The 43,081-nt window shown below is 61.0% G+C and carries 39 protein-coding genes and 2 pseudogenes (1 of these 41 running past the window's edge); 24 read left to right on the top strand and 17 right to left on the bottom strand.

Going from position 1 to position 43,081, the window contains the following annotated elements; genetic code table 11:
- The first annotated feature begins 725 nt into the window (after positions 1-725).
- Together CYR55_RS17880 and CYR55_RS17875 are read left to right on the top strand one after the other, a co-directional pair.
- On the top strand, positions 726-1,043 hold the full coding sequence (locus tag CYR55_RS17880; protein ID WP_241522184.1) for a type II toxin-antitoxin system RelE/ParE family toxin: 318 nt from the start codon (positions 726-728) through the stop codon (positions 1,041-1,043).
- Positions 1,044-1,134: 91 nt separating this feature from the next.
- Positions 1,135-1,476 carry a HigA family addiction module antitoxin gene (locus CYR55_RS17875; RefSeq protein WP_101817715.1) on the top strand — a complete coding sequence of 114 codons (342 nt, stop codon included), beginning with the start codon at positions 1,135-1,137 and terminating at the stop codon, positions 1,474-1,476.
- A 63-nt stretch (positions 1,477-1,539) separates the two neighbouring features.
- Here CYR55_RS17875 and abgT read toward each other — a convergent pair whose 3' ends face one another.
- The 3 genes from abgT to CYR55_RS17860 all read right to left on the bottom strand — a co-directional run bounded on the left by abgT (position 1,540) and on the right by CYR55_RS17860 (position 5,904).
- Positions 1,540-3,063 (bottom strand): p-aminobenzoyl-glutamate transporter, encoded by a 1,524-nt coding sequence (gene abgT / locus CYR55_RS17870; RefSeq protein ID WP_101817714.1) that lies wholly within the window; start codon positions 3,061-3,063, stop codon positions 1,540-1,542.
- Positions 3,064-3,139: 76 nt separating this feature from the next.
- The gene (locus tag CYR55_RS17865; RefSeq protein WP_101817713.1) at positions 3,140-4,591 is read right to left on the bottom strand and encodes a M20 family metallopeptidase; all 1,452 of its coding nucleotides are present in this window, start codon (positions 4,589-4,591) and stop codon (positions 3,140-3,142) included.
- Positions 4,588-5,904, bottom strand: coding sequence for a M20 family metallo-hydrolase (locus tag CYR55_RS17860; RefSeq protein ID WP_101817725.1), 1,317 nt, complete (start codon positions 5,902-5,904; stop codon positions 4,588-4,590). The genes CYR55_RS17865 and CYR55_RS17860 overlap by 4 nt, the downstream gene beginning before the upstream one ends.
- Before the next feature lie 456 nt (positions 5,905-6,360).
- Here CYR55_RS17860 and CYR55_RS17855 point away from each other — a divergent pair, with 456 nt between their 5' ends.
- The 9 genes and pseudogenes from CYR55_RS17855 to CYR55_RS17815 form a co-directional block, all read left to right on the top strand.
- A complete protein-coding gene (locus CYR55_RS17855; RefSeq protein WP_101817712.1) occupies positions 6,361-7,266 on the top strand; it encodes a LysR family transcriptional regulator in 906 nt (301 codons plus the stop codon).
- A gap of 117 nt (positions 7,267-7,383) precedes the next feature.
- Positions 7,384-8,493: a suppressor of fused domain protein gene (locus tag CYR55_RS17850; protein ID WP_101817711.1), complete on the top strand. Its 1,110-nt coding sequence runs from the start codon at positions 7,384-7,386 to the stop codon at positions 8,491-8,493.
- A 276-nt stretch (positions 8,494-8,769) separates the two neighbouring features.
- Positions 8,770-10,164 (top strand): hypothetical protein, encoded by a 1,395-nt coding sequence (locus CYR55_RS17845; RefSeq protein ID WP_101817710.1) that lies wholly within the window; start codon positions 8,770-8,772, stop codon positions 10,162-10,164.
- Complete coding sequence (locus CYR55_RS17840) at positions 10,161-10,862, top strand: peptidoglycan-binding domain-containing protein (protein ID WP_101817709.1); 702 nt, start codon at positions 10,161-10,163, stop codon at positions 10,860-10,862. The genes CYR55_RS17845 and CYR55_RS17840 overlap by 4 nt, the downstream gene beginning before the upstream one ends.
- 179 nt (positions 10,863-11,041) lie before the next feature.
- On the top strand, positions 11,042-12,049 hold the full coding sequence (locus CYR55_RS17835; protein ID WP_101817708.1) for a zinc-binding alcohol dehydrogenase family protein: 1,008 nt from the start codon (positions 11,042-11,044) through the stop codon (positions 12,047-12,049).
- Positions 12,050-12,235: 186 nt separating this feature from the next.
- Entirely contained in the window at positions 12,236-13,159 is a 924-nt protein-coding gene (gene osmF, locus CYR55_RS17830; protein ID WP_101817707.1) for a glycine betaine ABC transporter substrate-binding protein OsmF, read from the top strand.
- Positions 13,159-14,331, top strand: coding sequence for an ABC transporter permease (locus tag CYR55_RS17825; protein WP_420912739.1), 1,173 nt, complete (start codon positions 13,159-13,161; stop codon positions 14,329-14,331). The genes osmF and CYR55_RS17825 overlap by 1 nt, the downstream gene beginning before the upstream one ends.
- Positions 14,328-15,242: pseudogene (locus CYR55_RS17820) on the top strand (ABC transporter ATP-binding protein); the annotation flags it as partial. The gene CYR55_RS17825 and the pseudogene CYR55_RS17820, both read left to right, overlap by 4 nt.
- 22 nt (positions 15,243-15,264) lie before the next feature.
- Positions 15,265-15,744: pseudogene (locus tag CYR55_RS17815) on the top strand (ABC transporter permease); the annotation flags it as partial.
- A 2-nt stretch (positions 15,745-15,746) separates the two neighbouring features.
- Here the strand turns inward: CYR55_RS17815 and CYR55_RS24010 are convergent.
- Together CYR55_RS24010 and yedA are read right to left on the bottom strand one after the other, a co-directional pair.
- Positions 15,747-15,860, bottom strand: coding sequence for a hypothetical protein (locus CYR55_RS24010; protein WP_241522183.1), 114 nt, complete (start codon positions 15,858-15,860; stop codon positions 15,747-15,749).
- A gap of 65 nt (positions 15,861-15,925) precedes the next feature.
- Positions 15,926-16,837 (bottom strand): drug/metabolite exporter YedA, encoded by a 912-nt coding sequence (gene yedA, locus CYR55_RS17810; RefSeq protein ID WP_101817706.1) that lies wholly within the window; start codon positions 16,835-16,837, stop codon positions 15,926-15,928.
- 233 nt (positions 16,838-17,070) lie between these two features.
- Between yedA and CYR55_RS17805 the strand changes: the two genes are divergently transcribed.
- Together CYR55_RS17805 and CYR55_RS17800 are read left to right on the top strand one after the other, a co-directional pair.
- Positions 17,071-18,672: an inorganic phosphate transporter gene (locus CYR55_RS17805; protein WP_101817705.1), complete on the top strand. Its 1,602-nt coding sequence runs from the start codon at positions 17,071-17,073 to the stop codon at positions 18,670-18,672.
- 290 nt (positions 18,673-18,962) lie between these two features.
- The gene (locus tag CYR55_RS17800; protein WP_241522182.1) at positions 18,963-19,442 is read left to right on the top strand and encodes a hypothetical protein; all 480 of its coding nucleotides are present in this window, start codon (positions 18,963-18,965) and stop codon (positions 19,440-19,442) included.
- Between the two features lie 44 nt (positions 19,443-19,486).
- On the opposite strand, the gene CYR55_RS17795 is transcribed toward CYR55_RS17800, so the two are convergent.
- The gene (locus tag CYR55_RS17795) at positions 19,487-20,251 is read right to left on the bottom strand and encodes a MerR family transcriptional regulator (RefSeq protein WP_101817704.1); all 765 of its coding nucleotides are present in this window, start codon (positions 20,249-20,251) and stop codon (positions 19,487-19,489) included.
- A gap of 231 nt (positions 20,252-20,482) precedes the next feature.
- On the opposite strand from CYR55_RS17795, the gene CYR55_RS17790 reads away from it, so the two are divergent.
- The 5 genes from CYR55_RS17790 (at position 20,483) to dinG (ending at position 25,174) form a co-directional block, all read left to right on the top strand.
- A complete protein-coding gene (locus tag CYR55_RS17790; RefSeq protein ID WP_101817703.1) occupies positions 20,483-21,043 on the top strand; it encodes a helix-turn-helix domain-containing protein in 561 nt (186 codons plus the stop codon).
- Positions 21,044-21,055: 12 nt separating this feature from the next.
- A complete protein-coding gene (locus tag CYR55_RS17785) occupies positions 21,056-21,604 on the top strand; it encodes a GNAT family N-acetyltransferase (RefSeq protein ID WP_101817702.1) in 549 nt (182 codons plus the stop codon).
- Between the two features lie 125 nt (positions 21,605-21,729).
- Positions 21,730-22,209: a GNAT family N-acetyltransferase gene (locus CYR55_RS17780; protein ID WP_101817701.1), complete on the top strand. Its 480-nt coding sequence runs from the start codon at positions 21,730-21,732 to the stop codon at positions 22,207-22,209.
- A gap of 75 nt (positions 22,210-22,284) precedes the next feature.
- Positions 22,285-22,917 carry a glutathione S-transferase family protein gene (locus CYR55_RS17775; protein WP_101817700.1) on the top strand — a complete coding sequence of 211 codons (633 nt, stop codon included), beginning with the start codon at positions 22,285-22,287 and terminating at the stop codon, positions 22,915-22,917.
- A gap of 79 nt (positions 22,918-22,996) precedes the next feature.
- The gene (dinG, locus tag CYR55_RS17770) at positions 22,997-25,174 is read left to right on the top strand and encodes an ATP-dependent DNA helicase DinG (RefSeq protein WP_101817699.1); all 2,178 of its coding nucleotides are present in this window, start codon (positions 22,997-22,999) and stop codon (positions 25,172-25,174) included.
- 29 nt (positions 25,175-25,203) lie between these two features.
- Here the strand turns inward: dinG and CYR55_RS17765 are convergent, their stop codons facing one another.
- From CYR55_RS17765 to CYR55_RS17745, 5 genes are read right to left on the bottom strand one after another with little or no spacing between them, the layout of a single operon-like run.
- The gene (locus CYR55_RS17765; protein WP_165699620.1) at positions 25,204-26,247 is read right to left on the bottom strand and encodes a fimbrial protein; all 1,044 of its coding nucleotides are present in this window, start codon (positions 26,245-26,247) and stop codon (positions 25,204-25,206) included.
- A gap of 55 nt (positions 26,248-26,302) precedes the next feature.
- Positions 26,303-28,876 carry a fimbria/pilus outer membrane usher protein gene (locus tag CYR55_RS17760; protein ID WP_101817697.1) on the bottom strand — a complete coding sequence of 858 codons (2,574 nt, stop codon included), beginning with the start codon at positions 28,874-28,876 and terminating at the stop codon, positions 26,303-26,305.
- Positions 28,877-28,922: 46 nt separating this feature from the next.
- Positions 28,923-29,615 (bottom strand): fimbrial biogenesis chaperone, encoded by a 693-nt coding sequence (locus CYR55_RS17755; RefSeq protein WP_101817696.1) that lies wholly within the window; start codon positions 29,613-29,615, stop codon positions 28,923-28,925.
- A 39-nt stretch (positions 29,616-29,654) separates the two neighbouring features.
- Positions 29,655-29,861 (bottom strand): hypothetical protein, encoded by a 207-nt coding sequence (locus tag CYR55_RS17750; RefSeq protein WP_101817695.1) that lies wholly within the window; start codon positions 29,859-29,861, stop codon positions 29,655-29,657.
- Between the two features lie 60 nt (positions 29,862-29,921).
- The gene (locus CYR55_RS17745; RefSeq protein WP_101817694.1) at positions 29,922-30,446 is read right to left on the bottom strand and encodes a fimbrial protein; all 525 of its coding nucleotides are present in this window, start codon (positions 30,444-30,446) and stop codon (positions 29,922-29,924) included.
- A 410-nt stretch (positions 30,447-30,856) separates the two neighbouring features.
- Here CYR55_RS17745 and ybiB point away from each other — a divergent pair, with 410 nt between their 5' ends.
- Positions 30,857-31,819 carry a DNA-binding protein YbiB gene (gene ybiB, locus CYR55_RS17740; protein ID WP_101817693.1) on the top strand — a complete coding sequence of 321 codons (963 nt, stop codon included), beginning with the start codon at positions 30,857-30,859 and terminating at the stop codon, positions 31,817-31,819.
- Between the two features lie 29 nt (positions 31,820-31,848).
- Here ybiB and CYR55_RS24005 read toward each other — a convergent pair whose 3' ends face one another.
- Positions 31,849-32,196 carry an alkylphosphonate utilization protein gene (locus CYR55_RS24005; RefSeq protein ID WP_241522181.1) on the bottom strand — a complete coding sequence of 116 codons (348 nt, stop codon included), beginning with the start codon at positions 32,194-32,196 and terminating at the stop codon, positions 31,849-31,851.
- Positions 32,197-32,216: 20 nt separating this feature from the next.
- On the opposite strand from CYR55_RS24005, the gene CYR55_RS17730 reads away from it, so the two are divergent.
- Positions 32,217-34,067 carry a M3 family metallopeptidase gene (locus tag CYR55_RS17730; RefSeq protein WP_101817692.1) on the top strand — a complete coding sequence of 617 codons (1,851 nt, stop codon included), beginning with the start codon at positions 32,217-32,219 and terminating at the stop codon, positions 34,065-34,067.
- 1,085 nt (positions 34,068-35,152) lie between these two features.
- On the opposite strand, the gene CYR55_RS17725 is transcribed toward CYR55_RS17730, so the two are convergent.
- A complete protein-coding gene (locus tag CYR55_RS17725; protein WP_101817691.1) occupies positions 35,153-35,797 on the bottom strand; it encodes a flavin reductase family protein in 645 nt (214 codons plus the stop codon).
- A gap of 159 nt (positions 35,798-35,956) precedes the next feature.
- On the opposite strand from CYR55_RS17725, the gene rlmF reads away from it, so the two are divergent.
- Positions 35,957-36,925 (top strand): 23S rRNA (adenine(1618)-N(6))-methyltransferase RlmF, encoded by a 969-nt coding sequence (gene rlmF / locus CYR55_RS17720; protein ID WP_101817690.1) that lies wholly within the window; start codon positions 35,957-35,959, stop codon positions 36,923-36,925.
- Between the two features lie 48 nt (positions 36,926-36,973).
- On the opposite strand, the gene glnQ is transcribed toward rlmF, so the two are convergent.
- The 4 genes from glnQ to CYR55_RS17700 all read right to left on the bottom strand — a co-directional run bounded on the left by glnQ (position 36,974) and on the right by CYR55_RS17700 (position 39,807).
- Complete coding sequence (glnQ, locus tag CYR55_RS17715) at positions 36,974-37,696, bottom strand: glutamine ABC transporter ATP-binding protein GlnQ (protein WP_101817689.1); 723 nt, start codon at positions 37,694-37,696, stop codon at positions 36,974-36,976.
- The gene (glnP, locus tag CYR55_RS17710) at positions 37,693-38,349 is read right to left on the bottom strand and encodes a glutamine ABC transporter permease GlnP (protein WP_101817688.1); all 657 of its coding nucleotides are present in this window, start codon (positions 38,347-38,349) and stop codon (positions 37,693-37,695) included. Before glnP ends, glnQ begins: the two co-directional genes overlap by 4 nt.
- A gap of 62 nt (positions 38,350-38,411) precedes the next feature.
- A complete protein-coding gene (gene glnH, locus CYR55_RS17705; protein WP_101817687.1) occupies positions 38,412-39,164 on the bottom strand; it encodes a glutamine ABC transporter substrate-binding protein GlnH in 753 nt (250 codons plus the stop codon).
- A gap of 376 nt (positions 39,165-39,540) precedes the next feature.
- Entirely contained in the window at positions 39,541-39,807 is a 267-nt protein-coding gene (locus CYR55_RS17700) for a DksA/TraR family C4-type zinc finger protein (RefSeq protein ID WP_101817686.1), read from the bottom strand.
- Positions 39,808-40,184: 377 nt separating this feature from the next.
- Between CYR55_RS17700 and CYR55_RS17695 the strand changes: the two genes are divergently transcribed.
- The 3 genes from CYR55_RS17695 to CYR55_RS17685 all read left to right on the top strand — a co-directional run.
- Positions 40,185-41,168, top strand: a complete 984-nt coding sequence (locus CYR55_RS17695) for a KpsF/GutQ family sugar-phosphate isomerase (protein WP_101817685.1) — start codon at positions 40,185-40,187, stop codon at positions 41,166-41,168.
- Positions 41,169-41,286: 118 nt separating this feature from the next.
- Positions 41,287-42,447, top strand: coding sequence for a capsule biosynthesis protein (locus tag CYR55_RS17690; RefSeq protein WP_420912738.1), 1,161 nt, complete (start codon positions 41,287-41,289; stop codon positions 42,445-42,447).
- 22 nt (positions 42,448-42,469) lie between these two features.
- A protein-coding gene (locus CYR55_RS17685; protein ID WP_101817720.1) for a polysaccharide biosynthesis/export family protein crosses the window boundary here: on the top strand, positions 42,470-43,081 show its start. The gene runs 1,062 nt beyond the window's last position; 612 of the gene's 1,674 nt are visible here — the first part of the coding sequence; its start codon is at positions 42,470-42,472; its stop codon lies off the right edge, out of view.

Below are 43,081 nucleotides of genomic sequence, written 5' to 3'. Positions count from 1 at the left end.
ACACTAGAGATGCAGACACAGGGATTTCTCATGATTTGTTGGCGCAATAATGAGATCACAAATTCCTGTGTCTGTCTTGTTTTTGTGGGGAGCCGTCAGCCCTTGCATCCCCGCGCCTTGGGTGTCCCGGCAGAATTATTGCCCGCGTAGCGGGTTCCCTCCAGCGTCCTCCGGGCTGCTCGGGCCGGGCCAGACACGCTCCCGGCGTGGCTGTCCCTCTCGCGGGCGTCCTGCCCGCTCACCCGGCCCTGCGTCCTCGTCGGCAATAATTTTAATGCCCCCACCAGTTTGCAAATTCTTGGCTATGTAAGGAAAGAGTCGATAAGAAATTTGTATTATTGATGCGGTTATAAAAATCGCAGTCACATGAAACTATAGAGCCGGGTGACTACACTGAACGCCCAAAAATCCCCCACCTACTATTTCCTCACATACTTGCTGGTTTGCAGAGGTGGTGGGGGCGTAAAAATCATTGCCGAATGGAGCCGCAGGGCCGGGCGAGCACACAGGGATGTGTGCGAGAGTCGCAGCCACGCCGGGAGCGTGTCTGCGGCGGCCCGATTAGCCCGGAGGCGGAGTGAGGGGACACGCGAGAGCGTGCAATGATTCAGCCGGGGCACCGAAAGCGCGCGGGTGCAGGGCCGGCGCGCCGGCAGGCCCTGCTCGGTTGAGGCTCGGAAAGCCGGGTAAACAAATACATATGAGCAACCGAAACAATCCACTTTATGACGATGACGGCAGCAGAGCCGCAGAAAGGCGGCAGACGCAGGGCCATCCCCCCACCAGCTAAAACTCACACACGCACTTGTGCACAGTGCAGCGGTGCATTACATTTGGCCCGAAAGCTCGACATCATAAACGCAGCAACATCCTATAAAGATTTGCGCTCACCACCCGGCAACCGCTATGAAGAGTTAAATCCCCCTTTAGAGGACTACTCTGCCATCCGGGTTAATGAGCAGTACCGGTTGATTTTTAAATGGATTGACGGAAAAGCCGTTGATCTCTACTTAGATACCCATCGTTATAAAAAGCAAAAGTAGCGCATTGGGGGCTCACGCGCAGCGTTTAGCCCCTACGCGCCAAAGGCTATCAGCCTTATAAATCTGGACATGCCCAAACAGAGAGAAGCTTATGACTCAGGCGACGCGTAAACCAACCACGGTAGGCGATGTTTTACTTTATGAATACCTGGAACCGCTTGAATTAAAAATCAACGACCTGGCCGAAATGCTGAATGTTCACCGTAATTCTGTCAGCGCACTGGTAAACAATAACCGCAAACTGACCCCTGACATGGCGTTCAGGCTGTCTGTGGTGTTTGATACCAGCGTAGACTTCTGGTTAAACCTTCAGAACAGCGTTGATATCTGGGAGATAGAAAATGATGCCCGCACGCAGGAAGAGATCAGCCGCGTGACCTCCTTAGAGGCGTATCTGGCACGTAAAGAAACCCAACAGCATCGGGTCGCATGACGGCCCGTTATCTGCCCGCCCCGCGGCATCTCAACCGGGCAGAGCGGGCGCTTACGCGGAGGCTCACATCCGCGCATACACCCCCGGCCCAATCGGCCACCCCGCCAGATACCACCCCACCAGCAGCAACAGCCACACCGCGAAGAAAATCAGCGGGTAGGGCAGCACCAGCGCATAGTAGGTGCCGAGTTTCGCGCCTTTCATATACCGCTGCAAAAAGCCGAGGAACAGCGGCACGAACGGGGAGACCGGCGCAAGCGGGAGCACCGACGAATCGGCGATGCGGAACACCACCTGCGCAAACGCCGGGTGGAACCCCAGCAACATAAACATCGGCACGAAAATCGGCGCGAGAATCGACCAGATGGCCGAACCGCTGGCAATAAACATGCACAGCAGCGCCGAAAGGAAAATCAGCCCGATAAACGCCGGTACCCCGGTCATGCCCGCCGCCTGCAGCAGATCCGTCAGCCCTACCGCCATAAACCGGCCCATATTGCTCCAGTTGAACAGCGCGACAAATTGCGCCAGCGGGAACACCATCACAATAAACCCGGCCATGTTTTTCATCGGGTCCACCAGCAGGGCCGGCAGGTCACCCTGGCGGCGGATCTGCCCGGTCACCATGCCGTAAGGCACCGACACCACAAAAAAGAACAGGATGATGATCGGCACAATGCCCTGGATAAACGGCGAAGGAATAATCGCGCCGTTGGTGGGGTTACGCAGCGGCGCGCCCTCCGGCACCACCAGCAGCGCCATCACGGCGATAAACAGCAGCGCGGCGAGGCCGCTGGCGCGCAGCCCACGGTTCTGTTGGGGCGTCAGTTGCGCCAGGCGCTCACTCTGCCCGCCGTGGTAGGGCGGCAGGCGCGGCTCCACCAGCTTGTCGGTGATCAGCGCGCCCACCACCGTGAGCACCATCACCGAGGCGGCCATAAAGTACCAGTTGTCGATCACGCTGACGTGTACCGCCGGGTCGATTGCCTTCGCCGCTTCGGTGCTCAGGCCGGAGAGCAGCACATCCGTGGTCACAATCAGCAGGTTTGCCGTGAAGCCGCAGCCCACCCCGGCAATTGCCGCCAGCAGCCCGGCCACCGGGTGCCGGCCCACCGCCAGGAAAATCAACGCCCCCAGCGGCGGCATCACCACCAGCGCCGCATCGGAGGAGATATGGCTGAAAAAGGCGATGAAAATCACCATATAGCTGGCAAAACGCGCCTGCACGCCGGAGGCCATTTTATACATCAGCGTCTGTAACAGCCCGACGCGCTCCGCCAGCCCGGCCCCCAGCACCAGCGCCAGGATCGCCCCCAGCGGGGTAAACCCGCTGAAATTCTTAATCACGTTCGGCAGCATCCATTGCAGCCCTTCCACGCTGAGCAGGTTCTTCACCCGGATAATCTCCCCGTTGGCCGGGTTAACCGCCGTCAGCCCGGCCCAGGCAATCAGCGCACTGGCGATCATCAATGCCGCAATCAGGTAGATAAACAGCAAAAACGGATGCGGGATGGTATTGCCGATGCGCTCGATCCAGCCGAGCAGGCCGCCCGGCCTCTGCTTACTCTCTTCTGCTGCAAGACTCATGCATAACCCTCTGTCTGTGGTGCTTTTATCGTGATGGAGATGAGGGGCAGGCGGGGAACGGCCGCCTGCCCGCCACTCAGGTTGCCAGCGGGGAGGGGGTAACCCCGGCCGGAATCGGGCAGTGGTAAGGGCGCGCCTGCCGCTGCCGCTGCTGTTCTTCCCGGCAGCGCGCCAGCAGCGCGGGCTCCTCCAACAACCGCAGGGCGGTGGCGGCCATGACTTTGGCGGCCAGCACCATGCCTTTATGGGCCAGCGACGTCCGCCCCTGTGACACCGTCTGCCAGGTGTGCAGCGGGGTGCCGAGCGCAAAGCAGGGGGTGAAGCACTGGGCGGTGGGCACCAGCCAGCTGACATCACCGACGTCAGTGGAGCCGTAGAGGATCTGCGCGTTGGGCTGGTAAGGGGCGACGTCCTCCACCAGCGCCTTGCCGCGTAGCCCCTCGGCGTAGGCGCGGCCCGCGTCGCCGCCGGTACGGGCGATGCCCTGGAGGTTGCTGGCGATCTCCTCCTCGCTCAGCGTGGCCTGGATCGCGGCGGCAAACCGCTGTTCCTCCTCGCTGTAACGCGGCGCGCCAAACGCCTGCAAACAACCATACATCGCCTGCTCCAGCGTGCGGTTGGGTTCATAGTTGGAGCAGGCTTTCTCCACCGTGACCGTCATCTGCGTGCCGGTCATCAGCGCCGCGCCGCGCGCGACATCGATCACCCGCTGGTACACCGCCTGCGCCTGATCGATGCGCGGCGCACGTACCAGATAGAGCACCGCAGCATCGGCCTGCACCACATTAGGCGACACGCCGCCGGTGTGGGTCACGGCGTAATGCAGCCGCGCCTCCGGGATGATGTGCTCACGCAGGAAGTTGCTGCCGGTGTTCATCAGCGTGACGGCGTCCAGCGCGCTGCGGCCGAGGTACGGGGCAGCGGCGGCATGGGCGGCCACGCCTTTGAAGCGGAAAGAGGCCTGGATATTTGCCAGCGTGGGGTTGCTGAACATGCCGCAGAAAGTCTCCGGGTGCCAGGTCAGCGCCGCATCGGCATCATCAAACAGCCCCTCGCGCGCCATAAAGGTTTTGCCGGAGCCGCCTTCCTCGCCGGGGCAGCCGTAAACCCGCACCGTGCCCGCCTGCGGGTGCTGTTCCAGCCACGCTTTAACCGCCAGTGCGCCGCCCAGCGCAGCGGTGCCGAGCAGATTATGGCCGCAGCCGTGGCCGTTGCCGTTCTCCACCAGCGGCTGCGGCGTAGTGGCGCCCGCCTGCTGGCTCAGCCCGGCCAGCGCGTCAAACTCCGCCAGCAGCGCGATCACCGGCTTGCCCTCACCGAACGAGGCGATGAAGGCGGTCTCCATGCCGCCGACGCCGCGCTCAACGCAAAAACCCGCCTGCGCCAGGGCGTCCGCCAGCTGCGCGGACGACACCTGCTCCTGAAAACGCGTCTCCGGGTGATCCCAGATCGCGTCACTCAGCGCAGTCAGCAAGGGTTGCTGCCTCTCCACCTGGTCGCCGACAAAGGCGATCGTTTCTGGGTTCATGCCTCCTCCGGGAAATCGCGGATGTTCAGTGCCAGCGTCGCCAGGGTTTTTATCGCCACCGCCATCACGCTTTCGTCAAAATCAAACCGCTCGTTGTGGTGCCCGGCGCTGAGATCGCAGCCAAACACCATGTAGGAGGCCAGCCCGCCGTGCGCCTTGACGCGCTCCATCAGGTAGGTGGCATCTTCAGAGCCGGCGGCGGCGTCCTGCCGGTCGACTACCTGCACCAGCTCCGGGATCGCCTCTGCCTGCCGGTGGATGAAACGCACCCAGGGCGCGCTGGGCTTGCTGCTCTGTGCCGCGCCCATCAGCGTTACCTCATGGGTGACGCCGTGCATGGCCGCAGCCCCGGCCACCACGTTCATCGCCTGCTGGAAGATGAACTCATTCACCGCGTTGGTCGCGCCGCGTGTCTCGACTTTCATCGCGGCCTGCGACGGTACCACATTGCGGCCGCTGCCCGCCTGCAACACGCCGACATTGATGCGTGACGCCCCGGCGCTGTGGCGCGGCAGGCTGTGCAGGCCAAGGGCCGCCTGCGCCGCCGCCAGCAGCGCGTTGCGCCCCTCTTCAGGCTTGCCGCCCGCGTGGGCCGCGACGCCGGTAAAGGTGACATCAAATTTCGTGGTCGCCATAAAGGTGTCGTTGCCGCACACCAGGTGCCCGGCCGGTACGCCGGTGCCGATGTGGATGGCGGTGAAGAAATCCACATCATCCACCACCCCGGCTTCCGCCATCGATTTCGCGCCGCGCGTGCCCTCTTCGGCAGGCTGGAAAATCAGCTTGATGGTGCCGCACAGCTGGTCACGCATCGCCATCAGCACCTGCGCCAGCCCGATGCCGATAGTGGTGTGGCCGTCATGGCCGCAGGCGTGCATCATGCCGGGGTTGCAGGAGGCGAAACCGTCGCGGAACGGGCGGTGCTGGTCATCCTGCTGCTCATTCAGGTCGAGCGCGTCCATGTCCACGCGAAAGCCGACCACCGGGCCGGGGCGGCCGGTCGAAAGCGTCGCAACGATGCCGGTGAAACCGCCGGAGAAGGCGGGCAGCCAGCGTGCCACCGCGCCCTGGGCCAGCGCCCGCTGCTCCTGCTCCCGCAGCACCGCCTCCGGCGGCAGGCCCATCCGGGCATCGGCCTTGATCACCTCCCGGCCCAGTTGCAGGTGATACCCCAGCTGCGACAGCGTGTCGGCGACTTTGCTGGCGGTGCGGAACTCCAGCCAGCCCGACTCGGCATACTGGTGCAGGTCGCGCCGCCAGGCGGTCAGGATGGGGGCCAGCGCACTGACCTGTTGTGATAATTCGCATGACATAACGTCGGTGTCTGTTTCTGTGATGTGGCTGGTCATAACGCTCCCGTAAAGAAAAGTGGCATGAAGAGATAAAGCAGAATCCGCAGAGATAAGTTTTTGTTATCACCTCCGCAGGCGGGAGCGGGGAGGGGTGGCGCAGTGGGCGGCCCCCATACCGGTCTCCGGCCTGCTGAGGGCAGCAGCCCGCGGCAACCCGTTGCCGTTCACGCACCTGGTGCGATCGCGGAAGCGGTATTGCCTTACCCGTCATGGTTGTTGCCGTGATAAAAGGGCCGGAAAGCGGCCGGGCCGGCGCGGTGGCCGACTGCCGGGGCGTCAGTGGGGGTCTGCGCCCGCGGTCAGGGGTATGTTTAATCAGACTGATTTTCAATCAGGCTGGTTTTCAATGTACACAACCTCGCCAACACCGATAAGATGCCAAAATCTTTCTGGTGATAAACAAGGGTTATCAGCGTTATGGCCTCCCCGATTAAATTGCACCAACTGCGCGCCTTTGTGGAAGTGACCCGGCAGGGCAGCATCCGCGCCGCCGCCCGCCTGCTCAGCCTGTCACAACCGGCGCTGACCAAGGCGATCAAAGAGCTGGAGGAGGGCCTCGGCGCGCGGCTGTTCATCCGCCACCGGCAGGGCGTGCAGCTCACAGAGTGCGGCGAGGCCTTTTTCCGCCACGCCAGCCTGATCCTTGAGGAGTTGCGCGCCGCGCAGGAGGACATCCAGCAGCGGCTGGGCAACATCGGCGGCCGGGTGAGCATCGGCGTCGGGGCCAGCGTGGCGCGCACCATCATGCCGGAGGTGATTACCCGCTTTCACCGGGCGTACCCGCACGTCAAGGTGCGGGTGCTGGAGGGGCAACTGGTATCGATGATCCCGGAGCTGCGGCAGGGCGAACTGGATTTCACCATCAACACCTATTACCACGCCTCGTTTGATAACGAACTGCTGTATGAAAAGCTGATGGACAAGGAGTACCGGGTGGTGGGCCGCCGCGGCCACCCCTGCGCCGGGACGCGCACGATGCAGGAACTGATGCAGTGTGACTGGACGCTGCCGACGCCGCGCGGCAGCTACTACAAACAGCTGGTGGATCTGTTCGGCAGCCTCGGCGTGATGCCCACCGTCAGCGTCACCTGCGAGACCTTTATGTCCAGCACCAGTCTGCTGGCAAAAAGTGATTTTCTCAGCATCCTGCCGGTGGATGTGATTGAAGACCCGATCCTCGGCCAGCAACTGATGGCGTTTGACCTCGACCTACCGCTGCCCCCGGCAACGTTCTACCTGATCCAGCGCAAAGAGACGGCGCTGACGCCGATGAGCGCCCATCTGGCGAACCTGTTCCGCCAGCACTGCCGCCCCAGGGCGTGACCAGCACGACTTTTCTGGCCGTAAGGGCAATTTTTGGGAGTTTTGCCCGTGCGCGGGGTGGGAAAGGCGTTCTACACTTCGTTTAATGCGAGGAACATACGATTTTATTGAGGTGTCATGCGCCAGTCAGAATTGATCGCCGAAGTCAGCAACCATAAACAGACACTTATTGCCGTGGTCGAACAAGATGACCGGGTGGTCTATTTCTACCTCTATGCGCAGGGAGAGATGCGCGAACGCTTCCCCGGTATGCGCGCCTGCTGGGTACGCAACCTGCAACCCGCCCCGGCCACCGAAGACCACGCCGCCACTGAACAGGGGCTGGCACCCATGATGCCCGCCGCCTACTGCCGCAGCCTGGACGGCGAGCCGCCGCTGCACCCGGACGGCATCCAGGTTATCTGGAACGAAAGTGATGACGGCGCGGCGCTCTGGTACCACGGCCAACTGCTGGCGGTGGTGCCGGGCTGGAGCCTCTACATCGACCACCAGGTGAGCTACGCCGCCAGTTGCCTGAAAGAGAACGGCAGCACCTTCCCGCTCGGTTCCGCCTCCACCAACCAGCAATATGCACGGGCAGAAGAGACGCGCCACTTCTGGCGCACCTGGCAGCACCAGCATGAACACCACCCGTGGCAGAAACTCCAACAGCAGTTTATGGAGCGCTACGAGGCGCGTTTCGGCCCCTCGGTGAAATATTACGCCATCGATCAGGGCAGCTGGCCGCCGATGGCCATCTCGCAGCATGAGCATAACGGCGTCTATTACTTCCTGACGCTGGGCGTCAGTATCCGTCCGATGCCGTGCGTGGAGATCCTGTTCAATGACGATGCCGGTGACTACCGCCGTATGGAAATGGCGTTTGCGGTGGAAGCGCAGTACGTGACCGAGCAGAGCGCGGTACAGATGGCGAGCGCGCTGTCTGGTTTTGCGCAACTGCCGTGGACCACCATCAACTGGCTGGGCGAAGGGCATACCGTGGAGTCGCCGATGGCGCCGCAGGGCTACGAGGGCTTTGTGCTCTCTGATGCGCTCTGCTCCCCGGCCAGCAAGGTGTCGATGCCCACGGTATATGGTGACAAGGTCAACCTTTACTGGGCCAGCCCGATCTTTACCCCGGAGCGTGAATTCGCCCACAGCCAGCCGAACGGCGGCTTTGAGCTGGTGAAAAAACTGATCGAAGCGGACGTCGGCCACATCTTTGTGCCGCGCGGCCCGGTGCTGTAACCCTGCCGGAGGGGCGTTATGCCCCTCTTTTTATGAAATTTTCATCCCTTATGTCGCTTATCATTTTCATGATTATGAAATAATTTCTGAGCGAAACAATAAGCTATGAAATGATATGTCGCCGCCTTCTCAAAACTTCGCCTGTTATGCTTATTCAATATTATCCAGCGGTAAAAAGCGGGTGTACATCAGAAACGTTAATATCAGCAGAATTAACCTGACCCCTCCCTGTTCCGGGAGGAATAAAAAGCATTTCCGGTATTTTCCGGAGGAAAAATGTTTCACTCTATCTACACTCATCACGAGCAGGTAATTTTTTTTTTATTCTCTGTGGTGTTAGGCGGTGCCTTGCCGGTGGGTATTTATATCGGCCGGAAAAACATCCGCGCCATCCGTTCCGCGCTGCTGCTGGAATTAGATGACGTCTTTGGGCTCTCTGCCAAAAAAAGTATCCCTTCAATGGAGGTGATGAAATATAAATATAATGTTAATGAGGAAGGCAATGGTAATACGGCAGATGAAGACGGCGTTTTGGTCTATTACATTGTGCCTGTGGTGCTTTATACCTGTCTGGCGACAGGCTGCTTCTATATTTCTCTTCATACGATTTATCATGTTTATAAGATGAGTGTTGAGGATCTAAAAGAGGGTGAATACCTGTCCCGTATGGTGTTTACTTTTACCTTTTTAGGTGCTTACCTCTGGACAATGCAATACCTGCTGCGGCGGGTGGCGAATTTTGATCTGTCGCCCGTTTCCTATTTTCGCGCCTTTTTCCGTATTTTATTGCCGCTGGTGATTGTCGGGGCAATCTATTACAGCGGTGTGATGAATGCAGAAATTAAAGCAGCGGAAAACAGTGTCCAAACAGCAGCGGCTCCCGCTCCGGGTGCAACAGGGACGGCTCCGGCAGCGGTTACTGCTGACCGGACTGCACCTGAGACTGCCCAGACCCCCTCTGATAACAAGCAGGCAGCAGTGAATAAAGCCGGCAGTACTACCCTGATGATTGTGGCGATTGCGTTACTGGTCGGACTGTTTCCGCTGGCATTTATCGATGTATTGATTGCACGCTTCCCATATCTGGCGCTACGACGGGTATATAAAGAGGATAAGCGGCTGATGAAGGATTATCCGCTGGATATGATCATTGGTATCGATCCCTATATGAAGTTCAGATTGGAAGAGTTTGAAATAGGGGATGTACAAAATCTGGCGACCGCCAACCCTATTCAATTGTTTGTTGAGACCCCTTACGGGCTCTATGAAATAATGGACTGGATAGCACAGGCGCAATTAATCATCGCCGTCGGCTCGAAAAAAACACTCCAGTTGCGTGAACTGAATATCCGGACGGTATTTGATCTTTTGCTTATTGGCCCGAATCACGACTTACGCACCCGGCTATATCGCATTCTGCTGGGTGATCCTGCCGTGGAGCTGATGGCTATCCCGGATTCCTGTCCCCTGAGTAAACAGTCCTGTCCAATAAGTAACAGTGGTGATGCGTTGGACAATATGATTAACCTCATCTGCAGCGACCTGTATATCGCGCGGTTATGGCAGATCTGGCGGGTTATCTATCAGAAAATCAGCGAGTCAGAATCAGCTTCTTTACCCTCGCCACCGAATGCAATACTCACTAAAATCCAGGCAGGTAAATCCTCATGAACACAAACCTTGATATGTTGGCCCTGGCGAAAAGTCGTCTGGGTGAAAACTACATCCATGTTGTCGTACCGAAAAATAACCCAAACTGGCATAACGCCTGGGATTGTGCCGAATTCACGTCCTGGCTGGCTTATCAGATGACAGAAACGCTGTATGGCTGCGTCAATAACCATAATCACCCGGCCAGTGCCGACGCTTATTCGGGAGCCTGGGAACGTGATGCGAAAGAGCAGGTGCTGATACCCTCGACACTGGAGGAAGCGTTTACCACGGCTGGTGTGTTTCTGGTGCGTAAACCGCCCCTGTCGGGAAAAATGGGGCATGTGGCTATGTCAGATGGTCAAGGCGGCACCGTGGAAGCGGCTGGGAAGCAAAGTGGGGTAATGCATGGAAAAGTGGAAGGCCGGCTTTGGCACTATTACGCCAAATTGCCTGCGCTGATTTACCTGGCGGGCCAACCGGGCACCGTGAATAGCGCATTGCCGCTGTTATTACAACTTACCAATCCATTAACGACATCGCCGTTGGTGGGGCAGGTGCAGCAGGCACTGAAACACGCAGGGTTTGATCCGGGGCCGGTTGACAATACTTACGGCCCGATGACCATCGCGGCCGTGGCAGCCTTTCAGGAAGCCAATAATCTGGTTTCTGACGGGATTATTGGGCCGCTGACCCTGCAAAAACTGGGGCTGAATTAATTTTCCCATGCCGGCTGATTGCCCGTCCCGCCGTCAGAGGCCGGAGCGGGCTTTCCCATTTTCACTCCTGCAATGAAACTGTTACCCGGTAACCCGGCTGTATCCGGCTGGTTGGGGCGGCTATGCTTGAGGCCTGAGGTGCGCAGCGGCGCACTGCCACAAATCTGAAGGAGCTGAAGATGAAAGCCATTGCCTATGAGCAACCCGGTTTGCCGATTAACGACCCTCGGGCGCTGTTTGATACTGACCTGCCTGAGCCGCAACCCGGCGCGCGTGACCTGCGGGTGCAGGTGAAAGCGATTGCCGTGAACCCGGTGGATACCAAAGTGCGGGCAAACGGCGAAACCAACGGGCCGCGCGTGCTGGGCTGGGACGTCGCCGGGGTGGTGGAGTCGGTGGGGCCGGAAGTCACGCTGTTCAAACCGGGTGATGAGGTGTTTTACGCCGGGTCGATTATCCGCCCCGGCTGCTACAGCGAGCTTCATCTGGTGGATGAGCGCATCGTCGGCCGTAAACCCACTTCGCTTAACTTTGCTGACAGCGCCGCGCTGCCGCTGACCGCCATCACCGCCTGGGAGCTGCTGTTTGACCGGCTCGGCGTCACGGAGCAGGGCGGCGAGGGCGAGACGCTGTTGATTGTCGGCGCGGCAGGCGGCGTCGGCTCGATCCTCACCCAGCTGGCACGCCAGCTGACCCGCATGACAGTCGTCGGCACCGCCTCACGCGGCGAGACGCAGGCGTGGGTAGCGCAACAGGGCGCGCACCATGTGATCGACCACCATCAGCCGCTGGCCCCGCAGCTTAAGGCGCTCGGCATTGAGCAGGTGACGCACGTCGCCAGCCTGACCCACACCGACAGCCACTACGCGCAGCTGGTAGAGGTGCTGGCCCCGCAGGGCAAACTGGGGCTGATTGATGACCCGGCCTCGCTGGACGCTATGCCGCTCAAGCGCAAGGCGATTTCCCTGCACTGGGAACTGATGTTCACCCGCTCAATGTTTGAAACGCCGGACATGATCAAACAGCATGAACTGCTGAACCGCGTGGCCGATTTGCTGGACAGCGGGGTGCTGCGCACCACCGTTGGCCAGCATTTCGGCACCATCAATGCGGAAAACCTGCGGCGCGCCCATGCGTTGCTGGAGTCCGGCGCGTCCCGCGGCAAAACGGTGCTGGAAGGCTTCTGATCCCCGTTTTCCCCTGCCCGGCAGGCGCCCGCCTGCCGGTTTTCCCCTGTGCGGCACTTCTCCGAAAAACGCGGTTTTGCCGCACCGTTCACCTTCACGGCTGGTCAGCCGGGAAATCGCGGCTATCCTTTTGACAGCAAGCATGTTTATCCAGGGCAGCACGATCTGATTATCAGGAGGAGTTCCATGTCCCGTTCCACCCTTATCGGGCGCTGGCTGGCGGTGGCGCTGGTCGCCGTGTCCGGGCTGGCGCAGGCGGCTGACGCCGTGCGCGTCGGCTCGAAAATTGATACCGAAGGCTCTCTGCTCGGCAACCTGATCATTCAGGTGCTGGAGGCCAACGGCATCAAAACCACCAACCGCCTGCAACTCGGCAACACCAAAGTGGTGCGCGGGGCAATCACCGCCGGTGAAATCGACATCTACCCCGAATACACCGGCAACGGCGCGTTCTTCTTCTCGCAGGACAGCGACCCGGCCTGGAAAAATGCCCAGGCGGGCTATGACAAGGTGAAACAGCTCGACTACGACCAGAACAAGATTGTCTGGCTCGACCCGGCCCCGGCCAATAACACCTGGACGATTGCGGTGCGCCAGGATCTGGCGCAGCAGAACCACCTGACCAGCCTGGATGACCTCGGCAAATACATCAGCCACGGCGGCACCTTTAAACTGGCGGCCTCGGCGGAGTTTATCGAGCGGCCGGACGCGCTGCCCGCTTTCCAGCAGGCGTACCACTTCACCCTGAAGCAGGATCAGCTGCTGTCGCTGGCGGGCGGTGACACTGCCGTGACCATCAAAGCCGCCGCAGAGCAGACTTCCGGCGTCAACGCCGCCATGGCCTACGGCACCGACGGCCCGGTGGCGGCGCTGGGGCTGCAAACCCTGAGCGACCCGCAGGGCGTGCAGCCGATCTACGCCCCGGCGCCGATCATCCGCGAAGCGGTGCTCAACCAGCATAAAAACATCCCGGCGCTGCTGAAACCGGTGTTTGCCTCACTCGACGGCCCGACGCTGCAAAAACTCAACGCGCAGATTGCCGTCGGCGGGCGTGATGCGAAAAAAGTGGCGCAGAAATACCTGAAAGACAAAGGCTTCGTGAAATCCTGATGCCGGACGTGCAGACCATGCCCCGCCTGAACCCGGTGCTGCTGTTGCTGGCGGTGCTGCTGGCGCTGGCGCTCGCCGGGCTGGGGTTCGTCAGCCATGCGCCGAACCGGCTGGTGTCGGGTGAGTCGATGGGCCTGCTGTCACTGCTGCACGGTGGGGGCTGGCTGCGGTTGCTGCCGCTGGCGGGGCTGGCGGTGACGGCCTGTTTGCCGCCCCGGCGCACTACCTCGCTGGCGGCGCTGCTGCTGGCGGAGGCGCTGCTGTTTACCCTGACGCAACAGGCGGGGCTGACGGCGCAGGCGCTCTCCGGCGGGGAGGAGAGCATTGCGCGCACCTCGCTGGGGGGCGGGTACTGGGCAGCGGCGGCGCTGTGCCTGCTGATCGGCTCAGATGCGGTCACCCACATCACGGCACAGCGCGGCCTGCGGCTGTTGCTGGGGGCGCAGATGGTGCTGCCGGTGGTGGCGCTGCTGGTCAGCGGGCGGTTGGACGCGCTGTCGCTGATGCAGGAGTACGCCAACCGCGAAGAGGTATTCAATGATGCGCTGTGGCAGCACCTCGGCTTGTTGGGCGGCACGCTGTTGCCGTCGCTGCTGATCGGGCTGCCGCTCGGCGTGCTCTGTTACCGCTCCGCCCGCTGGCGTGCGCCGCTGTTCCCGCTGCTCAATATTATCCAGACCATCCCGTCGATTGCGCTGTTCGGCCTGCTGCTCGCCCCGCTGGCCGGGCTGGCGGCCGCCTGGCCGTGGCTCGGGCGGCTCGGCATCAGCGGCATCGGCACTGCGCCGGCGATTATCGCGCTGGTGCTCTACTCGCTGCTGCCTTTGGTGCGCAGCGTGGTGGCGGGGCTGGCGTCCGTTCCCGCCCATGTGCAGGAGGCCGCACGCGGCATGGGCATGACGCGCGGCCAGCTGTTCCGGCAGGTGCTGCTGCCGCTGGCGCTGCCGGTGATCCTCTCCGGCGTGCGGGTGGTGGCGGTGCAGACCGTGGGGCTGGCGATGGTGGCGGCGTTGATTGGCGCAGGCGGCTTCGGGGCCATTATGTTCCAGGGGCTGCTGAGCAGCGCGCTGGATCTGGTGCTGCTCGGGGTGATCCCGGTGGTGCTGATGGCGGTGGTCATCGACGGCTTGTTTACGTTTCTTGTTTCGGTATTGGAACCCCCCCGCAGATGATTCAGTTTTCGCAGGTAAGCAAATTCTACGCCGGTAAACCGGTGGTGGATGACCTGACGCTCACCATCGCCGACGGCGAATTCACCGTATTGATCGGCACCTCCGGTTCCGGCAAATCCACCACGCTGAAGATGATTAACCGGCTGGTGGAGCATGACCGCGGCAAAATTCTGTTCGCCGGTGAGGAGATCCACGCCTTCAAACCGCAGGATTTGCGGCGGCGCATGGGGTATGCCATCCAGTCGATTGGGCTGTTCCCGCACTGGACGGTGGAGCAGAACATCGCCACCGTGCCGCAGCTGCTGAAATGGCCGAAGGCGAAAATCCGCGATCGCGTCACCGAACTGCTGGCGCTGCTGCACCTCGAGCCGGAACTGTTCCGCGGCCGCTACCCGCACCAGCTCTCCGGCGGGCAGCAGCAGCGGGTCGGGGTGGCGCGGGCGCTGGCGGCTGACCCGGAAGTGCTGCTGATGGATGAGCCGTTCGGCGCGCTCGACCCGGTGACCCGCAGCGCATTGCAGGAGGAGGTGGCGCGCATCCACCAGATCTCCGGGCGCACCGTGGTGCTGGTGACCCATGACATCGACGAGGCGCTGGCGCTGGCTGACCGCATTGTGCTGCTGGATCAGGGCCGGGTGGTGCAGCAGGGCACGCCGCTGGCGCTGTTGCAGCAACCCGCCAGTGCCTTTGTGCGGGACTTCTTTGGCCGCAGCGATCTCGGCATCAAGCTGCTGGCGCAGGCGCAGGTGGCGCAACGGGTGCGGCCGGGCCGGGCGACCGGGGAGCCGGTGGCCGCCAGCCTGACGCTGCGCGATGCGCTGTCGCTGTTTGTGGCGCGCGGCACCCGCTGCCTGCCGGTGGCGGACGATCAGGGGCGGCCGCTCGGCGTGCTGCATCTGGAGGATCTGGTGGAGGAGGGCGGCAATGGGCGCGGAGACGCTGGTGGCGATGGGGCAGACGTTCCCGCCGGTGGCGGTGCTGGCGGTGGCGGTACCGGTGATGGGCTTCAGCGAGAAACCGGCGATTCTGGCGCTGGTGCTGTATGGCCTGCTGCCGGTGGTGCAGGGCACGCTGGCCGGGCTGGGGTCTGTCCCGGCGGCCAGCCGTGAGGTGGCGCTCGGTGTCGGCATGAGCCGTTGGCAGATGCTGATGCGCGTCGAGCTGCCGCTGGCCGCGCCGGTGATCATTACCGGCATCCGCACCTCAGTGATCGTCAACATCGGCACGGCAGCCATCGCTTCCAGCGTCGGCACCCAGAGCCTCGGCTCACCGATTGTGATTGGCCTGAGCGGCTTCAATACCGCCTACGTATTGCAGGGGGCGATTCTGGTGGCGTTGCTGGCGATTGTCACCGATATGCTGTTTGAACGCTGGGCCGCCGTGCTGCAACAGCGGCGCGGCCCCGGCGGCTGAGATCAGGCCGGCGGGCCGATCAGCACCGCATACCCGGCCAGCATCACGCCGCCGATGGCACCGAGCGCCATCAGTGACACCAGACCGATCACGATTTTTTTTGCAACATGGTTCATTTTGTTATCCTTTGGTTAGCAGCAGGATTATAGAGCTTTTCACCCTGCTGACAACCAACATGGCCTCAGCCTTTCACCGGGGCAACCGTGGCCGGGCGGAACAGCAGCTTGCCGAGCGTCACCAGCAGCACCGCCGCCAGAATCACCGCCAGCGCCAGCCACTCAATCGCCGTGAGCCGCTCCCCGCCCAGGCTGATGCCAATCAGCACCGCCACCATCGGGTTAACGTAGGCGTAACTGGTCGCCAGCGCCGGGCGCACATTTTTCAGCAGATACATATAGGCGCTGACGGCAACCACCGAGCCGAACAGAATCAGGTAGCCCAGCGCCAGCAGGCTTGGCGTTGAGGGTGTGCCCGCGAGCTTTTCGCCGTGCAGCCAACTGGTCAGCAGCAGCACGGCGCCCGCAATCAGCATCTCCGCCGCCCCGGCCATCGGCCCGGTGGGCAGCGGCAGGCGCGCACTCCAGACGGAGCCGAACGCCCAGCTCAGCGAGGCGATCAGAATCAGCCCGGCGCCCCACGGGTTCCCGGCCAGGTTATGCCCGGTGTTCAGCAGCACGATGCCCACCAGCCCAATGGCCACGCCGCTCCACTCCACGCGGCTGTGCGCGATGCCCCACAACCGGCTGAAACAGAGGGTAAACAGCGGCACCGTGGCCACCATCACCGCCGCAATGCCGGACGGCACCTGCATATGTTCCGCCACCGTCACCAGCCCGTTGCCTACCGCCAGCAGCAGCACGCCAATCACCCCGGCCGCCAGCCATTGTTTGCCGGTCGGCAGCGCATGGCCGCGCAGCAGCAGGAATGCAAACAGCAGTACCCCGCCGCACAGGTAACGGATGCCGGCCAGCATCAGCGGCGGGAAGCTCTCCACCCCAATGCGGATGGCGAAATAGGTGGAACCCCAGATAATGTAAAGGGCAAACAGGGAGCCAAGCAGCAGCCAGAACGCGCGCCGGGAGGTGTCAGTCATGGGAGTGGGTCATCCGTGAAGGGAGAAAAAGAGGCCACTAGATAACAACATTGTTACATCTTCTGCAACCCAAACATCGCTGCACCTGCTGCCATCCAAACCGGGCGATGGCTGTTTTTGCCGCCTTTCTTCAACGTAAGTCAAATTTTCTGCCCCCGGGTTCATGCCTTTGTCACAGTCCGCCGGTAACACTCACTGGGATCCGCCCTTAACGTCCCTTAGCGAGGCAGCCCATGAGCGAGAAAAGCATCATCCCCCCGGCCGTGATGGATTCGCGCCCCGACCTGACCGGCAAAAATAACCGGTTTACCCCGCTGTTTATTATCCTGGCGGCCCTGTGCGGGCTGGCCTTTGCCGGGGCCAACCTGTTCAGCGATGTCGCGGACGCCGGGCAGAACGTCACCAGCTATGTGCCGTTCCTGCTGCTCGGGCTGGCGCTGGTGATTGCGCTCGGCTTTGAGTTCGTCAATGGCTTCCACGACACGGCCAACGCCGTGGCGACCGTGATCTACACCCATTCCCTGACACCGGGGGTGGCGATCCTCTGGTCGGGGCTGTGCAATTTCAGCGGCGTGATGCTCTCCAGCGGGGTAGTGGCGTTCGGCATTATCTCCCTGCTGCCGGTGGATCTGATTTTGCAGGCCAGCTCCGGCCACGGCTTCGCGATGATCTACGCGCTGCTGTTCTCCGCGATTATCTGGAACCTCGGCACCTGGTACCTGGGGCTGCCGTCGTCGTCGTCCCATACGCTGATCGGCTCGATCATCGGGGTCGGCGTGGCGAATGCCCTTGACCACGGCCGCAGCGGGCTGGATGGGGTGAACTGGGATCAGGCGCTGAACGTCGCTTATGCGCTGCTGCTGTCGCCGGTGGTGGGCTTTGTCTGCGCCGCCGGGCTGCTGTTGCTGATGAAAAAGGTGATCCGCAACCGCCAGCTCTATGTCTCGCCGGAAGGCAAACGGCCGCCGCCGCCGTGGATCCGCGGGCTGCTGATCCTGACCTGTACCGGCGTCTCGTTTGCCCACGGCTCAAACGACGGCCAGAAAGGCATGGGGCTGATTATGCTGATTCTGGTGGGCACCATGCCGATCGTCTATGCGCTGAACCGTTCCGTTCCGCCGGAGCAGATCCCGCGCGTAGCGGCGCTGTCGCAGGTCACGGAGCAGCAGTTGCTGAACGGCCAGCCGGCCGCGCTGAGCGTGCCGCCGCGTGACGTGCTGATCCAGTTTGTCAGCGCCGGTGAGAACACGCCGCAGGTGCTGCCAGCGCTGAGCATGACGCTGCATAACATCGCCACACAGATCAAACAGTACGGCTCGATGGATCGCATCCCGGCGCAGTTGGTGGCAAACACCCGTAATGATATGTACCTGGCGTCGGAAAGCATCAAGGCGCTGAAAACCCACGAGATCGCCTTACCGGCCGAGACGCAGAACAACCTCGATGCAATGAAACGGGAGCTGGATAACGCCACGCGCTTTATTCCGCTGTGGGTGAAAGTAGTAGTCGCGCTGGCGCTGGGGCTGGGCACCATGGTCGGCTGGCGGCGTATCGTGATCACCGTCGGGGAGCGGATCGGGAAAAACCACCTGAGCTATGCGCAGGGCGCGAGTGCAGAGCTGGTGGCGATGGTGACCATCGGCGCGGCGGACGGCTTCGGGCTGCCGGTCTCGACCACCCACGTGCTCTCTTCCGGCGTGGCCGGTACCATGGCCGCCAACCGCTCCGGCCTGCAAATGGCGACCCTGCGCAACCTGCTGATCGCCTGGGTGCTGACCCTGCCGGTGTCGATCCTGATCTCCGCACTGCTCTATATGCTGTTTATCCGGCTGTAGGGCAGGGGCAAACCGGCTTTTCCCTCTCTTCCTCTCCTCTCTCACCTGCGATGGATCGCAGGTGAACCTCACAAAAAAAAGTAAAAACCCCTGAAAAACACGGCAAGTTGCGAAAGATCAATCTGTTTTCCCTTAATTCCCTGAAAAGTAAGAGCAACGCTATGTTGAAAAAGGAAAATAGGATGAGCTGGGAATATTCACAGAGTACGGGTGTACCTGACCCTGCTGTAAAACAGAGTGCGCCCATGAAACGCCTGCTTCCTGCACGTTATTTTATGGAAATTTGGTTTATGGCAATGTGCTTTATGGTACTCCCGGTGAGAGCCGCTGACCTGACGCCGCAACAGCTGACCCAACAGATTACGGCACAAGGGCCGGAGGCGGTGATCGCCACGCTCTATGCGCATAATGAGCATCAATGGCGCAGGGTCATGGAGGAGATAGGAAAAGGGGAGAGCGACTGGTTAAACGTCGCCTCACGCCTCGCGCCGGGCAGTGATGCGGATTCTGCTGAGTCCCTGGCGACTGCCGTCGCCACGGCAATCCCGCATAATCCTGCCGGGGTGCTGGCGATTCTGGATGATAATGCGCCGCCGCTGAACACCCGTGACGTCTGCGGGCTGCCTTTTTATACCCTCTCAGAACCCCAGTTGGATCACTATATCGTGGCGGCTATCCGGGCGCTGTATAAGGTCGCGGGCAGTAAGGCGTGTATTGATACCCTGGTCAATGTTATCGGGCAGTCCGACGGATTCAACGGAGACAATTAACGCCGTTACGCCCGGCATGCAAACCGGTTTACCCCCGGCCACTCTCAGGAGGGGGTGTGCTCAAGCAGGACGGCGCTGCCCATCAGCTCAATCTCCAGATTCTGCGCCTGCCAGTCGGCCAGCTGCTGTTGCTGCTGGCGGCTGAGCCGCCCTTCGGCCCACAGCACCACATGGTGCGCGTTCAGGGCATCGAGCTGCGGGGTGACCAGCACGTCCGCCAATACATCCACCCGTGCGCCGGCTTCGCTGCGCTTGATCCCTTCCAGCCAAAGATCCGCCTGATCGGCACGCCCCCAGCCGATGATCAGCAGTGGTTCCCCCGGCGTTTTACGGCCTGCCGCCAGGCAAAAGGCCGCGTACTCAATCACCATGCCGTCCAGCAGGCTGCGCAACGTCAGCAGCGGTGCGCCGTGGCTCGCCAGCCGCGCGCGCAACGGGCGCAGCACGTTGTCCACCAACTGGGCGGCCGGGTATTCACGGCCATACTCTTTCAGTAACTGGCGAAAACGGTTGAGGTTCACTTTTTGTAAGGCCGCCAGCAGGTCATCGGTGAGTTTTACCCAGCTGTCAGTGGCCTCTTCCGGTTTACTTTCCCCTTCCAGCAGCGCCCGTACCTGGCCCACCGGCACACCGCGCTCAATCCAGCTCAGAATGGTATGGATGCGTGCCAGATCGTCGTCATCAAACAGCCGGTGCCCGCCTTCTGTGCGCTTGGGTTTAAGTAACCCATATCTTCGCTGCCAGGCGCGTAACGTGACGGGATTGATCCCGCAAAGGGCGGCAACTTCGCCGATGCTGTAACGTCTCATCTTTGCCCCCTGGTATTTTAAAATGCAAGAATGTTCGAAATAATAATGAGAGATGTTATCAAATATGCACGGTTAAGACAGTGGCAGAGTTGTTTTGTTTGGTAAAAAAACCGCAAAGTACAAATGGTCAAATTTTGGCGAAGGGTTGATCTGGCCCGTCCAGAATGGCCTGCTTGCGCTTTTCTCATATAAGAGATAACTTCTCATAATTGAGAAAAACAGAGAGCAGAGATGGACGATAATCAGGATCGCCTGCTGGCACAACGGCTGGTTCAGCTGCGTACCGCCAGGCAATGGTCACTTGACCAATTGGCCCAGCAGACCGGCATCAGCCGGGCCACGCTGTCCCGTATTGAACGGGCGGAAACCAGCCCGACCGCCACGCTGCTCGGCAAACTGGCGCAGACGTTCGGCATGACCATGTCACAGCTGCTGCGCGAGATTGAAGAGTCGCCGCCGGAGCTGCTGACCCGGGCAAACCAGCCGGTGTGGCACGACCTGGAAACCGGCTTCGAGCGCCGCTCCGTCTCGCCGCCTACCCAGGGGTTCCGCGCAGAGCTGATAGAAGGGCGGCTGCGTGCCGGGGCGTCGATTCATTATGAGAACGCGCCGGTGGCCGGGATGCAGCAGCAGATCTGGCTGCTGGCGGGCGCGCTGGAATACAGCCTGGGCGACCGCACCTGGCTCCTGGCACCGGGCGACTGCCTGCGCTTTCTGCTCAACGGCCCCTCCCATTTTTACGCGCCCGGCCCCGCCGACGCGCACTACGCCATCGTTATCTGCCGAACCTGACCGGAGCCCACCATGACACCTGATGTTCACTATACTGTTACCCCGGAATTGAATGCTGAAGACCTGCATGCCCTGGCGCAGGTTTTGCACGCCTGTGTGGAACATAACGCCAGCGTTGGTTTTGTGCAGCCCTTCAGCCTGGAGGCTGCGGCCGCGTTCTGGCAGGGGCAGGCGGCCTCCGTGGCGGCCGGGGAGCGTATTCTGCTGCTGGCGCGCGCGCAGGGGCGGGTGGTCGGCACGGTGCAGCTGGTGCCGGCCGGGATGCCGAACGGCCGCCACCGGGCGGACGTCGCCAAGCTGCTGGTGCACCCCGATGCCCGGCGGCAGGGCATTGCGCGGTCGCTGATGGTGCAGGTGGAGCAGGAGGCCCGCGCTCGCGGTAAACGCCTGCTGGTGCTGGACACCCGCAGCGGTGACGCGGCGGAGCAGCTTTATCTGTCGCTCGGTTACCGGGTCAGCGGGCAGATCCCAGGCTATGTCTTATCCCCCCGCGGCCACGGCCCGGAACCGGTCTGGGAACCGACTACCGTGATGTTTAAAGCGTTAGCGGATGATGTTTAAAGCGCAGGCGGGATGATGTTTAACGCGCTGGAAGGCTAAAAAATGCGCACTTAATACGTGCTGATAAATAACTGCCTACCGCGCCGGTGAGGTGATGCTTACCGGCCTCAATATGGAGACGCAGGATGAATGAACAGGCCATCACCGTGCGACGCGCCGCGGCAGAGGGCGCGGATGCACAAAGGCTGATGGAGGAGCTGTCAGACTCGCTGCTCACCATCACCGGCAGCAGCGGGCGCGCCACCTTTGATGCAGAGCAGATGCAGCAACCCGGCTGCTGTTTTGTGCTGGCGTATGATCCCCACGGCAACCCGGTGGGCTGCGGCGCGTTCCGGCCGCTGGATCAGGGCATTGCAGAGGTGAAGCGGGTGTATGCCCGGCGCAGCACGCACGGCGTCGGCTCTGCGGTGCTGCGCTACCTGGAAGCCGAAGCCGCCCGGCTCGGCTACCGGCAGATCTGGCTCGAAACCCGGCTGGTGAACCTGACGGCGGTACGTTTTTACCTGGCGCACGGCTACCAGGAGATCGCCGCCTACGGCGATTACATCGGCAAGGCGGATGCGGTCTGTCTGGGGAAAAAGCTCGGCGACCTGCCGGAAGGGTGAGCGCGCACGGCCTGACGCGGGGCATTTTGGTCTACAGTTAGGCAAGGACCCAGCCCGTGACACAGGAGGTATACCATGAGCGGAACCTATACGCTGTTTGGCCGTAAAGGCTGCGGATCGGCCATTGTGGCCGCCGCGTTGAAACTGACCCGGCTCCCCTACCACTATCAGGAGGTGGACGAAGCGGACTGCCCGGAATATGACCGGCTGCTGAAACTTAACCCCCTGGGGCAGGTGCCGGTGCTGCTGCTGCCGGACGGCACTGTGATGACTGAAACCGCCGCGATCCTGGTGCTGCTGCACCTGCGCTGGCCGCTGGCGGGGCTGATCCCCTCCAGTGAGGGCGGCCACCTGCCGGTGTTCCTGCGCTGGATCATGGTGATTAACGCCCAGATCTACCCCTCCTTTACCTACGGCGACCAGCCGGAAAAGTGGCTGCCGGGCGTTGATAACCCGAAAGTGCTGACAGACACCACCGATGGCCTGCGCAAAAAACTCTGGCTGCAGATTGAGGCCGCCGCCGATGCCAACGGCCCGTGGTTCTTTGGTGCGACCTTCTGCGCGCTCGACATCTATATCGCGGTGATGCACCACTGGCGGCCGGGGCCGGTATGGTTTGCCGAATACGCGCCGCGCCTGGAGGCGATTGCCAAAAACGTGGCCCGCCACCCCCGGCTGGAGACGCTGTTCCGCGAACAATTTAGCTGACCGATCGCTGCCCACGGGCTGACGTGCGCGCCGGTCTGTGGGAGAATAGCGCCAAACCCTGTATAGATAACCAGATGCTATGGCGCTCACCCCCGCACTTAAAACCCAGATTGGCCAGTGGTACAAGGCCCTGCAAGACCAAATCCCCGATTTCATTCCCCGTGCGCCGCAGCGCCAGATGATCGCTGACGTCGCCAAAACCCTCTCCGGCGATGACAGCCGTCATCTGGTGATCGAAGCGCCTACCGGCGTCGGCAAAACCCTCTCGTACCTGATCCCGGGCATCGCAGTCAGCCGTGCCGAAGGCAAGCCGCTGGTGGTCAGCACCGCCAACGTGGCGTTGCAGGACCAGATCTACAGCAAAGATCTGCCGCTGCTGAAGAAGATCATCCCTGACCTGAAATTCACCGGTGCCTTTGGCCGCCGACGCTACGTCTGCCCGCGCAATCTGGCAGCGCTCAGCAGTGACGAGGCGGCGCAGGGCGATCTCGGGCTGTTTCTGGATGATGAACTCGCCCCGGCCAGCGGCGAGGAGCACGCCCTGTGCGTCAAACTCGGCAAGGCACTGACCAGCCACGCCTGGGACGGCCTGCGCGACCACTACGCCCAGACCATCCAGGACCCGCTATGGGCGAAACTCAGCACCGACAAGGTCAACTGCCTGGGGCGCAACTGCCACTATGTGCGCGACTGCCCTTACTTTATCGCCCGCAAGGAGATTGAGAGCGCCGATGTGGTGGTCGCCAACCATGCGCTGGTGATGGCGGCGCTGGAGTCGGAGTCGGTGCTGCCGCCGGCCAAGGATCTGCTGCTGGTGCTGGACGAAGGCCACCACCTGCCGGAGGTGGCGCGTGATGCGCTGGAGATGGCGGGCGAGATCGGCGCGGTCTCCGCCAACCTGCAACTGGAGAACCTGTTCCGCCAGATGGAGGTCTGCATCAGCCATTTCCCGCCGAAAAGCCCGCCACCGCTGGCGAACCTCGAGCGGCTGAAAACCCACTGCGAAGAGCTGCGGGAGCTTCAGGCGCAGGTGGAGCGCGAACTCGCCGCGTACCTGCCGCCGGATGTGGTGGAGGCGGAGCACCGTTTTGAGATGGGCGCACTGCCGGCGGCGCTGCCGGAAACCTGCGCCCGGCTGTTCAAGCTCACCGACGCCCTGCGCGGGCTGACGGAGTCTATGCAGAGCGATCTCAGCGAAAAGACCGGCAAACATGACGTGGTGCGGCTGCACCGCACCCTGTTGCAGATGAACCGCGCCTTCGGCTATTTCGAGGCGATGAGCAAATTGTGGCGGCTGGCGGCGCTGGAGCAGTCCTCCAACGCGCCGATCAGCAAATGGGTGACGCGCACCCAGCGCGACAATGTGGCGCACCTGTCGCTGCACTGCGTCGGCATTCGCGTCAGCGATCAGCTGGAGAAGATGCTGTGGCGCAAGGTGCCGCACGTGGTGGTGACTTCTGCCACGCTGCGCTCGCTCAACAGTTTCGCCCGCTTGCAGGAGCTGAGCGGCCTGAGTGAGAAGGCCGGTGACCGCTTCGTGACGCTGGACTCGCCGTTCAACCATATCGATCAGGGGCGGCTGGTGATCCCGCAGATGCGCCACGAGCCGCTGATGGCGCACGAGGCGGAGCATCTGGCGGAGATGGCGCACTTTTTCCGCGCCCAGGTGGCAGAGAAAAAGCACAAGGGGATGCTGGTGCTGTTTGCCAGCAACCGGGCGATGCAGACCTTTTTAAGCCATGTGCAGGATTTACGGCTGATGCTGCTGGTGCAGGGTGACCAGCCGCGCTACCGGCTGGTGGAGACGCACCGCAAAAAAGTGGAGGCGGGGAGCCAGAGCGTGCTGGTGGGGCTGCAATCCTTTGCCGAGGGGCTGGATCTCAAGGGCGATTTGCTGACGCAGGTACACATCCATAAAATCGCCTTCCCGCCGGTGGACAGCCCGGTGATCGTCACCGAGGGCGAGTGGCTGAAATCGCTGAAGCGCTACCCATTCGAGGTGCAGAGCCTGCCGAGCGCCTCGTTTAACCTGATCCAGCAGGTCGGGCGGTTGATCCGCAGCCATCAATGCACCGGCGAGATCGTGATTTATGACCGCCGCCTGTTGAGCAAAAGCTACGGCGCGCGCTTGCTGGCGGCGCTGCCGGTGTTCCCGATCCACCAGCCGCCGATGCCGGAGGGCGCGCCGCCTGCGCCGGTGGCCGCGCCTGCCGCCAAAAAAACCGAGAAAACCTTCCGCCGCCGCACCCGCCGCTGAAGTCACTGGATCTCCAGAGCGAGAATGCCTCATTGGATCTCAACCTGTATGATCGCCGAGGCGCTGAAAGGGCCGCTGGCCGGGGCGTTGCCGGTGGTATTAACCGGCCAGGCGTACAGCAATTGCTGGCCGGTTTGATACTCTAGATCGCCATAACTGAGCGATAAGGAGACCTGGCCGCCGTTGATGTCAAACGGCTTCATGTTGTCGTCTGTGACCTGCACGCCGATATCCGGGTTGGAGGTTTGCAACAGGCCGGGCAACGCCGTGCTCTCCTTGCCGTAAAAGGTCAGCTCCAGCTGCATGGTCTCCACGATGTTATTGCAGACATACTCCAGCATAATCGGCTGGGGCGTATAGTTCGCGGGCATTGCCCCCCGGGTGCGGATGTCGGCGCTGCGGATCTGGCCGAGATCGACGTTAATCACCTCGCCATCACCGATGCGGCAGGTTTGCGGCACGACCACCCGGCCATAGACCCAAATCTCATCAATCGGCGTAGCGCTGTAACCGCCCTGTGTTCCCCAGCGGGCATAAACTGACATGATTTTGGTGCGCGGAATAATGAGCTGGCCGGTAAAGCCCTCCGTCACATAAAGTGACACTAACCCGGTATTGCCGACCTCAACGACGGGGCTGTGGTAGAGGCCGTCACTGCCGCAGGCATAGGTTCCGCCATCGGAGACATCCTCAAACGGGGCGGGGATGGGATTATCGCCGTTAATCCCCAGCTTGAGGCCAACCTGTAACCAGGGATCCAGCACATAATAGGTCAGGCTGCCGTCGCTATAGCCGGGCGGCAAAGCGCTCACGCTCCTGAAATAGAGCGCGGCGCTGCCCTCTTCACAGGTGCAATCCATAGGAAACCGATCCGACAGATAGTAGCTGATCACATCCGGCAATACCTGCCCGGCGGTGTTGTGGCTGGTGTCGATCTCATCTTTATCCAACTGGAACGTATAGTGCGCCGGGCCGCCAAGCGTGGTACAGCCGCCCGCCCATGCCAACTGGCCGTATAACAGCCCGGTGCTCCACAGACCCACCAGTAATAGCAAACACGTGATACGCTTCATCGTTCCCTCCCGGCGGTCGCCGTTCATGAAATGCACAATTCTTAAGTGGGAGTCATCAGCGGCAGGCCGCCTGTACGCTGCGCACCGGTGCGCCCTGATCCTCGTGTGGCAGGGTGAGGCGCGCGCGGCACATCTGTTGCGCCCCGTTACCCCATTTCACCACGATCTCCGCCTCCGGCGGCACGCCGCTCAGGTAGAGCTCGCCGCCGTCGCCGACTATGCCGGTCACCGACGGGTCACCGGCCAGTGTCGCCACTGCGCCGAACGGCAGCGGCCGGCCGTCCCGCATCAGGGTCACCACCACCCGGTAGCCGAGGTGGGTGGCAAACTCTGCCAGCACCACCGCCCCTTTGGTCGGCACCACGGTTTGCGTCGCCATCGGCAGGTCGGTGTTCTCCGGCAGGGTGGTGGTGTCCAGCACCAGCCGGTTCTCGCGGTAAGGGGCGAGATAGGGCGCCACCAGGTAGCCGCGTGGGTCGGTATGCACCCCGATGTTATTCCTGATTTTCACCCCGCCCGCGCCCGGCGTGTGCACCAGCGCCAGCGTCTCGCCCACCGGCTGGCCGAGGGCGGCTCCGTAAGGCGTGGCGACCGCGCTGCCCTGCAGGCGGTAGTTCGCCCGGCTGCCGCTGCTGTCATAGTTGTAACCCAGCCCGGCCTCCCCATAGGTACTGCGGTAATCCACCGTCGCCAGCCCGGAACTGCCGCCGTACTGGTTGTCATAGCCCGCCTGCAGGGTGTAGCTCAGGTTGCCGTCCTCCAGCGCGCTGCCGTTCAGCCCCACCTGCTGGCTGTGGTGGCGGGCGGCGTCAGTGGTGGCGGAATAGGAGGCGTACGCCCCCGGCAGCCAGCCGTCGAGCGGCACCTGCACTGTCAGCGAGAATTGCCGGTCATCGGTCTGGCGGTTGTCGTTATCGTCGTCATCGTCGTCCGGCGAGGAGACGCTCTGCACCCAGGCATAGGAGAGGCTCAGCGAAATGCGCCGGAAAGTGGTGCTGTAGCCGACGTTCAGGTTGCGCTCATACCCGCCGGTGCCCCAGTACTGTTGCTGATAGGCAGAGAGATAGAGGCTGCCGCCCCCTTTGCCCAGCGGCTGGTTCAGGTTTACCTGCAGGCGGCTGCGGCGGTTGTGGCTGCTCAGCCAGCCGCCGTCATCGTTCTGGCGATCGTGGATATCCGCCGCGTCAGCAAAGGTGAAATAGCCCTGGGAGGCGTAGCGGGTGGCGGCCAGGGTCAGCGAGGTGTTAGTGAGCTCGACGACTTTGTTGTATTGCAGGCGGAACGCCGCGCCGCGCTGGGGCTCGCGGGTGAAGCGGGCGGGCAGGGTGGTGCGTGCCTGCGCAGCATCCAGGGAGACTGACCCGGCATAGCCCAGCCCGAGGCCGACGCCCAGCAGCGCCGACTGGTAATCCTCCGCCACCAGCAGGCCGCCGTAGCCGGTCACCGCATGGGGAAAGCCGTAGCGCAGCGTCACCTGGCCAAAACCCGGCCGGTAGTTGCCGTAGTTGGAGCGGTAGGCACCGGCCACCCCCTCATAGTTCAGCCGCCCCTCGCGCTGCATCATCGGCACCGCCGCAAACGCCTGGGTAAAATGCTGCTCGCTGCCATCCGCTTCGGTAACCGTCACCGCCAGCGTGCCGCCGCTGCTGGTGGGGTAGAGGTCATCAATCACAAACGCGCCGGGCGGCACGTAGCGCTGGTCAATCACATTGCCGTTCTGCCGGATGGTCACCCGCGCATTACTGCGGGCGATGCCGCGCACCACCGGCGCAAAGCCGCGGCGGCTGTCGGGCAGCATGTCATCGGCAGAGGCGAGCAGCAGGCCGCGGAACGGCACGCTGTCGAAAATATCGGACGAGGTCGCGCCGTCGCCTATCACCAGCGCACTTTGCAGCGCCGGAACATCCCGTTGCAGCCAGGTGCGCAGCGTGTCCCAGCGGCGGCGGTAGCTGCCGTCGTCGCTGCTTTCGCTGTCCGTCATGTAGGTGGAGTAGTTGCGCAGCCGCCACGCGCCCCAGTTCGCACCTGAGAGCAGGTTCAGGTAGTAGCTGTTGGCCGGAGGCGCGCCGCTTTCCCGGGAGGTGGCTTTCTGGCCGGTGACGTTGTAGTTGGCCAGCAGCGCCGGCACGCCGTTGTCCCAGCGCTCCGGCGGTACGGTGCCGCGGGCGGTATTGCGCAGCGCCACCTGCGGCACCGAGAGGGTAAGCCGCTGCCGGGCGAAATCAAACTGGGTGGACGCATCCGGGATATAGTCCGCCAGCGGGGCGACCGGCGTGTCGGGCGGCAGGTCGCGCAGCAGCGGCAGCCCGGCCACATTGACCCCGAGTTCAGCCAGCTCCGCCGGGGTAAACTGCGGCTCCAGCCGGTTGCCGATGCGCACAAAAGTGACGTCACGCGTGGCCTGATGGGTGAGGTTCAGCACGATATCCACATGGTAACTGCCCGGCAGCTGCCCACCCGGTGTGTCAAACTGGCTGAGGTCAACCGGCTGTTGGGTGGGGTTATCGATGTCAAACGCCCGCGGGTCAAAGTAGCCTTCGGCGCGCCCCTCCGCCGCGAACAGGGAGAGGGCGAACAGCCATAAAACAGGTGCGGGCCGGGGCGTGCGGCCGGTAAGTGATGATGGCATGTCGCTGTCCCTAGCCGGAAACCCGGCAACGCGATGGGGTACCTCATTAATGGCGGCTGAGTGTCTGTTTTTGTACCGGTGTGCTGCTGCCGTAATCGGTGATCACGCTCCAGCTTATCTGCCCGGCCGCCCCGGCCGGCAGGGGGTAATCGTGCCGGGCGAAGGGCGCGAGCGTCAGGGCGGCCAGCGAGGCCTGGACCGGTTTGCCGTCTGCACTGATCTGCTTCAGGTTCACGTAGTACGGAGTCGGGTTCTGGGCGGAAAGCGTATTGCCGCGCACGGTAAAGGTGAGTTGCCGCCACGCCTCCTCCGCACCCTTCGCCAGCGCCGCCGGGCGGTAGAAGAGTTTCAGCCGGGTTTTCACCGTCAGGTGCAGCATATTGGCCTCGCTGTTGCTTTTCTCCAGTTGCGGCACGGATTTGATATTCAGCCAGTAGAGGGTTTCCCGGTCTTGCGGCAGGCCGCTGCGGGTCAGCACAATGCGCAGCACATTCTCCTGGCCGGGGTCGAGGCGGAACAGCGGCGGCGTCACCAGAAACGGGGCTTTCTCCCCGTTTTCCCCCTCCACCCAGCTCTGGATTAGGTAGGGGCGCTCCTGCTCCGGGTTACTCACATTCAACGAGGTTTCTTTATTATTTCCGGCAAAAACCACCCGTGTGCCGCCAATGATTACCCCGGCCTGAAGCGGCAGGCAAATAATCATCAGCAGAGCAGCGAAGACGCGGAATAATGGCTTCATGCGGCACGGCCCATAACGTGTTAAATATCTAAAGTGTAGTCAGGAAATAGCGCGCTGCCATCTGAGGGGGAATGCATTAAAAAAGTTACTTAGTGCAGGCTGGCTGATAATAGCCCCGGGAATAACCGGCGGGAAATAAATAAAAAACAGCGGCGCAACCGGATAGGCCGCGCCGGAATGGTAACCGGTATTAATGTCCTGAAAAAAATGAACCCGGTTAAAAAGAAAAACAGGCGTATCCTTCACCAGGTATTTCCTTATTTGCTCTTAAATCATCACGGTTTTGTGATCGTGGCCATGCTTTTATTACGGGTAAACCATGGTGAACTGCGCAGTACTGTTGGCGGCACCCGGGGTGACGGCATCGGCCGTGGACATATAGCTGGCGTAGAAGGTCAGCGTGTTGGTACCGGCTTCAATCGGGTATTGCATGGAGTTTTCACCCAGCTTGATGTGCTGCTCTTCACGGTCGGAGAACTCAATCGCCACGCCGGCGGCAGCCAGCGCGCCGCCTTCAATCTCCAGCAGTTCGGTATTGGCCGAATCGGCCGGGCCATCAAATTTCACTTCAACGTTGCCGGCATCCGGGCAGGCAGAGAGCCCGATATTAAATTGCGTGGCCGCCGCCTTTTTGCCGGTCGCCCCGCTCAGGGACGCGGCAGACACCGCGCCCATATCGACGTTCTGGGTGGCGGTATCCACAGTGCAGGCGGAATCGGTGATACTGCCGGTGAAATTAATGGTACCGTCAGACGCCTGGGTGCAGTGGGAAATAAACAGCGCGCCGGCAATCAGTGTGATTGCTGCGAAATGTGACCTGGTATTTTTCATGATAAATTCTCGTGAGGTAATGGATAAGTGATATTACGGGCAGTAAACCCGCTGGTTAACGAAATAACAGGAAACGCCGGATGGCTCGCTATTTCCGGTGATGCATGTGTATTCGGCTTTATTACCCTGCGTAATGTCATTTCTGGTACGTATATAATCACCTTGTGAATGATTGATCGAGTTATCTATATTTAATCTTTATTTAATTGATCATAAAGTGATCTAAAAAGGTGGGTATTCAATTAATTAGCGCGCAATTAATATCGCTTCTTTCTATTTTTTTCATTCTGTTTACCTTCCGGTTACCGCTATTGGCGGCATCGCGCACCCCCCGGCAGCGGGTTAAGACGATTTGCCGGAGGAGGAAGCTGCGTTATGCTAACCGCCAGGCATGCAGTGAGGACAGGGCAATGGACTACACAAAAATTATTAAAGAAGTGGGGCGCGGCAAAAACCATGCGCGCGATCTCGACCGGGAAACCGCGCAGGCGCTCTACCGGCAGATGCTGGCCGGTGAGGTGCCGGAGCTGGAGCTGGGCGCGGTGCTGATTGCGCTGCGCATCAAGGGCGAAGCGGAAGAGGAGATGCTGGGGTTCTATCAGGCCATGGCGGAGCGGGTGATGACGCTGGAGGCCCCGGCCGGCAAACCGCTGCCGGTGGTGATCCCGAGCTATAACGGTGCGCGCAGGCAAGCCAACCTGACGCCGCTGCTGGCGCTGCTGCTCAGCCGCCTCGGGCTGCCGGTGGTGGTGCATGGCGTGAGTGAGGATCGTTCCCGCGTCACCAGCGCTGAGATCTTCAGCGCGCTGGGCATCGCGCCGGCCGCGTCACAGGCAGAGGCACAACAGCAGCTGGAGCAGGGCGGGCAGCCGTTGTTCATTCCGGTGTCACTGCTCTGCCCGCCGCTGGAAAAACAGCTCGATCTGCGCTGGCGGATGGGGGTCCGCAACAGCGCCCACACGCTGGCCAAACTGGCGACGCCGTTTGCCGGTGATGCGCTGCGGCTCTCCAGCGTGTCTCACCCGGAGTACATCGAGCGCGTGGGGGCCTTCTTCCGGCAGATCAACGGCCGGGCGCTGCTGATGCAGGGCACGGAAGGGGAGACCTATGCCAACCCGCTGCGCGCCACGCCGCTTTACCTGATTCACCAGGGCACCATGCAGACGCTGACGGAGCGGCAGGAGTACAGCGAGGCCGACTTACCGGCGGATAAGAGCATTGAGGTCACGGCGCGCTGGACGGAGCGCTGCCTGGCGGGGGAGGTGGCGGTGCCGCAGGCGCTGCGCACCCAACTGGCGGCTTGCCTGCTGGCGACCGGCGAGGCAGCGGATCTGGCGGCGGCCACCGCACGGGTGGACGCCCTGCTCCGCTGAGCATGCCTCCCCGGTGCAGGCCGGGGAGGTCAGACTTTTTTCAGGAAACAGGTTTTCAGCACCAGCCCTTTAATCTTGTCTGACCGGCACTCGATCTCATCAGCGTTGTTGGTCAGGCGGATATTTTTCACCACCGTGCCGCGCTTCAGCGTGGTGGAGGTGCCTTTCACTTTCAGGTCTTTAATCAGCTGCACCGCGTCACCCTCGTTCAGCAGGGTACCGTTACTGTCTTTCACATCCATTACGTGTTTCTCTTTGCCATTATTGCGGGGCGCGGAGTATACCCACTTTTCCCCGGCTTGCCCTGACGCCAGATCAATCTTTATGCCGCATTCAACCCGGCCGCCGCCGGTGGTAGACTGAAACGTGAATTTCATCACCGACCAGGAAGGCAGGCATGCAACAGGCATCCGAGTATTTCAATGCATTGAATCACGATTACCTCGCCGTGCATCAGGCGAAAGAGGAGTTGTTCTGGCAGAACTACATGGGCACCGGCGCTGAGGATGTAGCGGAGAAGTTCGCTGCGGCGGAGAGCGCCTATAAGCGTTTTATCGCCAACCCGGCGCATATGTGCGAACTGCGTGCGCTGATTGCGCAGGTGGAGCAGCAGCCGGACAGTGACGATCGGGCGGCACTGCTGCACGGCCTGCGCGGCTGGCAGCGTTTTTTTGAAAGCAACGCGATTGAAGACCCGGCCGCCCAGGCGCTGATGGATGAGATTATCCAGGCGGAAGGCGCGCTCTACAGCCGCCGTAAAACCCTGCGGTTGACCCACCAGACCGCGCCGGGCCGCGAGGCTGAGGCGTCACTGGGCGAGTTGCTGACCAACCAAGCCACCAATGACGATGAAAATTGCCGCCGCAGCTCCCAGCAGGCGCTGCGCGGTCTGGAGCAGTGGCTGCTGGTGAACGGCCTGCCGGAGCTGGTGACGCTGCGTAACCGCTTCGCCCGCCGGATGGGGTTCCGTAACTATTTCGACTACAAAGTTAACCTGACCGAGCGCATGACGCCCGAGGCGCTGTTCGCCATCCTTGACCGCTTCGAGCAGGAGACGCGCGAGGCCAACGCCCGCAGCCTGCAACAGCTGGCCAGCAACAAGGGGCCGGAGGCGCTGGACGCCTGGAACATCCGCTACGCCAGCGCCGGTGACGTTACCCGCCAGCTCGACCCTTATTTCCCGTTCTCGCAGTCGTTACAGCGCTGGGTGGAGAGTTTTAAACGGCTGCATATCGGGTTCCGGGGGGCGCAGATGCAGCTCGACTTGCTGGTGCGGCGCGGCAAGTATGAGAACGGTTTTATGCACGGCCCGGTGCCGGCGTTTTACGACCAGGGCAAATGGGTACCGGCCCGGCTCAACTTCACCAGCCTGGCGCAGCCCGACCAGGTCGGCAGCGGGGCATCCGGCCTGAATACGCTGTTCCACGAAGGCGGCCATGCGGCGCATTTCGCCAACATTACCCAGAACGCGCCCTGTTTTTCGCAGGAGTTCGCACCGACATCGATGGCCTACGCCGAAACCCAGTCGATGTTCTGTGACAGCCTGCTGGATGACGCCGACTGGCTGAAGCGTTATGCGCTGGACAAAAACGGCGAGCCGGTGCCGGACGCGCTGATCCACGCGGGCATTGAGGCGCGCCAGCCGATGCGCGCCTTTAACGAGCGCCATATTCTGCTGGTACCGTACTTTGAGTGGTCGCTCTACCAGATGGCCGAAGCGGATCTGACGCCGGAGGCCATCACGCAGCTGGCGCGCGAGACGGAGCAGCGCATTCTGGGCGTAGACAGCCCGCGCCCGACGCTGGCGATCCCGCATTTGCTGTCGATGGAGTCCGCCTGTTCTTATCAGGGTTACCTGCTGGCGATGATGGCGGTGGAGCAGACGCGCCACTTCTTCCTGCAACGTGACGGTTACCTGACGGATAACCCGGCCATCGGCCCCGATCTGGCGGCGCACTACTGGCAGCCGGGCAACAGCGTCAGCCATAACGACACGCTGCTGAGCCTGACCGGCGAGGGCTTCAACCCGGACTATCTGGCGCAGGCCTGCAACCAGACGGCCGAGCAGGCGTGGCAACAGGCGCAGGTGACGATTGTGTCTGCGGCGACCCGCCCGCAGCCCCCGGCGGATTTCGATCTGAACGCGGCGATCCGGATTGTGGATGGGGAGAGGGTGATTGCGGATAACCGTGATGGGGATGAGGGGATGTGTGCGGATTTCGCGGAGTATATCCGCGGGCATTATTAAGATTTGGTTTTGAGTTTTGAGTTTTAATTGGTGAGGTGGAAGGTTTCGGTTGTTCATGTGTATTTGTCTACCTGAGCCGCCGAGCCTCAACCGAGCAGGGCGCGCCAGTGCGCTCGCCCTGCACCCGCGCACTTTCGGTGATCCGGCAGAATTATTGGCCGCTCCCGCGGGTATATTCGCCCCATCCCTGGGGCTCACCCCTTCGGGGCAACGCTTCGCGTTGTTCAAATTGGCTCCCGGCCAATTTGTCCCTCCAGCGTCCTCCGGGCTTATCGGGCCGGGACAGACACGCTCCCGGCGTGGCTGTCCCTTTCGCACACATCCCTGTGTGCTCACCCGGCCCTGCGTCCTCGTCGGCAATAATTTAATGCCCCCACCAGACTGCAAATTCTTGGCTATGTAAGGAAAGAGTCGATAAGTTCTTTTTAGGTTTTGAAGCAGACACAAAAATCGCTGCCACATGAAAATGCAGAGCGTTAAGAGCATACATAATGCCTAAAAACCTCCTCCTACTATTTCCTCACAGACTCATTGATTTGCAGAAGTGGTGGGGGCGTAAAAATCATTGCCGGGTAGAGCCGCAGAGCCGGGTGAGCACACCGACCATCCAAAAAACCTCCTCCTACTATTTCCTCACATACTCATTGATTTGCAGAAGTGGTGGGGGCGTAAAAATCATTGCCGAGTGAAGCCGCAGGGCCGGGCGAGCACACAGGGATGTGTGCGAGAGCCGCAGCCACGCTGGGAGCGTGTCTGCGGCGGCCCGATCAGCCCGGAGGCGAAATGAGGGGACACGCGAGAGCGTGCAATGATTCAGCCGGATCACCAAAAAGTGCGCGGGTGCAGGGCGAGCGCACTGGCGCGCCCTGCTCGGTTGAGGCTCGGCGGCTCAGGTAGACAAATACACATGAACAACCGAAACATGCCACTTTAAGATCAATGACCGCAGCGGAGCCGCAGAAAGAGTGCAGGCGTTTGCCAACGCAACAAACCTCGATCAAAAAGAACAAGTCCACCGCACATGAACAACCGAAACATGCCACTTCACGCCCGGTGGCGGCAGCGGAGCCGCAGGCAGGCCAACGTTACCGGGCATCCGGCCGGACAAGATCAAACCTCTGATCCTCCGAAATCCCGTAATAGGCGCTCGGCCCACCCGCCCGCAATACCGGCTCCGCGCGTGACGTCTGGTAAATGCCGTCTTCCAGCAGCGTGCGGTCAATATGCACCGCCACCACTTCCCCCAGCACCAGCCAGGAATCCAGCTTCCGGCCATCCGCGCCCTCGAGCTGGATCAGCTGCGACAGCTTGCACTCGAAATTCACCGGGCTTTCCAGCACCCGGCAGGCGGCGACCTGGCGGCCGCGTACCGGCGTCAGCCCGGCGCGCGCGAACTCATCCTCGCCGTTCGGCAGGCTGGCGGAGGTCTCGTTCATCTGCACCGCCAGGGAACGCGTCGCCAGATTCCACACAAACTCCCCGGTGGCGCGGATATTCGCCACGCTGTCTTTCCAGCCGGTGCTGGAAAAACCAATAATCGGCGGCCGGTAGTTAAAACAGTTAAAGAAACTGTACGGGGCCAGATTGCGCTGGCCGTCCGCATTCAGCGACGAAATCCAGCCAATCGGCCGTGGGCCGACAATCGCATTGAGCGGGTCGTGCGGCAGGCCGTGCCCGGCGGCGGGTTCATAGTAGTAACGATCGTCGTTATAACGGTTCTCTTCAGTCATGACATACCTGCTTGTTTAATGGCGTGATCCTTAACGTTAGCCCCCGGACAGGGGGTTCGTCCAGAGGGAGAATGTGCGCTGCCCGCGCCGATGCGGCCACTGGCCGTGGGCAGAATGTGCTATCGTATGCCGCAGAAAATGTCGTGAGAGAGCCTTCAGGTGCAAAAAAAGAAAACCTTCCCGCAGGAAAAAAGCGGACTTCATGCGCGTAACCGCCACCGCAGCCGCTACGATTTCCCGGCGCTTATCGCCACCAGCCCGGAGCTGGCCGCCTTTGTGGCGGAGAACGCCTGGGGCGACCTGTCCGTGGACTTCGCCGACCCGGCCGCTGTCAAGGCGCTGAACCGCGCGCTGTTGCGCCACTTCTACCAGATCGCGGAGTGGGACATCCCGGAAGGCTACCTCTGCCCGCCGATCCCCGGCCGGGCCGACTACCTGCACCACCTGGCCGACCTGCTCGCCTCCTGCAACCGCGGCGAGGTGCCGCGCGGCAAAGAGATTACCGTGCTGGATGTCGGCATCGGCGCGAACTGTATCTACCCGATCATCGGTTTGCATGACTACGGCTGGCGCTTCACCGGCAGTGACACCGATGAGGTGGCGCTGGCCTCGGCGAAGAAGATCATCGCGCAGAACCCGCTGCTGACCCACAATGTGCGGTTGCGCCTGCAAAAACAGCCGCAGCAGATCTTCACCAACATCATCAAACCCAACGAGCGTTATGACGCCACCCTCTGCAACCCGCCGTTCCACGCCTCGGCAGAAGAGGCCGCCTCCGGCACCCGCCGCAAGCGCCAGAACCTCGGCCAGGGCAACCCGGACGGCGCACCGCTGCTGAACTTCGGCGGCCAGAGCAATGAACTCTGGTGCGAAGGCGGTGAAGCACTGTTCATCAGCCGGATGGTCAGCGAAAGCCGCAAACTGGCGCAGAACTGCTTCTGGTTTACGTCGCTGGTGTCGAAAAAAGAGACGCTGCCGCTGATCTATCAGGTGCTGGAAGATGCCGGTGCCGTCACGGTACGGACGCTGGAGATGGCGCAGGGGCAGAAGGTGAGCCGCATCATCGCCTGGACGTTCCTGAACGAACGGCAACAGGCCGCCTGGGTCGCGAGCCGCTGGCAGAACTAAACGCGGGGCAGGGCAGGAAAACGGCGGGCAGAACGCCCGCCGGCATACTCAGGAGACGTGTTGCAGGAACTCGCGCAGGCGATCGCTCGGCGGGTTGCTGATCAGGGCATGCGGTTCGCCATCTTCGGCGATGCGGCCCTTGTCGATAAAGATCAGGCGTGAGGCCACTTTCTCGGCGAACCCCACCTCGTGGGTGACGATCACCATCGTCATGCCCTCTTCAGCCAGATCTTTCATCACCGTCAGCACCTCATGGCGCAGCTCCGGGTCAAGCGCCGAGGTCGGCTCATCAAACAGCATCAGCTTCGGTTTTACCGCCAGCGCACGGGCAATCGCCACGCGCTGCTGCTGGCCGCCGGAGAGCTCAGACGGGTAGTGGTGGGCGCGCTCAGAGAGCCCCACTTTGCCCAGCAGCTCTTTCGCCAGTTTCTCGGCATCCGCTTTTTTGGCGCCGCGCACGCGGATCGGCCCGAATGCTACGTTCTCCAGCGCCGTCAGGTGCGGGAACAGGTAAAACTGCTGGAACACCATGCCCGCTTCCTGGCGGATCAGGCGCTCGTCCACTTTCGGGTCGTTGACTTTCAGGCCATCCACCACCAGATCGCCGGAGGTGATCTCTTCCAGCTTGTTGATGCAGCGCAGCAGCGTGGACTTGCCGGAGCCGGACGGCCCGATAATCACCACCACTTCGCCCTGGTTAATCTTCAGGTCAATGTCATGCAGCACCTGGGTTTTGCCGAAGTGCTTGGAGACGTTTTTGAATTCGATCATATGATTTTCAGTTTTCTTTCAAGCCGGCGCAGGATGAAGCTCAGGGCCAGGGTGATAATCAGGTAGATCACCGCCACCGCCGTCCAGATCTCCATGGCGCGGAAGTTCCCGGCGATGATCTCCTGGCCCTGACGGGTCAGTTCAGCCACACCGATCACGATAAACAAAGAGGTATCTTTGATGCTGACAATCCACTGGTTGCCGAGCGGCGGCAACATGCGGCGCAACGCCAGCGGGGCGATCACGTACCGCAGGGTGTCACGTTTTGACAGGCCCAGCGCCAGCCCGGCCTCACGGAAGCCGTTATGGATAGAGAGCACCGCGCCGCGGGTGATCTCCGCGATATAGGCGCCGGAGTTGATGATAATCGTCACCACCGCCGCACTGAACGGGTCGATACGCACCGGGATCATCATCGGCAGGGCGAAGTAGATAAACATCACCTGCACCACGATCGGCGTACCACGGATAAGCTCGATAAACACCAGCGCGATGTGGCTGGAAAGCCAGCCGCCATAGGCACGGGCAAAGCCCGCGATCACGCCGATAATCAGGCCGCCCAGCAACCCCAGGACCGAAATCCACAGGGTCATCTTTGCGCCTTCGAGCAGGATAGGGAGAGCGGGCCAGATGGCGCTCCATTCAAACTGCATGACTCATCTCCTGGAAAAACCGGCAGCGGGTGCTGCCGGGAAACTGCCTGAACGCACGGCCCTTATTTAGGCTCAGTGCCGAACCATTTTTTGTAGATTTCGTTGTAAGTGCCGTTGTCACGCAGGGTTTTCAGCGCACCGTTGACCTTCTCACGCAGGTCGCTGTTTTTCGGGAACGCGATGCCGTACTGCTGGGCTTTGATCGACTCACCCACCGCTTTGAACTGGCCGTGGCCGGCGGTTTTGATGAAGTAGAGGATGTTCGGCGTGTCATGCAGCACCGCATCCGCCCGGCCGGTGGCCAGCTCCATGTAGGCGTTGTCGATGTTCGGGAACTGGCGCAGGTCTTTGGTTTTGATATTGGCTTTCGCGTAATCCACCGAACCGGTGCCGCTCTTCACCGCCACCACTTTCCCGGCCAGATCTTTCTCGCCTGTGATCGCGGTGTTGTCATTTTTCACCATCACCAGCAGGCCGCTGTTGTAGTAGCCGTCAGAGAAGTCGATGGCGTTTTTACGCTCCGGCGTAATGGTGATGCCGGCCAGCGCCACATCAACGTTGTGGGTCTGCAATGCCGGGATGATGCCGCTGAAATCCATCGGCTTCAGGCTGTAGTCCAGCTTGAGCTGTTTGGCGATGGCGTCCCAGAGGTCGATGTCAAAACCGACATATTTATCGCCCTGCTTAAACTCAAACGGAACGAAAGCGGTATCGGTAGCGACAATCAGTTTATCAGCTGCGTGAGCGGAAAACGCGAACGCCAGCGACAGGGCAACCAGCGAACCTTTTGCGTATGAACGTAACAGTGACTTCATGGAAAGTTCCTTATATAAGGCCGGGAGGTGATAGCCAATTCTTATGTTTCACGCCCTGCTATGAAAGAATCGTGCCAACTTTTCGAGTTATTGAAAAACAATAGGATTTCTCGCACTCTGCCCTGAAATAATGCGGCAGAGGCGCATTTGCACCATCAAAGAGCACCAAAAAGGTGCAATTGTTCACTGCTGGTGCGCCTCTACAGGATAAGCGCTGTTTAGCGCGATTAACGTGCGTTTATTAACAATAACGCTTTTAGTTTGCTACTAAACGCTAACTTTCAGGGGCAAAACAGGCAGTAAAACCGCAAAAAGGAGAGGGGGAACGCATAAGGAAGGATAATGAACAGGGGCAGGGGCCGGCGGCCCGGCCCGTTTAACGAAGCTGACTGTCTTTACTGCCGCGGCGGTTATAGCCGGCATGATCCTGCGCCTCTTTGTCCAGCGCCGCCTGGCATTGCACACAGTAACGCACGCCTTTCAGCGCCTGCCGCCGTGCTTCAGGAATCGGCTCGCCGCACTCCTGGCAAAATTTTTCACTGTCGCCGTGCCCCAGCGCCTGCCGGGCGCGCTGCACCGCGTCTTCGACCGTGGAGTCGATTTGATCCTGTACTGCGCCATCCTGCGCCCAACCACTGGCCATAATTACCTCCGATGATAAGCAAAATGAAGTCAGTCTGCCGGCTTCACGCACAGGTGAAATAACGTGCCGGTACCTTAAATTATAGTCGTTAAAGGGGCAGTTTGCCGGGTAAGTAAAATCTTGCTGCGGGCAATTTGCGTTAAGAAAGCGTTAATCCGAATGGTTAAGGTTACACACCCTCATGCCAGGTTACATTTGTTTAAATTTTGTACGTAAAGTAAGAATAATCTTAAATTTATTGTGTTCATTTATGTCATGTGATAAATAGGCTGCGTTTTAGACAAGCCCCCTTTTTTATAGCGTCATTTTACCTGGTCGCGCTATTCCGGCAGCCATGCTGCTTTTACGTCATTTTATTACCGGTTAAGGTTAATCACGTGTCTGATACGCTGTTCTCCACACTTCCCGGCTATTCTGTGCCGCCTGATAATATTGCCTCTATTAAACGAACCCTGAATGAGCAGGCGGATGCCCTGCATACACTGGCAGACCATATTGACCCGGTGCATTACCAGCAGGCGTTGACCTTAATGAGCCAATGTAAGGGGCATGTCATTCTTTCCGGAATGGGAAAATCGGGCCATGTGGGGCGCAAAATATCTGCGACGCTGGCATCCACCGGGACGCCCAGTTTCTTTATTCACCCGGCTGAAGCCTTCCACGGCGATCTGGGGATGATTACGCCTTATGACCTGCTGATCCTGATTTCCGCCAGCGGTGAGACGGACGAAATCCTGAAACTGATCCCGTCGCTGAAAGCCTTTGGCAACCGCATCATCGCCCTGACCAATGTCGGCGGCTCCACGCTGGCGCGCCATGCCGACGCGGTGCTGGAGCTGATGATGGAGAGCGAAAGCTGCCCGAATAACCTCGCCCCGACCACCTCCACCACGCTGACCATGGCGATTGGTGATGCGCTGGCCATCGCCCTGATGCAACAGCGGCAGTTCCAGCCCACTGATTTTGCGCGTTATCACCCCGGTGGCTCGCTCGGCCGCCGCCTGTTGACCCGCGTCGCTGACCTGATGCAGACCACCGTACCGCAGGTACAGGTGTCAGCCACTTTCCGGGAGGTGATTCAGGAGATCACCGGCGGTTGCCAGGGCATGGTGGCGGTGAATGACGCGGCCGGGCGGCTGGTGGGCATCATCACCGACGGTGACCTGCGCCGGGCGCTGGCGAAGTGCAGCGGCCTCGACACCTGCACCGCTCGCGACATCATGACCTCTGACCCGATCACCCTGCCGCAGGACACGATGATCGCGGATGCCGAACGGCTGATGCAGCAGGCGCGCATCTCCGCATTGCTGGTGACCGGCGAAGGGCAGGATGTGGTCGGGCTCATCCGTATTTTTGACTAAAAATTCAGCTAATTACTCGAATAACGCCCATTTTTGCGCGATGCCCCCTGCTTTGTAGGGGGATAACGCGCGTGATAATGGCACCACGCCACGCCCCTTAATAAAATGATGACCTCTCATGTTAATGAATAACGTAAAAGCTGCGGTGCCGGGCCGGCAACTGGCCCGAAGGTTACGGAAGACGCTCAACCTGGCTTTTTTGCATCGCCATCTGGCAAAAATCATCATTATTGCGCCGCTGGCGCTGTTGATTATTTATTTGGTGTTATTTAGCCAGCCCCGCTTTCAAAGTGAATCCACCGTTGCCATTAAACGCTCCGATGATATTAACGGCAGCAGTTTAAACGTCGGCTTATTACTGGGGGCCAGCAATACCAGTTCCGCGGAAGATGCGCTCTATTTAAAAGCCTATATCAATTCGCCGGATATGCTGGCGATCCTGGATAAGCAACTTAATTTCCACCAGGCATTCGGTGCCAGCGGCTGGGATATTTTCTATCACCTGCGCTCGGATCTGCCGCGTGAGCGTTTCCTTGACTATTACCGCAGCCGCATCAGCGTCATTTATGACGATAAAACCGGCTTGCTGACCATCGCCACCGAGGGCTTTACCCCGGAGTTTGCCCAGCGTTTCAACCAGGCGGTGCTGAAGGAGTCAGAGCGTTTCATTAACGAGCTGTCACACCGGATTGCCCGTGACCAGCTGGCCTTCGCTGAGAAAGAGATGCACGAAGCCAGCGGCCGCCTGGACGCGAGCCGCGCAGCGCTGCTGGCCTACCAGAACAGCAACAGCATCCTTGACCCCGGCGCCCAGGCACAGGCCGCGAGCGCCCTGGTGAACACCCTGACCGGGCAGAAAATCCAGATGGAAGCGGAGCTGCGCAACCTGCTGACCTACCTGCGTGAGGATACCCCGCAGGTGGTCAGCGCCCGCAATGCGCTGGCCTCCCTCTCGGCCCAGATTGAGGCGGAGAAAAGTAAAATCACCGCGCCGGACGGCCGCCAGCTCAACACCATGGCGCTGGACTTTGAGGCCATCAAGGCCCGGGTGGCGTTTGACACCGACCTTTACAAGCTCGCGCTCACCTCGATTGAGAAAACCCGCGTCGAAAGCGCGCGCAAGCTGAAGGTGCTGTCAGTGATCAGCTCGCCGCAGATGCCGGAAGAGTCAACCTACCCCAACAGCCCTTATCTGCTCATCAGCCTGCTGCTGATCTGCTGCTTACTCTTCGGCACCATCAAACTGCTGCTGGCAGTGATTGATGACCACCGGGACTAATAACGACTACCGCGAGCACGCCATGAAACTGTTTAACACCGTGATTCTTAGCCTGATGCTGCCGCTGGCGCAGGCCCAGGCGATCTCCCTGACCGCCGGCCCGAGCCTGACCGGCGCGGCCCCGCTGCCGCAGGTAATCAGCGGCCAGACCGCCCAGCCTGCGGGCAACAACCAGTTTGACGACACCCCGGCACCGGTCACCCCGGCCCCGGCCAGCCGTATGTTCGGTGCCCAGATCTTCAGCGGCACCGGCGGCAACAGCGCCAGCAGCATCGGCTTCAACCCCGGCTACGTCATCGGGCTGGGCGACCAGATCCAGGTGCGGCTCTGGGGCGCCTTCAACTTTGAAGGCAGCCTGGCGGTAGACCCGAAAGGCAACATCTTCCTGCCGAACGTCGGCCCGATGAAAGTCGCCGGCACGCCGAACGGCCAGCTTAACAGCCTGGTCACCAGCAAGGTGAAAGAGGTCTATCAGGCCAACGTCAACGTCTATGCCTCGCTGGTGCAGGCGCAGCCGGTCAAGGTGTTTGTCACCGGCTATGTCAATAACCCCGGCCTGTATGGCGGCGTCGCCTCCGATTCCCTGCTCTCCTACCTGAGCAAAGCGGGCGGGGTGGACACCGAGCGCGGCAGT

The sequence above is a fragment of the Chimaeribacter californicus genome (assembly GCF_002858675.1).
Lineage (GTDB): Bacteria > Pseudomonadota > Gammaproteobacteria > Enterobacterales > Enterobacteriaceae > Chimaeribacter > Chimaeribacter californicus.
The sequence above is the reverse complement of the archived record's forward strand: the minus strand, read 5'-3'. Positions and strand labels throughout refer to the sequence as shown.

Excerpts from the sequence above, each read along its gene's own strand:
- CYR55_RS17880 (WP_241522184.1), top strand. The coding sequence starts at position 726 with ATGACGATGACGGCAGCAGAGCCGCAGAAAGGCGGCAGACGCAGGGCC.
- CYR55_RS17875 (WP_101817715.1), top strand. The coding sequence starts at position 1,135 with ATGACTCAGGCGACGCGTAAACCAACCACGGTAGGCGATGTTTTACTT.
- abgT (WP_101817714.1), bottom strand. The coding sequence starts at position 3,063 with ATGAGTCTTGCAGCAGAAGAGAGTAAGCAGAGGCCGGGCGGCCTGCTC.
- CYR55_RS17865 (WP_101817713.1), bottom strand. The coding sequence starts at position 4,591 with ATGAACCCAGAAACGATCGCCTTTGTCGGCGACCAGGTGGAGAGGCAG.
- CYR55_RS17860 (WP_101817725.1), bottom strand. The coding sequence starts at position 5,904 with ATGTCATGCGAATTATCACAACAGGTCAGTGCGCTGGCCCCCATCCTG.
- CYR55_RS17855 (WP_101817712.1), top strand. The coding sequence starts at position 6,361 with ATGGCCTCCCCGATTAAATTGCACCAACTGCGCGCCTTTGTGGAAGTG.
- CYR55_RS17850 (WP_101817711.1), top strand. The coding sequence starts at position 7,384 with ATGCGCCAGTCAGAATTGATCGCCGAAGTCAGCAACCATAAACAGACA.
- CYR55_RS17845 (WP_101817710.1), top strand. The coding sequence starts at position 8,770 with ATGTTTCACTCTATCTACACTCATCACGAGCAGGTAATTTTTTTTTTA.
- CYR55_RS17840 (WP_101817709.1), top strand. The coding sequence starts at position 10,161 with ATGAACACAAACCTTGATATGTTGGCCCTGGCGAAAAGTCGTCTGGGT.
- CYR55_RS17835 (WP_101817708.1), top strand. The coding sequence starts at position 11,042 with ATGAAAGCCATTGCCTATGAGCAACCCGGTTTGCCGATTAACGACCCT.
- osmF (WP_101817707.1), top strand. The coding sequence starts at position 12,236 with ATGTCCCGTTCCACCCTTATCGGGCGCTGGCTGGCGGTGGCGCTGGTC.
- CYR55_RS17825 (WP_420912739.1), top strand. The coding sequence starts at position 13,159 with ATGCCGGACGTGCAGACCATGCCCCGCCTGAACCCGGTGCTGCTGTTG.
- CYR55_RS24010 (WP_241522183.1), bottom strand. The coding sequence starts at position 15,860 with ATGAACCATGTTGCAAAAAAAATCGTGATCGGTCTGGTGTCACTGATG.
- yedA (WP_101817706.1), bottom strand. The coding sequence starts at position 16,837 with ATGACTGACACCTCCCGGCGCGCGTTCTGGCTGCTGCTTGGCTCCCTG.
- CYR55_RS17805 (WP_101817705.1), top strand. The coding sequence starts at position 17,071 with ATGAGCGAGAAAAGCATCATCCCCCCGGCCGTGATGGATTCGCGCCCC.
- CYR55_RS17800 (WP_241522182.1), top strand. The coding sequence starts at position 18,963 with ATGGCAATGTGCTTTATGGTACTCCCGGTGAGAGCCGCTGACCTGACG.
- CYR55_RS17795 (WP_101817704.1), bottom strand. The coding sequence starts at position 20,251 with ATGAGACGTTACAGCATCGGCGAAGTTGCCGCCCTTTGCGGGATCAAT.
- CYR55_RS17790 (WP_101817703.1), top strand. The coding sequence starts at position 20,483 with ATGGACGATAATCAGGATCGCCTGCTGGCACAACGGCTGGTTCAGCTG.
- CYR55_RS17785 (WP_101817702.1), top strand. The coding sequence starts at position 21,056 with ATGACACCTGATGTTCACTATACTGTTACCCCGGAATTGAATGCTGAA.
- CYR55_RS17780 (WP_101817701.1), top strand. The coding sequence starts at position 21,730 with ATGAATGAACAGGCCATCACCGTGCGACGCGCCGCGGCAGAGGGCGCG.
- CYR55_RS17775 (WP_101817700.1), top strand. The coding sequence starts at position 22,285 with ATGAGCGGAACCTATACGCTGTTTGGCCGTAAAGGCTGCGGATCGGCC.
- dinG (WP_101817699.1), top strand. The coding sequence starts at position 22,997 with ATGGCGCTCACCCCCGCACTTAAAACCCAGATTGGCCAGTGGTACAAG.
- CYR55_RS17765 (WP_165699620.1), bottom strand. The coding sequence starts at position 26,247 with ATGAAGCGTATCACGTGTTTGCTATTACTGGTGGGTCTGTGGAGCACC.
- CYR55_RS17760 (WP_101817697.1), bottom strand. The coding sequence starts at position 28,876 with ATGCCATCATCACTTACCGGCCGCACGCCCCGGCCCGCACCTGTTTTA.
- CYR55_RS17755 (WP_101817696.1), bottom strand. The coding sequence starts at position 29,615 with ATGAAGCCATTATTCCGCGTCTTCGCTGCTCTGCTGATGATTATTTGC.
- CYR55_RS17745 (WP_101817694.1), bottom strand. The coding sequence starts at position 30,446 with ATGAAAAATACCAGGTCACATTTCGCAGCAATCACACTGATTGCCGGC.
- ybiB (WP_101817693.1), top strand. The coding sequence starts at position 30,857 with ATGGACTACACAAAAATTATTAAAGAAGTGGGGCGCGGCAAAAACCAT.
- CYR55_RS24005 (WP_241522181.1), bottom strand. The coding sequence starts at position 32,196 with ATGAAATTCACGTTTCAGTCTACCACCGGCGGCGGCCGGGTTGAATGC.
- CYR55_RS17730 (WP_101817692.1), top strand. The coding sequence starts at position 32,217 with ATGCAACAGGCATCCGAGTATTTCAATGCATTGAATCACGATTACCTC.
- CYR55_RS17725 (WP_101817691.1), bottom strand. The coding sequence starts at position 35,797 with ATGACTGAAGAGAACCGTTATAACGACGATCGTTACTACTATGAACCC.
- glnQ (WP_101817689.1), bottom strand. The coding sequence starts at position 37,696 with ATGATCGAATTCAAAAACGTCTCCAAGCACTTCGGCAAAACCCAGGTG.
- glnP (WP_101817688.1), bottom strand. The coding sequence starts at position 38,349 with ATGCAGTTTGAATGGAGCGCCATCTGGCCCGCTCTCCCTATCCTGCTC.
- glnH (WP_101817687.1), bottom strand. The coding sequence starts at position 39,164 with ATGAAGTCACTGTTACGTTCATACGCAAAAGGTTCGCTGGTTGCCCTG.
- CYR55_RS17700 (WP_101817686.1), bottom strand. The coding sequence starts at position 39,807 with ATGGCCAGTGGTTGGGCGCAGGATGGCGCAGTACAGGATCAAATCGAC.
- CYR55_RS17690 (WP_420912738.1), top strand. The coding sequence starts at position 41,287 with ATGTTAATGAATAACGTAAAAGCTGCGGTGCCGGGCCGGCAACTGGCC.